Raw genomic sequence first — 57,671 nt, 5'->3', positions numbered from 1 at the left:
TGCCCTGGGTACGCCGTCTGCTGGCCCGTACGCACACCAGGCTCGACGCGATGAAACTCCTCAACTGGCAGATGGTGAGCGCCGTCCAGCACGGCACGCTCACCCCGCAGGACGCCTCCGCGGTGAAGGTCTACGGCTCCGAGGCGCGCCGGGACGCCTACGCCTCGCTGATGGAGATCGTGGGCGCGGCGGGCGAGTTGAAGGAGGGCTCGGTGGGCGCGGTGCTCCACGGCGAGCTGGAGCGCGGCTACCGCTCGGCCGTCATCTTCACCTTCGGCGGCGGCAACAACGAGATCCAGCGCGAGATCATCTCGTGGATCGGGTTGGGGATGCCACGAGTTCGGCGTTGACCGTCGACACCCCCACGTGCGCGGACTGCTAAGGCACCTGCGCCCACGCCGCCACGAGTTTCGGGACGTAGACCGTCGCCCGCTCCTCTTCGCAGGCGCGCGCCATGCGTTCCCGCAGGGTGTCGATGTCGACCTCCCGGGCCGTGGCGATGCCACCGCGCTCCATCACCGGCAGCAGGCTGCGTGCCGACTCGGCGATCAGCGTCACCGCCGCCGAGTCGGGGCCACCGGCGGGCGCGGCGACCGCCACACGGGGATCGGGGAGCCCCGAAAGCCGCAGTACTTCGGCCAGTTGCTCACCCATCTCGGGATCGCGGCCCCCTTCCCGGAGCGCGGCGCTGATCCAGTCCACGGTCTCCGTCACCAACGGCCGCAGACCGGCCTCGCGCCCGTACCGCGCGCCGGCCTCGTCCGCGTAGGCGTCCGCGACGACACCGCTCGCCGACTGGACCCATACCCACAGGGGCGCGACCAGCTCGATCGCGGTGTCCTCGGCCGCCGTTCCCCGCGCCGTGGCCCGCAGTTCGTCCCACAGCCGACGGGCGCCGACGTGAAAGGTCGCGAGCGCGTCCTGGACGAGCAGACCGTAGTACGCCCTCCTGAGCGACTCGGCCCGGATCTCCAGCAGTTGCTCCGCCGTCGGCTCCACATCGAGGGCGAGCCCCCGCAGGAGGGCCCGGAGTCGGCTGCGCACGGTGTCGCGCTGCTCGGCCAGCGGCATCGCCACGTAGGAGGGGATCTCGCGCCTGATGTCGTCGGTGACCCCGACGCTCAGTTCCTCGAGCCGCGACAGCAGGGATTCGCACAGCTCGCGAAGGGGATGTCCGGCGGGTCGGACCGCGGAGGATGTCACGCCCGACACTGTCGAATCGACAATGAGCGCGTGTCAAGCGTGCTCACCCGGAGTGACGGGCGTGGGCCGGTGCGAGTCGGCACCCCGACGCCCCGGCAATCCCGCACGTGCACGCCCGTCACTCATGACCGAACACAATCTCCGCGTTGTGTCACGGCTGCGCCCGCACTCCCGCACGGCGCCGTACAAACTCGGACGACACCTCGCCATACTGGACGAGCCAGGGGAGGGCCGGGCGAACCAGTTACGGGGGCGATCGCGGGAGATGGGGGACAGCAGGCTGATCCAGGGCCGGTACCGGCTGCTCGATCTGATCGGGCGCGGCGGCATGGGCGAGGTGTGGCGTGCCCGGGACGAGTCGCTGGGGCGGCAGGTCGCCGTGAAGTGCCTCAAGCCGCTCGGCCCGCACCACGACCAGGCGTTCACCAGAGTCCTGCGCGAGCGCTTCCGGCGCGAGGCCCGGGTGGCCGCCGCGCTCCAGCACCGCGGGATCACCGTCGTCCACGACTTCGGGGAGTCCGACGGGATCCTGTACCTGGTCATGGAGTTGCTGGAGGGCCGCAACCTCAGTCAGCTCCTGGAGGACAACAAGAACCATCCCCTCGCGGTCGGTGACGTCGTGGAGATCGCCGACCAGGTCTCCGCCGCCCTCGCCTACACCCACCAACAGGGCATCGTGCACCGCGACTTGAAGCCCGCGAACATCATGCGGCTGACCGACGGCACGGTGAAGATCTGCGACTTCGGCATCGCCCGCCTCGGCCACGACATCGGCTTCACCTCCCGGCTGACCGGCACCGGCATCGCGATGGGCACCCCGCACTACATGTCCCCGGAGCAGATCAGCGGCTCCGAGGTCGACCAGCGCAGCGACCTGTACTCACTGGGCTGCGTGCTGTACGAGATCACCACCGGGGCACCGCCGTTCGACCTCGACGACGCCTGGGCGATCCTCATCGGCCACCGCGACACCGCGCCCCAACCGCCGCGTGGCAGGCGGGCCGAGCTGCCCGAGTACTTCGAGAAGATCATCCTGGACCTGCTGGCCAAGCTGCCCGAGCAACGCCCGCACGACGCGCGGGAGTTGAGCCGCAGGATCAGTGCGGGCCGGACCACACCGACATACGTGCCGACGGTGGTGACCCCGCAGCCGGTGTTCCAACCGCCGGGTCAGGCGTCCTCCAACGCCGTCCGCCTGCCCGAACCTTCCCGGGAGGCCCGGCTGCCGGAGGTGTCCCGCGAGACCCGGCTGCCGTCCTGGACCCGGGGCATGACCACCGGCCACAAGGCCACCGGCGCGGGGCTGCGGGTCACCCCGCCGGACGCCGGTGCGGGTCTGACCGGCGAGTGGATCCCGCGTCCGGCGGGCGGCCGGCCCGAGGAGCCGGTGCCGGACCGGCCGCGGGCCCCGTCCCAGGAGGCGATCACGGCCCTTGCCGGTCGGCACAACGCGGGGCTCAGCCTGGGCCGGCTCGGCCGCTGGACGGAGGCGGGAGAGGTGCACCGCGCGGTCGCCGCCGAGCGCGCGCACCTCTTGGGCTCCGACCACCCCGACACCCTCGCCAGCCGCTACGAGGTCGCCTTCACCCTCAGCCGTACCGGCCGCGCCGCCGACGCGCTCCAGGAGTACAAGCAGGTGACGGCCGCCCGCACCCGCGCGCTGGGTCCCGACCACCCCGACACGCTCGCCGCGCGCCAGGAAATGGCGTACGTGCTGGGCCAGTTGGGCCGGCACTTCGACGCGCACCAGGTGTACACGTCGGTGCTCGTGGCCCGCGAGCGCGCGATGGGCCCCGATCACCCCGACACCCTGCGCTGCCGGCACAACCTCGCCTTCAACCTCAGCAGGCTGGGCCGTCTGGAGGACTCGTACCGGATGGCGGTCGAAGTGGCGGCGGCCCGCGCCCGGGTGCTGGGGCCGGAACACCCGGACACTCTGGTCACCCGCTACGAAGTCGCCTACGCGCTCGGTCAGTTGGGCCGCTGGCCGGAAGCGTTGCAGACCTACCACGAGGTCGCCGAGGCCCGCGCGCAAGCGCTCGGCCCCGACCACCCCGACACCCTCGCCGCGCGCTACGAGGTCGGCATCAGCCTGGGCCGGCTCGGCCGCAGCGCGGACGCCCTCGCCCTCTACCGCGACCTGATCGACGACCGCACCCGCGTCCAGGGCCCCACCCACCCCGAGACCCTGCGCGCCCGCCACGGCCTCGGCGTCAACCTCGGCCGTCTGGGCCGCTGGGAGGAGGCCCTCGCCGAGTCGCGCGACGTCTGCGCGATCCGCGACCGGGTCCTCGGCCCCGAACACCCCGACACCCTGGTCAGTCGCCGCGAAGTCGCCGTCAGTCTCGGCTGGTTGGGCCGCTGGACGGACGCCCTCACCGAATACCGCCGGGTCGCCACCGCCCGCGAACGCGTCCTGGGCCCCGACCACCCCGACACCCTCGCCAGCCGCAACGACGAGGCCCACTGCCTGGAACAGCTCGGCCGCGGCGCGGAGGCGGTCGAGCTGTACCGGAGGGTGGCGGTGCTGCGGCAGCAACGGGCGACGGGCGGTCGCTGAGAGGCGGCTTCTGCTCGTCGGCTCCTGGGCGGTCCGTCCCTGGGTCCGCCCGTTTCCGCTCTGGCCGCCTCGGATCATCGCGTGTTACGAAGAACCATGACCGCACTCGAGGGACACCGCACGTACGACGCCGTCATCGTCGGCGGAGGGCACAACGGGCTGGTCGCCGCCGCCTATCTCGCTCGGGCCGGGCGGTCGGTGCTGGTGCTGGAGCGGCTCGACCGCACGGGGGGCGCCGCCGTCTCCACCCGGCCGTTCGCCGGGGTCGACGCGCGGCTGTCACGGTACTCGTACCTCGTCAGCCTGCTGCCGAAGAAGATCGTGCGGGACCTGGGCCTCGACTTCCGGGTCCGCACCCGCACCGTCTCCTCGTACACCCCCGTGGAACGGGACGGCCGGCCCACCGGACTCCTCGTCGGCGGCGGCGAGCGCCGCACCCGGGAGGCCTTCGCCCGGCTCACCGGATCCGCGAGCGAGTACGAGGCCTGGCAGCGGTTCTACGGCATGACCGGCCGTGTCGCCGAGCGGGTCTTCCCGACCCTCACCGAGCCGCTGCCCTCGCGTGCGGAGCTGCGCCTACGCGTCGATGACGAGGAGGCCTGGCGGGTCCTGTTCGAGGAGCCGATCGGCGTCGCCATCGAGGACCGCTTCGCCGACGACCTCGTGCGGGGGGTGGTCCTCACCGACGCCCTGATCGGCACCTTCGCCGACGCCCACGAACCCTCGCTCGCCCAGAACCGCTGCTTCCTCTACCACGTCATCGGCGGCGGCACCGGAGCCTGGGACGTCCCCGTCGGCGGCATGGGCGCCCTGACCGACGCCCTCGCCGCGGCCGCGCGCCACGCGGGCGCCGTCGTCGCCACCGGCCACGAGGCGGTACGCATCGACACGGACGGCCGAACCGCCGAGGTCGCGTACCGCACCCCCGACGGCGAGGGCACCGTCACCGCGCGGCACGTCCTGGTCAACGCCTCCCCGCAGGCCCTCGCGGAGCTGACCGACGACACCCCGCCCGCCCCCGCCGAGGGCGCCCAGCTCAAGGTGAACATGCTGCTCAAGCGATTGCCGAGGCTGAAGGACCGGTCCGTCGACGCGCGCGAGGCGTTCGCCGGCACCTTCCACATCGGCGAGGGGTACGCCGATCTCGCCACCGCCCACGCCCAGGCCGCCGCCGGCGAGCTGCCCGGCGCGCCGCCCTCCGAGATCTACTGCCACTCGCTCACCGACCCGACGATCCTCGGCCCCGACCTCGTCCAGCAGGGCTACCAGACCCTCACCCTGTTCGGTCTGCACACGCCCGCCCGGCTCTTCGACCGGGACAACGACGCCGTACGCGACGAACTCCTGAAGTCGACCCTCGCCCAGCTCGACACCCACCTCGCCGAGCCGATCGCCGACTGCCTCGCCACCGACGCCGAGGGGCGCCCCTGCATCGAGGCGAAGACGCCCCTCGACCTGGAACGCGACCTGCGCCTGCCCGGCGGCAACATCTTCCACCGCGAACTGTCCTGGCCCTACGCCCAGGAGGAAACGGGTCGTTGGGGCGTGGAGACCCGGCACCCCAACGTCCTGCTGTGCGGGGCGGGCGCGGTGCGCGGGGGAGGGGTGAGCGGGGTGCCGGGGCACAACGCGGCGATGGCGGTGCTGGAGGGTGGGGGCGCGTGAGCTGCGGTGGCTCGCAGGCGGAGAGCTGGGGCACGGGGTGCGCGCTCTGGCGGCGGGGCCAGTGAGCTAGCCGGCTGTCGCCAGTCGGTTGAGGACCTCCGCCGGGGTGAAGCTCCAGCCGACGAGGCGCGGCCCGCTCCAGTTGATGCCGATCAGGAGCCCTTCCCTGGCCACATCGGGCAGTTCGCGGTTACGCCAGTCCTCCAGGCACATGGACGTGACCCGCAGCCCGTTCCCCCAGATCTCCGCCGCCCTCCGGGCGCGGGCCGAGGTCGACCAGAAGGGAAGGCTTCGCGTGCCGTCCGCGGAGAGCGACGTCGGGCAGCCGATGTCGTCCCGGACGAACCAGACCACTCGGGTCCGGTGGACGTCTCGGAAGAACGCCGCCGCTTGCGAACCACTTTGACTCATGGCCGTCGAGCCTAATCGCACCAGGTCGGCCCCGGTACGCCCCCGAGGAACGCCCTCCTCACGCCCGCAACCCCCCGTCCACCGCCAGAATCACCCCGGTCACATACGACGCCCGATCACTCAGCAGCCATGCCGCCGCCTGCGCGATCTCCTCCGGGGCGGCGGGGCGGCCCAGTGGGTTGAGGGTCGAGATGCGGTCGATGATTCCGGGGGAGTTCCGCTCCCACTCGTCGACCATCTCCGTGAGGGTCAGCCCGGGGGCGATCGCGTTGACGCGGATGCCCTCGTGGCCGTACGTGGCGGCGGCCGACGCGGTGAGGCTGTTGACGGCCCGCTTGGCCGCGCCGTACACCGGCAGTTCGGGATTGGCCGCGAGGCTGCCGACGCTGGAGTTGTTGACGATGGCGCCGCGTCCGGCGGTGGCGCGGATGGCGGTGATCTCCGCCTTCATGGACAGCCACGGCCCCTTGAGATTGACCGCGCTGACCCGGTCGAAGTCGGCTTCCGACAGCTCGTCCAGCGGGCCGGGCGGCTGGATCGTGGCGCCGTTGTTGAAGGCGATGTCGAGCCGGCCGTACAGCTCCACGGTCCGGTCGACGGCGGCCCGGACGCTGTCCCCGTCGGCCAGGTCGCACAGCACGTAGTCGGCCGTGCCGCCCGCCGCCCTGATCTCCTCGGTGACCGCCTTGAGCTGCGCCTCCGTACGCGCCGCGAGGACCACCCGGGCACCTTCGCGGGCGAACAGCCGGGCCGACGCGGCGCCGATGCCGCGGCCGGCCCCGGTGATGAACGCGACCTTGTCGTCGAGCAGGCCGGTGGTGGGGTCGGGTGTCGTGTGAGGTGTGTTGTTCATGCCGTCGAGCCTGCGACCGGCCGCGGACCCTATCCAGGCACCGGCGGTACCTGGCTCGCCGGCTCGGCTCACGCGCACACTGGAGAGGTGAACCGACGAGGACTGGCGGACTTCCTGCGCAGCAGGCGCGAACGCATCACCCCCGCCGAGGTGGGCCTGCCCAGCGGCCCGCGTCGCCGTACGCCGGGGCTGCGCCGCGAGGAGGTCGCGCAGCTGGCGTACATCTCGACCGAGTACTACACCCGCCTCGAACAGGCCCGCGGCCCGCATCCGTCCCGCGAGGTGCTGGCCCAGCTCGCCCGCGCCCTGCGCCTGAGCGACCCCGAGCGCGACCACCTCCACCACCTCGCCGGGACCCCGCCCGGACCGCCGCCCGGTCCCTCGCGCGAGGTCCGGCAGAGCATTCTCGACCTGCTGGACCGACTGCCGTTCGCAGCGGCGTTCGTGACCTCGGCGATGTTCGAGATCATCGCCTGGAACGACCTCGCGGCCGCTCTGATGGAGGACTTCTCCGCCGTGCCCCGCCGTGACCGCAACCTCCTCCGGCGCGCCTTTCTCGGCCCGCACCCGGACGGCCGCCGCCTGTACGGCGTGTCGGACTCCGACGCGTTCACCCGGCACTCCGTCCCGGAGCTGCGCGCCGCCGCGGCCCGTTACCCCGGCGACCCGGAGGTGACCGGGCTGATCGACGAACTCCTGGCCGGCAGCGAGGAGTTCGCCCGGCTGTGGGCCGACCACCAGGTGGACGGCGGGCCCACCCTCCGCAAGACCTTCGACCACCCAGTCGTCGGCCGGGTCACCGTCAACTGCGACGCCCTGGACATCACCGACCGCGACCAGCGGGTCGTCATCTACACCGCCACCCCCGGCTCGCCGTCGGACGAGGCGCTGCGGCTGCTTTCGGTCATCGGTACTCAGCACATGGGCGTATCCGGCTGACGCCACGGAAAGCCCCGTGGCAAGAAATCTGACGGAGCATCAGAAAAGGCCTTCCGTCGTCCGGAGGACTGCGGCATTCTGCGCCCATGCAGACCGAGTTGAGCAACAGACTGGGAATCGAGCACGCCGTCTTCGGCTTCACGCCGTTCCCCGCCGTCGCCGCGGCCATCAGCCGGGCCGGCGGATTCGGTGTGCTCGGAGCGGTCCGCTACACCGCCCCCGACGAGCTCAAGCGGGACCTCGACTGGATCGAGGCGCACGTCGACGGGATGCCGTACGGCCTGGACGTCGTCATGCCGGCGAAGAAGGTCGAAGGCGTCAGCGTGGCCGACGTGGAGGCGATGATCCCGGAAGGGCACCGGCAGTTCGTCGTCGACACCCTCGCCAAGTACGGCGTGCCCGAACTCGCCGAGGGCGAGGCGTCCGGCTGGCGGATCACCGGCTGGATGGAGCAGGTCGCCCGCAACCAGCTCGACGTCGCCTTCGACTATCCGATCCGCCTGCTCGCCAACGCCCTCGGCTCCCCGCCCGCCGACGTGGTCACCCGCGCCCACGAGCACGACGTGCTGGTCGCCGCGCTGGCGGGCAGCGCCCGGCACGCGGTCAAGCACAAGGACGCCGGCCTCGACATCGTCGTCGCGCAGGGCTACGAGGCCGGCGGCCACACCGGCGAGATCGCCTCGATGGTCCTCACACCGGACGTCGTGGACGCCGTCGATCCACTGCCCGTACTGGCCGCAGGTGGCATCGGCAGCGGACAGCAGGTCGCCGCAGCGCTCGCCCTCGGCGCGCAGGGAGTGTGGCTGGGGTCCGTCTGGCTGACCGTCACCGAGGCCGAACTGCCCTCGCCCAAGCTGATCGAGAAACTCCTCGCCGCCGACGCGGGCGCCACCGTCCGCTCCCGCGCGCTGACCGGAAAACCCGCACGTCAGCTCCGTACCGAATGGACCGACGCCTGGGACGACCCGGCCGGACCCGGCACCCTCCCCATGCCCCTGCAAGGGCTGTTGGTCGCCGACGCCGTCTCGCGGATCCAGAAGTACGAGGTCGATCCGCTGCTCGGCACGCCCGTCGGCCAGATCGTCGGCCGGATGAACAGCGAACGCAGTGTCCAGGCCGTCTTCGACGACCTCACCCGCGGCTTCGAGCAGGCCGTGGACCGCATCAACCGCATCGCCGGAAGGAGCGGCCAGTGAGCACACCCCCCGCCGGTTTCTGGGCCCAGGCCACCGAGGCCCCCGACCGCACGGTCCTCGTCGCACCGGACGGCGAGGAGTGGACCGCCGGACGGCTGCACGCCGCAGCCAACCGCCTCGTCCACGGCCTGCGCGCCGCTGGCCTGGGGCGCGGGGACGCCTTCGCGGTCGTGCTGCCCAACGGCGTCGAGTCCTTCACCGCCTATCTCGCCGCCAGCCAGGCCGGCTTCTATCTCGTCCCGATCAACCACCACTTCGTCGGCCCGGAGATCGCCTGGATCGTCGCCGACTCCGGCGCCAAGGTGCTCATCGCCCACGAGCGGTTCGCCGAACCGGCCCGCCGCGCGGCCGAGGAGGCCGGACTCCCGGCGAGCCACCGGTACAGCGTCGGCACGGTCGAGGGCTTCCGGCCGTACGCCGAACTCCTCGACGGACAGCCCGAGTCGGCGCCCGAGGACCGCGAACTGGGCTGGGTCATGAACTACACGTCGGGTACGACAGGACGCCCGCGCGGCATCCGCCGCCCGCTGCCCGGCAAGCGCCCCGAGGAGGCCTACCTCGGCGGCTTCCTCGGCATCTTCGGCATCAAGCCGTTCGGCGACAACGTCCATCTCGTCTGCTCGCCGCTCTACCACACCGCCGTGCTCCAGTTCGCGGGCGCTTCCCTGCACATCGGGCACCGGCTCGTGCTGATGGACAAGTGGACGCCCGAGGAGATGCTCCGCGTCATCGACGCCCACCGGTGCACGCACACGCACATGGTCCCGACGCAGTTCCACCGCCTGCTCGCGCTGCCGGAGGAGGTCCGGCGGACGTACGACGTCTCGTCGATGCGGCACGCCATCCACGGGGCCGCGCCCTGTCCCGACCATGTGAAACGCGCCATGATCGACTGGTGGGGCGACTGCGTGGAGGAGTACTACGCGGCCAGCGAGGGGGGCGGGGCGTTCGCCACCGCGGAGGACTGGCTGAAGAAGCCCGGGACCGTCGGCAAGGCCTGGCCCATCAGCGAACTCGCCGTCTTCGACGACGACGGCAACCGGCTGCCGCCCGGTGAACTCGGCACCGTCTACATGAAGATGAACACCGGCGGCTTCGCCTACCACAAGGACGAGGCCAAGACGAAGAAGAACCGCATCGGCGACTTCTTCACCGTCGGCGACCTCGGCTACCTCGACGAGGACGGCTATCTCTACCTCCGTGACCGCAAGATCGACATGATCATCTCGGGTGGCGTCAACATCTATCCGGCCGAGATCGAGTCCGCCCTGCTGGCCCACCCCGCCGTCGCCGACGCGGCCGTCTTCGGCATCCCGCACGACGACTGGGGCGAGGAGGTCAAGGCCGTCGTCGAGCCGGCCCCGGGCCACGAACCCGGTCCCGCACTGGCCGCAGCGATCCTCGACCACTGCGCCGAGCAACTCGCGGGCTACAAACGGCCGAAGACCGTCGACTTCATCGCGGAGATGCCCCGCGACCCCAACGGCAAGCTCTACAAGCGGCGGTTGCGGGATCCGTACTGGGAGGGGCGTACGCGACCGGTGTGACCCCGATCCGTACGGCGTCCGGTGTCATGTCCGCCCGGCCCTGCCCACCATGGCGTGGACGATCAGGTGGTGGAAGGGCTCGATGGCCTTGAAGTACAGGCGGCTGACGGGGCGTTCGAACCGGACGACCGTCGTGCAGACGCCCTCCAGCCCGGTGCCGTCGGACACCGGGCGGAGGGCGAAGGACACGCGGAAGGCGAGGTGCTTGTCGTCCTCGCCGCACAGCACCTCGTCCGCGGCCACCGTGAGCAGCCGGAACGGTCCCACCCTGCGGCCGGGTTCGATACGGACGTCGGCGGCGCGGACGTGTTCCCGGGTCTTGAGGCCGAAGGGCGCCACGACCCTGTCCCGGACGTCCATCAGCCGGTTCGCCCACTTCGGGGTGCCGGTGAGGACCAGCCGGGTGAACTCGACGGCGTCGATGCCGACGGGGAGATCCACGGACACGGCGTCGACATGGTCGTAGCGACCGAGATCGGCAATCGACGCGCCGAGCACCGGCGGTACGTGCCGCCGGACTCGTCGTACGCGCCGTGCTCGCGTGCGAGTCATGTCCGCTTCTCTCCCCGTTGACGTCAACGGCGTTCGGTCGCCTTCGACCCGGTCTGGTCGCTGTGGTGCGGCGACTTCGGGTTCGAGGACCGGGAGTACGTCAACAGTGTGCGCGCCACCGGGCAGCGCGGCACACGCGCGTGCCGTGTCCCCGGCCGCCGGCTCGTCGATGCTGACCTGGTTGGCGAACTGCTGCGAGCGGCCGCAGTGGTGGGATGCGTGCGGATTCCCGTGCGAACGTGTGGCCGGAATCAATTACGCGCGTTCGGCGTCTCGGCCGCTACTGTGCTGGACCGTGGAGGAAAGTGGACCGCACAGCCTCCGGTTCTCCCTGCTCGGCCCGCTGCGTGCCTGGCGGGGTCCCGTCGAACTGGCGCTCGGGTCCCCTCAGCAGTGTGCGGTGCTCGCGGCGCTGCTGCTCAGCCGGGGGCGGCCGATCGGGGTGGCCGATCTCGTGGACGGGGTCTGGGGCGCGCGGCCGTCTCCGGGCGCTGTCGCGATGGTGCGTACCTACGTCTCACGGCTCCGCAAGCTGTTCGAGCCCGAGCGGACGGCAGGGCGGCCGTCCGGGCTGCTGGTCTCCATCGGGGACGGATACGCCCTGCGGACCGACCGGATCTCCAGTGATCTGGCCGAGTTCGAGGAGGCGTTGACGCAGGCCGAGCGCCGTCGGGTCGCCGGTGACACGAATGGCGCGGTCCGGCTGCTGCGTACCGTGTCGGCCGCCGGGGGCGGTGCGGCACTGGCCGGCGTGCCCGGTCCTTACGCCGAGTCCGCGCGGACCGACCTGGCTGAACGCCGGCTGGGCGCCTTGGAGTTGAGGCTGTCCATGGAGCTGGAGCTGGGCCGCCACGAGGCGGCGGTGCCGGAACTGCTGGCGCTGCGCGACGCGCATCCGCTGCGCGAGGCGGTGGTCGAGCTGCTGCTGACCGCCCTGTACCGGTGCGGCCGGCAGGCCGAGGCGCTGGAGGCCTACGCGAGCACGCGCCGCGTGCTGGTCGAGGAACTGGGCATCGAGCCGGGGCCGTCCTTACGGGCCGTACACGCACGGCTTCTCGCCGGAGACCCCGCGCTCGCCCGGCCGACGCTCCACGGACCGGCCGCTGACACCCACGCCCCGCACAGCCCCGGTGCCCCGCCTCGTCCGGAGCCGGATGCCTCCTCACCCGGCCGCCGGGCCGGAGCCGTGAGCCCCGCCCAACTCCCCGCCGATCTGGCCTTGTTCACCGGTCGCCGTACCGAACTCGACTACTTCGCCACCCTGTTGCCCGAAGGGGACGGCCCGCCCGACACCGCGGTCATCGGCGTCGTCGACGGAATGGCGGGGACCGGCAAGACCACCCTCGCCGTGCACTGGGCCCACCGGGTGGCCCACCGCTTCCCCGACGGCTGCCTGTACGTCAACCTTCGCGGCTACGACCCGCACGGCGCCCGGATGCTTCCGGAATCCGCGATCGAGATGTTCCTCATGGCGCTCGGCGTGCCCCCGCAGACCGTCCCGGAGGGACTCGACGCACAGGCCGCCTTCTACCGCAGCGTCCTCGCCGACCGGCGCGTCCTGATCGTGCTGGACAACGCCCGGGACGCCGACCAGGTACGGCCGCTGCTGCCCGGCACACCCGGCAGCCTCGTCATCGTCACCAGCCGCAACCGGCTCGGCGGTCTCGTCGCCGGGCACGGTGCCCGTCCGCTCACGACGGGCCTGCTGAGCGCCGAGGAATCGTACGAGTTGCTGTCCCGGCGGCTGGGCGCCCGCGTCGACGCCGAACCGGAGGCCGTCGCCGCGATCACCGAGCTGTGCGCCCGACTGCCGCTGGCCCTGGCCATCGTGGCGGCCCGCGCGGCCCACCATCCCGGCTTCCGGCTCGTCGACGTCGCGCAGGAACTCCGGGACCACCACGGCAGCCTCGACGCGTTCGTCGGCGACGACGCCGGCACCGACGCCCGTGCCGTGTTCTCCTGGTCGTACCAGGCCCTGTCGCCCGAGGCGGCCGGACTCTTCCGCCGTCTCGCCCTGCACCCGGGCCCCGACATCACCACCGTCGCGGCCACCGCGCTGACCGGCGCACCACCCCGTGAGGTCCGCGCCCTGCTGACCGAACTCACCAGGGCGAACCTCCTCATCGAACACGCTCCGGGCCGGTTCGTCTTCCACGACCTGCTGCGCGCCTACTCCGGCGAACTCGCCGAGGCCGAGGACGGCGAGAGCGTCAGGGGCGCGGCTCTGCTGCGGATGCACGACCACTTCCTGCGGACCGCCCACAACGCCTCCTCGGTCCTCGATCCGTTCCGCGAGACCATCGCCCTGCCGCCGGGCACAACGGACAGCGAGCCCCTTCGGTTCAACGACCGGGGGCAGGCGACCGCCTGGCTGCGCACGGAGCGGTACGTCCTGAGCGCGATCGTCGAACACGCCGCCGCCCACGGGTACGACGAACACGCCTGGCGCATCGCCGCGGCCGTGGACGTCTACTTCAACCGGCTCGGGTTCTGGCACGACCTCCTGAAGATCAACAGCGTGGCGCTGGGAGCGGCACGGGAACTCGGCGATCCCGTCGGCCAGGCGTACTCCCTGTGCGGTCTGGGCGTGGCCCACTCGCAGCTCAACCACGCCGAGCCCGCGTCGAGGCATCTCGAACGCGCGCTGGAGCTGTTCCGTGCCGCCGGCGACCCGTTCGGTCAGGCCCGGGTCCATCGTGGTCTCGCCTACCTGGCCAACCGGACGGACCGGCGTCCGGCCGCCCTCGACCACTACGCCGAGGCTCGGGCGCTGTTCCGGGCCGAGGGCGACCGCAACGGCGAAGCCGGTGTGCTCAACCAGGTCGCCTGGACGTACATCCTGATCGGCGAGCACGAGAAAGCCCTCGACTGCTGCCGGGAGGGCCTGGCCCTCTACGACGAGATGGGCGACCCCTACGGATCGGCCTCGACGCAGGACACCCTCGGCTACGCCTACCACCACCTCGGCCTGTACGCGGACGCCATCGAGCATTTCAAGCGGTCGGCGAGCCTGTTCGCCGTGATCGGCGACCGCTATCTCGAAGCCGACGTCCTGCGCCACCTCAGCGACGCCCGCCAGGCCACCGGTGACTTCGACGCGGCCCGCGAGGCGCTGCGGTCGGCCCTCGCGCTGCTGGAGGAGATGGGCCATCCGGACGCCGAGGAGGTGGGCTCGGTCCTGCGTGAACTGGAGACCGCCGGGCCGGATGCGCCGACAGGTCCTTGACGCCTTCACGGGCTCCGGCCGCCGGCTCAGCACGCCACGTCCGTCTCCGCCTCTTCCTGCCACGCCTCCTCCACCACGACTCCCTGTTCCCGCAGGGCCAGGCGCAGGCTGCGCAGCGCGTAGTACACGCGGGACTTCACCGTGCCCCGCGGAATCCCCAGGTCATCCGCGGCCTGCTGGGTGGTGCGGTCCGCGAAGAACGTCGCCTGGAGCACCTCACGGTGCGCGGGCGTGAGCGTCTGCAGAGCCTTGTGCAGCACCATGGACGACAGCATCCGTTCTATGTCGTCCACCTCGCAGTACATGTCGCCCAGCCAGTTGGTGCCGCTGATCTCCAACGGGCGCGCCATCCGGGTCCGGTGGGCGTCGATGACCAGGTTGCGGGCGACCCGGAACATCCAGGGGCGGATGGCCATTCCCTCGGCGTCGGTCAGATTCCCGTTGTTCCAGCAGCGCAGCAGCGTCTCCTGGAGGATGTCCTCCGCGCGGTGCGTGTCCCAGTCCAGCATGCGCAGCACGTACGAGTAGAGGGCCGGCCCGTGTTCCAGATAGAGGTCGCGCAGCGCCCGTTCCTCGGGCGAGACCGCGCTCGCCGAGCCGATGGCCGTCACGTTCATGGAAGTGCTCCTGCTCCTCGGGTTGACCACCCCCGGCCGGTTGCGCGCCGGGGGTGGTGCTCGTGGGGAACGGAGTGTTCCGAGGGACGGTCCACGTCTGTTTGACGCCTGGTGTACGAGGCGATTGACGGGCCGGTCAGCGCCAGTGCGCCGGAGTGCGCGGGGTCGCGCGGGAGGGTTCAGACGTACGCCCCCTCCAACGCCTTCACGTGTCTGCGGACCTCTTCGGCGAGTTCGGTGTGGCCGGGCGGCAGCGCGCCCCGACGGCTCAACATGTCCCACATGTGCAGCAGTTCGTGCCCGTGGGCGACGGCGGCCCGGGAGTCGTCGAGCTGCTGCCAGGCCGCCGCCGCCCGCGCCACGTCCATCGGCGCCCGCTCGTCGCGGGCACCGCACCGGATCCTGGCCACGGCCAGCGCCAGTACGACGGCCACGCGGTGGTCGCCGCGCAGGTACGCGAGGTAGGCCTCCACGGCCCGCGCCTCCAGCGCGTGCGGATGCTCGGCGCCCACCGAACCGGTCAGGCGCTCGCGCAGCGCGGTCGCCCTGGCGAACGCCTCGTCGAGCCGGCCGGCGACCCCCAACGCGTTGATCCGGCCGACCTGTTCGGAGAGTCCGGCGGGGGGCAGGTCGACGCCGGGGACGGGTTCCCGCACTGCGGTACCGGTGGCGGCCGTGGCACGGGCGCGGGCGACCGCGCCGGCGATGGCGGAGGTGGGGGTGGACGCGGAGGCGGAGGTGGACATGGAGGTCGAGGTGGCGGACGAGGTGACCGTCGGCGGGGACGCGAGGTCGGTGGAAGGCTCGGGTTCCGGCTCGGATGCCGACCGCGGTTCGGGTTCCGGTGTTTCCCCGGATTCGTGCGCGAGGACGTGGCTGGAGCCGTCCGGCAGCACCCGCAGGACGAAGTGGGCCGTACCGGGGCCGTCGCCGACCGTGGCCTCCACGGCCGCGCCGGACTCCTCGGCGTACCGGTGCAACTCGTCGAGCACGGCCTCGTGCACGGACTGACCGGGGGCGGGGACGAGCGGATCGCCGTTGATCTCGGCGAGGCCTTCGTCGGAGACGTACACCTTGAAGCGGTCCTGGTCCATGGCTGTCTTCCTCGTACGGCGGGTCCGGCGGACTGGGGGAGTGGGGGGGTGTCAGTTCGTGCGGGTCGGCGTCGAGGTGGGTGTGACGCCGGGGGTGGCGCCCGAGGGCGGGGCGGCGATGCCCTGGTACTTGGCGAACTGGGCGCGGATGGCGAGGACATAGCTCAGGGCGTCGTTCGACTGCGGGACACCCTTGGCCGCCTTCACGGCGTCCATGCCGACGGCGTGGCCGGCCAGGGCGAGGTCCAGGACGCTGTTGGTGGTGTTGCCGTCCTTGTCGGTGGTCTTCACGACCGTGCCGTTGTCGAGCAACGTCTGTCCCTGGCTCGCCAGATCGCACATGTAGCGGCCCAGAGCCATGATCGAGTCCTTGTTGTCCGACGCCTGCGTCTTGCCGTTGTTGTCGTCGTCCTTGCCGAACTTGCCGAAGGTGTCCGGCGTCAGCTGTGAGATGCCCGTCTCGCCGTGCGGGCCGACCACGGCCGAGTTGAAGCCGGACGCCTTCTCCAACTGGGAGGCGATGACGATCGGGCCGATCGCGTCGCACTGCTCGCCGGCCTTCTGGATGGGGTCCACCAGGTCCGCGGGGACGGTGGAGGTGTCCAACTCGCCCTTTCCGTCGCCCTGGAGGATGGCCACCATCTGGTTCGCGGTGTCGTTGTCGCTGCTGTAGTCGTCGGCGCTGCCGCCCCCTCCGCCGAAGAGCAGGATCAGCGCGATGAGCGGGGCGAGCAGGACCCCGAGCCCGCCGAAGATGATGATCAGCGGCACGGCGCCCGCCACGGCGAGCGGGATCATCACACAGCCGCCCACGCCGGCACCGGCCACGCCGTACATGACGGCGTTCGAGCCCGCGCCGTCCTCACTCCCGGCGGCACCCATCCGCGTCCTCCGCCTTCTTCGACTCGTCTTGAACCGCTGTGGCCACATGGCCCGTTGTGCTGTCCGACGGACCCGGTAGACCGAAACGGGGCCCGTGGCGAAAAGGTTCAGAACAGCGGAAACCGGATGAGTCAGAGCAGCGGAAGCACGAGCCAGGAGGGGGGCGGGAAAAACATCGTGGGCACTCCTTCGGCACCACAACCGATCCCGCAGTCATGGGTACGGGGACCCAAGTCCACGCAGCCGGCACACCCGGAGACGGACGGCGGCACGGCCGCCCCGGTGGGGCAGACGGCGTACTCCCCGCACCAGGGTTTCGGCGGCGGGCTGCCGTCCGCACCCGTGCGGCAGGAGGCACCGGCACCGCGGGCGCGGAGCGCCGTACAGCCCGCCCCGGGCCAGATCGCCCCGGCCGTCTCCCGGCCCCCGGCACCCGCCGCACGGCAGACCACAGCCCCCGGGGCGCCCGCCGCGCGGCAGGCCGCACCCCGGTCCGACTCCCTTGCGCGCAAGGCCCCTTCGGACCGCCCGACGCAGCAGGGCTGGGGTCAGCCGAAGCGGCCCAGGACGGCGGCGCGCGGCAGGTCGCGCGAGGACGTCGGGTGGGTCAAGGCCCACGGCGGCTCCGGCGCGACCTCGCTGGTCGAGGCCCTGGGCGGCGTGGACGTGGGCGCCCGCTGGCCGGAGCCCGCGCGGGGCGAGCCGTACCGGATCGTCCTGGTCGGCCGGACCAGCGCGAGCGGACTGCGCTCCGTGTCCCGGGCGCTCGGCGCGCTCAACGACGGCAACGCCCCGCAGGGGCTCGAACTGCTGGCCGTGGTGCTCGTCGCCGACGCCCCCGGGCGGCTGCCGCTCGGTCTGCTGCGCCGCATCCGGGTCCTGCGCTCCGTCGCCCGCGTGCACCGCGTGCCTTGGATCCCGGCGTGGCGCACGGACAGCCGGATGAAGTACGTCCCCAGGCAACTCGTCACGCTCTCCCGGCTGGTGGGCAGCGACGTCTACGGCGAGGGAGCCAGGTCGTGATCCAACACCCCTACGCCGCGCAGTACTTGGCCGACGGGTACGACCCTGGCGACGACGGTCACCTGATCATCAACACCCTCTCCTGGTGCGCCTCGGCCTGTGGTGTCGCCGGACTGATCATCGTCGGTATGCAGATGGCGCTCCAGCTGCGCCGCGGCGACCCGGGCGAGGGCGGTGAGCACTTCCGCGGTGTCTTCTTCGTCGTCCTGGCCTGTGTGATCGCCACCTCGGCCGGTCCGCTCGTCACCTTCCTCGGCGACCTGACCCTTCAAGGGCCCTGAGACCAACAGGCCTTCCAGCACTGCCAGTTCACCGCCCCGCCCACCACTCGGTCCGGGGCGCCGACTCCTCGGAGAATCCTCATGTCCGCAATGCTCCAAGAAGCCTCCCACTACCTCGCCGCCGTCGTCCCCGCACCGTCGGGCGGCGCCAACGTCCCCCAGCCGACGAGCAACGCTCCCGGCCCGCTGACCACCAAGGTCAACCTCGTCCTCGGCATCCTCGCCTGGGCCGGCACCGCGGCCGGAGTCTGCGGCGTGCTGATCACCGGCGCGATGATGGCCATCTCCGTCAAGCGGGGTGAGAGCTCGGAGCACATGAGCCGCCTCGGCATGGTGCTCGGCGGCTGTGTCCTGGTGGCCACGGCCGGCCCGATCGTCCAGTTCGTCTTCAACTAGAGAGCGCGGGACAGTGGGCATCTTCAAGCGCGGAGAACAGCGGTCCGAGGAGTCCGGGCCGTACTGGAAGCAGCGCAGTTGGCAGGCATCGGCGGGGTTCCTCGCGCTGGTCGTCGTCCTCGGCGTGATCACCACGCTGACGTCGGGCTCGGGCTCCGGCGGCCGTGCCGGGGCGCCGGTGTCCAAAGGCCCGCTGTCCGGCACCGCCACCAAGAAGGACGGCCGTCCCGGCGGCTGCCGCACCGACGACAGCGCGGGCGACGCGATCCCCACCTCCGTGCCGAAGGACATCAGTTGGCACCCGCTCAGCATCGGGCGGGTGCCGGTCTCGGCCTCGGCGGGGCCGACCAGGATCGAGGGCGCCGTGTGGTGGTGCTTCGCGCACACACCCATGGGCGCCGCGCTGGCCGCCACCGACATCCCCACCCAGATGAGCGGAACGCAGTGGCGCACCGTCACCGACCAGCAGGTGGTCGCCGGGCAGGGACGCGAACTGTTCGTGTTCCAGCGCACCGCCGTGCCGGACACGGACAGTTCGAACAGGGCCCCGGTCACGTCGTCCTACGCAGGGTTCCAGGTGACCTCGTACACCAGGGAGGCGGCGACCGTCAGGCTGTTGATCAAGAACGAGCAGGGCTATGCCGCGACCAGCGTCTCCGTGCGCTGGAGCGGCGGCGACTGGAAGATCCAGCCCGACGGAAGCGGCGGCCTGTACTCGCAGTTGGCCACCGAGCAGAGCGCCGTCGGCTACACACTCTGGGGGGTCTGACGTGGCGGCCTGCAGCAACGGGAATCCGCTCGCGGACGCGATCACCGGGTTCTTCAGCTTTCTCGGCGACCCGGTCGGGACCGTCATCGGCCTGATCGCGAAGTCGATCCTCGCCGCCGCGATCGCGGTGTTCGCGGGGCTCGCCGACAGTGTCCCGACCCTGGACGACACGACCACCTCGCACGACCTCAGTGACAAGACATCGTGGATCGTGGTCTATCTGGCCGTCGGTTCGCTGCTGTTCGCGGCGGGCAAGATGGCGATCGAGCGCAAGGGCACCGCCGGTGTCACCGCGCTGAAGGGCATCCTGCGCGTCATCCTCGTCGCGGGCGCGGCCACCACCATCTGCCTGGCCGCGGCAAGGGTCGCGGACAGTTACTCCACCTACCTGTTCAACGACTCCGTACAGAACGCCCTGGACAACATCGGCGCCTGCGGGGACAACAGCGACATCCAGTCCTTCCTGCTGCTGATCCTCGCCTTCCTGCTGCTGCTCGCGGGCATCCTGCACACGATCCTGATGTACATCCGGCTCGGCGTCATGATGATCATGCTCGGCACCCTGCCGCTGGCCGCCGCGGCCTCGATGACGGACTGGGGCGCGGGCTGGTGGCGCAAGCACATCGGCTGGATGATCTCCTGGCTGCTCTACAAGCCCGCGGTCGCTCTCGTGCTGAACGCCGGCATGACGATGATCAGCCAGGGCAAGACCGGCACGAACCCCAACGTCAACACCCGTATCGCCGGCATCGGCGTGATGCTGCTCTCCGCCATCGCGCTCCCCGCGCTGCTGAAGCTCGTCGTACCCGCCACCGCTGCCATGGGCACCGGCGACCCGATGGCCGCCATGGGCCAGGCGGGCAACCAGCTGGCGACCGGTGCCGTACAGGTCGGTGCCATGAGCGGCGGGTCCGGCGGGTCCGGCGGAGACAGCGGACAGAAGGGCCCGAGCGGAGCGAGCGGCACCGGTGGGGCGGCCGGTACCTCCGGTGGTGACGGGGCGTCCGGCGGAAGCGGTTCGGACGGCGCGTCCGGCTCGGGCGGTCCGAGCGGGGCGAGCAAGGGCGGTGGCGGCGCGGGCAAGGCCGCGGGCGGTGCGGGCAAGGAGGCCGGAGCGGCGCTGGGCGGCCCCGCCGGTATCGCGATCCTCGCGGCCGTGGCCGCGGCCCAGACCGCGGGTTCGACCGTCTCCGGTGCCGTCGAGGGCGGCGACGGAGACCTCGGCAACAACAAGTGATACCGGGGGAGTCCACGACATCCAGGCGGTACGCCCCTACCTCCGCCAGGTGTCGCCTCCCCTGTCGAACCGCCGCCGGGCGCCCTTTCCCCAGGGCGCCCGGCGGTCTCCCCATCGGCCCCAACTCACGGCGTAACAGCGTCACTTCACGAAAGGAAACCGGTCACATGTCCACGGAAGCCGTCTCCCATCCGACCTACGGGAACTGGCGCAGGCCGAGGCGCGCGGGGCTCGGACCGCTCGGACTCCTCGGCACCTTCGTGATCTTCGGCGGCCTCGTCGCCACCCTGCTGGCGTCCCTGATCTCGCTGTACGCGGCGATCATCGTGTTCGTACCGGTCGTCCTGTTCCTCATCCCGCTCGCCATCCGCACCCAGGACGGCCGCAACGTCTACCAGCTCTTCGCCCTGCGCGTCGGCTGGTGGCGCCGGAAGGCCGCGGGAGCGCACCTCTACGTCTCGGGCCCGCTGTCCGCGCGGCCCGGCGGCCGGTTCCGTCCGCCGGGACTGCTCAACAAGGTCACCGCGAGCGAGGGCCGGGACGCCTACGACCGGCCCTTCGGGATCCTGCACCACCCGCAGCGCGACCTGTACACGATCGTCCTGGGCTGTGACCCCGACGGCGGTTCGCTGATCGATCCGGACCAGGTCGACGTCTGGGTCGCGCTGTGGGGCGAGTGGCTGGCCCGGCTCTCCCACGAACCCGGCCTCAAGGGCGCCACCGTGATCGTGGAGACGGCCCCCGACCCCGGCACCCGGCTCGCCCACGAGGTGCTGCCCCGCATCCACCCGAACGCGCCGGCCGCGGCCCGCGCCGTGATGGAGGAGGTCGTCGACCGCTACCCGAGCGCCTCCTCCGAGATGCATACCTACGTCACCCTCACCTACGGCAACCCGGCGGGCCAGAAGCGCAGGAAGGAGGACGTGATGACCGAACTGGCCATCCGTATCCCCGGCCTGCTCAGCGGTCTCGTCGCGGCCGGCGGCGGCGCCGCCTACCCGCTGTCGGCCGAGCGGATCGCCGAGGTCGTCCGGGTCGCCTACGACCCCGCCGTCGCCGCCGATGTCCTCAACGCCCGTGCCCTGGAGGGCGGAACGGGCCTGGAGTGGGACGACGCCGGTCCCGCCGCCGCCGTGGAGACGGTGAACGCCTACCAGCACGACTCGGGTGTCTCCCGCACCTGGATGCTGACCCTGGCACCCCGCGGCACCGTCCGCTCCTCGGTCCTGCGCGGCATGCTGGAGGCCGCCCCCGGCACCCGGCGCAAGCGGGTCGCCCTGGTCTACCGGGCCATCGACCCCGCCACCTCGGCCCGTATCGTCGAGGCCGACCGGCGCAGCGCCCAGTTCATGGCCACGTCCGGCAAGGGCATGGTCCAGGCGCGCGCGGCCTCCGAGGTGCGGGCGGCCGAACAGACCGCCGCCGAGGAGGCGTCCGGCGCCGGACTCGTGGAGTTCTCCCTGATGCTGACGGTCACCGTCGACAACCTGGAGGAACTCGCCGACGCCAGCGTCACCGTACGCAATCTGACCGCGGCGTCCCGGGTGCTGATGCGCCCCGCCGACCGGATGCAGGCGGCCGCGTTCAGCTGCACCCTGCCCGCCGGAATCCTTCCGTGGGAACAGACCCTCGTCCCGCACGAACTGCAGGAGGCGCTGTGAGCCGCCGAAGCGAGGAGAAGCTGGCCGAGCGAGCGGACCGGCTGGCCGAGGAAGCGGCGCTCCGGGACCTCGCCGACGGTGGGTCGGGGCTGGTCGGCCTGGACGGATTCGGCGCCCGGGCCGCCGCGAAGAAGTCCGCCAAGGCCAAGGCCGGGTCCGGCGCCGAGCGCGGCGGCAGGGAGAAGGGCCCCGCCAAGCCCCGGGAGCTGTACATCCCGGCCCGCGGCTGGCAGGGGGCCGGCGGTGGCCGCGTCGGTTACATGGACCCGCCCACCATGTGGCGCGCCACCACGGTGCAGGCCTGCGGCATGTGGCCGTTCGCCGCCGGTTCGGGCTCGCCCATGACCGGAGTGCCGCTGGGACAGCATCTGTCCACCGGCGCCACGGTCTGCGGCGACCCGCTGAACTGGTTCACCCGGGCCCGCTACATCTCCAACCCCTCCCTGTTCATGCTCGGCATGCCCGGCCTGGGCAAGTCGACCCTCATCAACAGGATGCTGATCGGGCTCGCCGCGACCGGTGTCGTCCCGCTGGTCCTCGGCGACCTCAAGCCCGACTACGCCGACACCGTCCGCGCGCTCGGCGGCCAGGTCATCTCCATCGGCCGCGGCCGGGGCGGCATCAACGTCCTGGACCCGGGTGCCATGGGGGAGGCCGCCGCGAAGATCGGCGGCGAGGCCGGCGAGGTGCTGAAGGCGGAGGCCCACGGCCGGGTGCTGAACATGGTCGCCGCCCTCATCACCATCGTGCGCGGCCGGCCCATGGACGACCACGAGCAGTCCGTGCTCTCCGCCGTCCTGCACCACCTTCGCCAACGCACCATGCCCGGCCGCCCGGTGCTGCTGCCCGACGTGCTGCGGGTCCTCACCGAGGGCCCCGACCGGGTCCGCGCGGTCACCCTCGACCGCGGCGACGACGCCCGCTACCGGGACGCCGTGGACCCGCTGCACCGCTCCCTGCTCGGCATCCTCGACGGCCCGCTCGGCGACACCTTCGCCTCCGAGACGTCCACCCGGATCGACGCGAACGCACCCGCCGTGTGCATCGACATCTCCGGCATCGGGGAGGCCGACACCCAGCTCACCGCCGCCGCGATGCTCGCCGCCTGGTCCGACGGCCTCGGCACGGTCGCTGCCTCGCACGCCCTCGCGGACGCCGGACTGGCGCCCCGGCGCTGGTTCTTCACCGTCCTCGACGAGCTGTGGCGCCCGCTGCGCGCGGCCTCCGGCATCGTCGACCGCATCGACGCGCTCACCCGTCTCAACCGCTCCCTCGGCCTCGGCGACGCGAAGATCACCCACACCCTCAAGGACGCCGAGGCCCTCGGCACCGACGCCGACCGCGCCAAGGCGCGCGGCTTCGTCGAGCGCGCCGGCATGGTCGTCTGCGCCGGACTGCCGAAGACCGAGATGGAGGACCTCGGCAAGGTCGTCGGACTCTCCCGCCGCGAGATCGACCTCGTGTCGTCCTGGTCCTCGCCGCCCGGCTGGGGCGTGCGGGGCGAGGACGAGGAACCCCCGGGCCGTGGTCGCTTCCTCATCAAGGTCGGTGGCCGCCCCGGCATCCCGATCAAGGTCGCCATCACCGACGCCGAGCGCGAGCTGCACAACACCAACACCCGCTGGACGACCAACGAGGCGGCCATCGAGCAGGCCGCCGCCCGCACCGCCCAGGAGGTCGCAAGGCTCTCCCAGGACGGGCCGCTGCCCCTGGCCTTCCCGGGCGATCCGACCCCCCTCTCGCTCCCCGCCGACCCGGGCTTTCCCGCCGGAGAAGAGTCGGTCAGGGGGTGGACGGCGTGAGCGGACCCCGCAGCACCGACCTCGGCGACCAGACGCAGTGGGCCGTCGCCGCGCTGGCCGCCTTCGGCACCCTCGCCTTCACCGTCGTCTGGGCCGGCGGCACCTTCGGCGCCGGCCTCTCGGGCGCCGGCTGGGACGCCCCGCCGTTCGCCATGTCCACCGTCTCCACCCTGGTCTCCGACGGACCGACCGCGCTGTGGCCGGGCACCCAGGCCGCCGTGCTCTACGCGGGCATGCTCGGCATGCTGGCGCTCATCGCCGTGCCCACCGCCCTCGCCGTCAACTTCTTCATGGACCGCGGCAAGGCACCCAAGGGCCTCGCGGGGAAGCGCGAACTTGCCGCCATGTGCCCCAAGGGCATCGAAGCCCGCGCCCGCGAACTGCGCCCCACCCTCAAGGGCCGCGAGGAACTCCACCCCGACGAGACCGGCAACCTCCTCGGCGACCTCGACCCCAAGGGCCCCGAACTGCGCAGCAGTTACGAGGACGTGGAGCTCGACCTGATGGCGCCGCGCGCCGGCAAGTCCACCGGCATCGCCGTGCCCCGGGTGCTGCGCGCCCAGGGCGCGGTCCTGCTGACCTCCAACAAGTCCGACGTGTACGCCGTCACCCGCGCCCAGCGCGAAAAGGCGGGCACGGTATGGACGTTCGACCCGCAGGGCATCGCCCACGCCCCGCGCTCCATGTGGTGGAACATCCTCGGCGAGTGCCACACCATCGAGGGCGCCCGCCGGATGGCCGGTCACTTCGTGGCGTCCGTCAACGACGACACCGCGAAGAAGGACTTCTGGATCTCGGCCGCCCAGAACACCCTGACCGCGCTCTTCCTGGCGGCCGCCCGCGGCCGGGCTCCGCTGTCCGAGCTGCTGGCCTGGCTCTCCGACCCCGCCGACCGCACCCCGATCGACCTGCTCCGCGAGGTCGGACTGGTCGCGATGGCCGAGCAGTTGCAGGGCACGGTGCGTGGCGCGGTGGAGACCCGGGACGGCATCTACGAGACCGCCCGCCAGACCGCGTCCTGCCTCCTCGACCCGGAGATCCTCGCCTGGGTCACACCCGATCCCGAACTCCCGGAATTCCGCCCGAACGAGCACGTCCTGGGCACCGACACCCTCTACCTGCTGTCCAAGGACGGTGGCGGTTCGGCGGCCGGCGTCATCGCGGGTCTCGCCGACGCGACGATGCGGGCGGGTGTCGTGGCCGCCGAGCGGATGGGCGGCCGGCTCGACCCGCCGCTGACCGCGGTCCTCGACGAGGCGGCCAACGTGTGCCGCATCTCCGATCTCCCCGACCTGTACTCCCACTTCGGCTCGCGCGGCATCAACGTCGTGACCCTGCTTCAGAGTTACCGCCAGGGCGCCCGCGTGTGGGGCGACGTCGGTATGGACGCGCTGTGGAGCGCGGCGACCGTCAAACTCCTCGGCGCCGGTCTGGACGACGCCGACTTCGTGCAGAAGATCTCCACTCTCGTCGGCCAGCACGACGTGAAGACCCCGAGCATCTCCCGCAGCAAGGACGGCACCTCGCGCTCCTACTCCTACCGTCAGGAGTCCGTCCTGCCGCCCGACCGGATCCGCGCCCTCCCCAAGGGCACCGCCCTGCTCCTCGCCACCGGCGTCAAGCCGGCCCTCATCCGGCTGCGCCCCTGGTACAAGGAGCCCGGCGCCGCGGAGATCTCGGCGGCCGCGAAGGCGGAGACGGCGGCCATCACGGAACGCGCAGCGGCTCGTCCCCTGCCGGGTCCGGGCCTGACCCTCGAGAAGGAGAACGTCGTGGACCTGGAGAGTTACCGGGACGCCGCCCGAGCGTGACGGTCCGCAGCACCAGCTCGGCCGGCGCGTACCGCACCCGCCCCATGAGCCATACGCCCAGGGCGAGTTGGGCGCCGTACAGCACCGGACACCAGGCGAGGACGACGGCGGTGCCGACCCGGTCGTAGAGACCGAAGCCGTAACCGGTGAAGACGAGCGCGAGGACCAGTGACTGGGAGAGGTACTGGGTGAGGGCCATGCGCCCGGAGGCGGCCAGCACCCGCGCCGCCGCCGGGCGCACAGCGGTCAGCAGCAGGAGCAGGCCGCAGGCGTACGACGCCGTGAGCGCGGGCGCGGTCAGCAGCGACACCGCGTGTCCGACCAGGAACCAGCGGCTGTCCAGCGGTCCGTTCGCGCAGCACGCGGTGACCACACCGCCGGCCAGGCCGACCGGCAGCCACCTGACGACGACATCCCTGAGCCACTTCCGGTCCCGGCCGCGCCGCTCCACCAGGCCCGCCTTGGCCGCCGCGAGGCCGGCCAGGAACGCGGCCAGCATGTCGGGGGTGTACAGCAGGTTCGCGCCCAGGGCCGTCGGCAGCTCGTGCAGACGTGCCCCGACCACCGACAGGAATCCGCCGCGATACGCGGCCACACTGTGCGCGACCTCAGGGGCGTACTGCCCCGGGGTGACCGGTCGCGTGAAGGCGACGGTCAGCAGCCCGTACCCGAGCAGCAGCAGCGCGAGGCCCACCACCAGACAGACCGCCACCCGCAGCGCGGCCCGCGGACTCAGCCCGCGCAGGCCGTACAGGACCAGCCCCAGGGCGGCGTACGTCATCAGGATGTCGCCGCTGAAGAGCAGCACCGCGTGCGCGAGCCCGAGGCCGAACAGCCCTGCCGTACGCCGGAGATGGCGTCCGGCGGACCCCCCGCCCGGCTGCCCCGCGGAGCGCTCCTGGAGGACGAAGCTGTAGCCGAAGAGGAACGAGAACAGCTGATAGAGGGTGGTGGTCGCGGTCACCGCCCAGGCGGCACCCCGGTCGACGCCGGAGGCATGAGGACCGCCGCCGAACGCGGTGTAAGGACTCGCCATCAGCTGGGCGTTGACGAGCAGGATGCCGAACAGGGCGAATCCACGGAGCACGTCGACGTCCTGGACCCGCCGGGGACCGACCGCCTCGCACCCGCTCACCGCGTCAGCCGGGTTCCGCAGACGAACACCACGGTCGACATCAGGAACCATCCGAACGCCGGCGACAGCAGATACCGGGGGGTCCAGAGCCGGGCCGCCGTGGGCCGGTTGCGCGGATAGCACACGGGCACCGTCCCGCCGACCTGCGGCAGCCCGCGCAGCGTGCCGTACGTGCCGGTGTCGACGACGACGGGCCGCCCCAGGTGGTCGGTGAACATCACCAGCCCGGTCCGCCGCCGGTCGCCCGCGACGCGCGGGATCACCGTGCCCGTCACGAGCACTCCCCGCACCCACAGCCGCGCCACGGTCAGCAACTGCCGTACGGCGAGAAGGAGAAACCCGAGACCCACCCCCGTGCACAGGGTGAGCAGCAGCAACTTGGCGTCCATACGGTCCCCTTCACCGGCCGTCCTACCTCTTCGCGCACAACGTCTCCCGCGCGCCGCGGGTTCAGGCCCGAGCCCCGCCACCGGTGCACGCCGTCACCTCTTCACTGAACCGCCGTACGGGTGGCGCCCGTTGTGCGTACGCATCCTCACCAATGCGTACGAAGGGAGCTTCGGCCCAGATGAGACGGCCCCTGCGCACACACGGCTACCGGGCGGCGACAGCCGTCGCCCTGGCCTGCGCCCTGACGGCGGCGAGCCAACAGGGCGCCCGAGCCGACCCTCAGACCCTCACCGAGGTACAGAACACACTGGAGAGCCTGTACCACCAGGCGGAGGTGGCGACCGACAAGTACAACGCGGCCGACGGCAAGGTGAAGGCACAGAAGCGGCGCGTCGGTTCACTCACCTCCCAGGTCCGCACGACCGAGGCGAAACTGACCCGCCTCAACTCCCTGGCCGGAGCGACGGCCAGGGCCCAGTACCGCGGCGGTGGCGTGCCCGCCGAGCTCCAGTTCGCGCTGGCCAGCGACCCCGGTCGGGCCCTGGACAACGCGGGACTGGCGCTCCAGGCCCAACAGAACACACAGAACCTGCTGACCGAACTGAAGACGACGAAGTCGGCCCTGCGCACCCGCACGGACGAGGCGGCGGCGGAACTGAAGCGGTTGCGGGCGAGCCTTCGCGCGATGGCGACGCAGCGCAGGACGATCGAGCGCCACATCGCCGAGGCGAAGGCGTTGGAGTCCTCGCTGGCCGCGAAGGAGCGGGCTCGCCTCGCCGACCTGGAGAAGAAGGAGGCCGAACAGGCCCAGGCGAGGTGGGAGAGCACGGGCGTTCTCAAGAAGGTCGGCACCGACGCGACGACCGCCGGCCGGAAGGCCATCGCATTCGCCGCCCAGCAGATCGGCAAGCCCTACGTCTGGGGCGCCGAGGGGCCCGACTCCTACGACTGCTCCGGCCTCACGAGCCAGGCGTGGCTGGCGGCGGGCGTCACGATCCCCCGCACGTCGGAAATGCAGTGGGCCCAGCTGAAGCACGTCCCCATCGAGGACATGCGACCCGGAGACCTGATCATCTACTTCTCCGACGCGAGCCATGTGGCGATCTACGCCGGGGGAGGGAACATCATCTCGGCGCCGCGGCCGGGGCGATACGTGTACGAGTCGCCGGCGGCTTCGATGGAGATTCTGGGGGTGGTGCGGCCGGACGCGTGAGCCGGCGGTGCGCGTGTCCTGGGTGTGCGTCGCCTGAGGGCAAGGCCGAGCGCCCTGTCCACCTGGGTGGTGGACAGGGCGCTCGGGCTGTGGTGTGGACTACTTCACCACTACTTTCGGATGGGCGGAGGCCAAGTGGGGCGACGCCGGGGGACTGGGCTTGTCGCCGGCCTCAGCCAAGGTGCCGAGGGACGACTGGAACTTTCCCGCCTGTGCCATGGCCGCGCGCTTCTGATTCACCGCCGTGTTGGGGTTGAACGGCCGGTCGAACTCGTTGAGCGCGTCCTTCCCTCTTCTCTCGACATGACGTCGCGCGGCCTCATGACTGATCAGCCGGAGGTTGGGCCGGTCGTCGCTGTACGTGTTGGTGAATTCGGCGAGGCTGTTGGTGGGCTTCCATTTGCCCCCACTGCCTTCGACCGAGAACACCTGGTCCTGGAAGCTCTCCGGGCTGGGCACGCGCCGTGACACAGCCCCGGGTTTCTGCGAGTCGCCGATCAGGCGTTGGGTGTACACGTACATGTCCCGCGGAGCGTTCCTGGCCATGTCTCTGGCCTGTTGCTCCGTCAGTCGGCTCGCCTCGCTCGGGTTCGGTGCGCTCGGCCCCCCGTCGGAACGGTGCGGATGCCACTGGTTGTCGATCAGAGACCGGAACTCCCAGCTCGTGGCATCGGAGTGCCGCCACAGGCTGGTGGCGGTGCCCAACTCCTGCATGTCCATCTCGTGGGCCCAATAGGTGTATGCCATCCGGCTCCTCCTTCCTTCACTTGCTCCGATGCGGCTCGGTCAGCGCCCTACAGGCGCCGGGCCCGGTGCCGCGGCGTGGTGGTTGGCGGGCACCGCCGGGGGTGTGTGCACGGGAATTTCGCCCGGCGCGCTGTTCGTGCGAGTGACCGCGGGCCTGTTCGCCGCATCGATCGCCTGCTCGTAGAGCGACTGGTTGCTGTTCCTCCGCTGCAGAGGCTGCTGGCTCTGGAGGGCTTCCATGGCGTACAGAATCCGCTGCACCTGGGCCAGCGCTTCCGGCTTCGGCTCCGGAATGGACGCGGGACCGTCCACCACCTTGCCGACCGGCAACGACCGCGTCAGCGTGTCCAGGCGATCCAGATGGTCCGGTACGACATCGGTGCGGCCCTGGTACATCGAGGCCATCACGTAGTCGGTCGCCCGCACGTAGTCCTTGGCCTCGGCACCGTACTTCTTCTCCAGCATGCCTGAGCGCTGGAGTTCGTAGGGCAGATGCAGTTTGTCCTTGACCTTGAGGTTGCCCGGGGTGTGCATCTGGAACTCGCAGGGGGCGCCCAGCCCGTTGGGCTGCATCTCAAGGGTCGTCACCGGGATGGGGGGCTCGACGTCGGTGGGGTCCTTCTCATGCGCCGCGATCTTGTTCGCGGTGTCCCGAACGAGGCTGTCGTTCTGGAAGGCGCGCACCTCCGGGTCCGTGGCGGCGACCGGGACGGACGGCTTGATCACGGCGTTGCTGCCCTTGTAGACGGGGTGGCGCCAGGTGTGGTTGAACTTGATGAACTCCGCGTTCTGGGCGGTCAGATGGCCGACGGCGCCCTCGGCCGCCTCCGTGTAGTTCGCGGGCTCGGTGGCCGACGAGTAGCGGTGCAGGTCCTTGACGTCGGCGAGGACGTCTTCGACCACGTTCTCGTAGTCGGGGAGTTGACTCGCGACCTTTCGCCGCAGAGAGTCCAGACCCTTGAGGGAGTGCTCGATCGGGCCCTCGCCCGTGTCTCCCACGAGCACCATGCCGAGATGCGCGTTGGCGGCGGCGACGTCGCGCATCATCGCGTCGTAGGCCGGCCGACGCTCCACCCCGGCCTGATGAAACAACTTCACTGCGGTGTTCTGTTCGGGGGTCAGGCTCAGAGATACCTCGGTGCCTTCTCCCTGCCAGCTTCCGTCGGGCTTTTCACCCATGGTGCGTACCTCCGGAATTCTCGGTGTGCGAACCGGAATTGTTCGTGCTTCCGCGAGAACTCAACGGGACGGAGGGGGAGAGGGTTCAACGGCCTCGGAGGAGATCTTGGTGAATTCCTCGACGCCGACGTCAGAAGCCGTAGTCATCCGCCGTCGGGGCCTCCTTGGCCCGATGGTTGCCCTTCTTGCAGCCGGCGAACGGACCGGAAGGGTCGCGAAGCGAGGCCATCACGTGGCCCAGGCAGTCGCGATGCCAGTTGAGCGGGCCGCTGAGCGCGGAACCGGGGCCCGTCAGGTCCTGCCAGGACATCCACAGGGCGTGCAACTGCGCGACCGCTTCCGGGTGTTCCCACCAGCGGGAACACCACGGGGCGGAGGACGTGGTCTCCCTGCCGTAGACCGGCAGCAGCAAGTACCGTACCCAGTCGACAAGGCCCTGCAGTGCGTCGTCGTATGCGGAGCCCTCCAGATAGAGGATGAACTCCGCCTTCTTCTCCGGTTCGGCCTTCTTCTCCGGTGCGGGACTCGTCGTCGGTTCGGTATTCACTGTTGTCGCGGTCACTTCTCGATCCTTTCGGGATATTCCCCGGGTCATCGAAGACGCGGGGACGGATTCGCTGGCCGAGGTGGAATAGACTGCGCCGGAGAGACCGAGCGGGGTGTGGAACTGGCGCTGCTGCCGAGCGCCGGAGAAGGCGAATCCACCCTCCCCCGTTGCTCCCTGAGATAGCTGGCGGCGTTCCGCATCACCGCTTGGGAAGAAGGCGACTCCCGGCCGTTGGCCGCCAGGTTTCCCTCCGCCGCGGCGCTGAGAGGCCAGTGGGCTTCCTCTTCCGAAGGCGGCCCGTGGTGGGCGGAGTCCTCGGTGTAATTCACCGTGGACCGCATGTCGTCCTGCGTCTCCGCCCTGAACACATCCAGCGGCTCAGGGTGTTGGGGACCACCTCGGAACGTCGCGAACGTCACGGGTTCCGCCAGCGGACTTTCCCGCATCTCAGGTGAGCCCGGCTGTGAGGACTCCTGCCTACGAGACGGTTCCACAGGTGGACGTTCCCACCTGCTCCGCGTGTCCGGAGGCGGCGGCCGGTGGGTCCGGGGCGCGGGCTGGTTCTCCGGTGCGGTCCGGTTGAGCAGCTCCTCAAGTACCGGGATCCGGTTGTTCTTGTACGCCCTCTGCAGCCCGGTGTCGTTCGATATCAGCTCCAGCATCTCGTGCGTGACCTTCTGAAGGTCGTCGACGGAGAGCTGGTTCATGTGGTGCTGCGCGGGCGTGAGAGCCGGCAACAGTGGAACGGTGTCGCTGGACGGGAGAGCGGCCTCGTCGGACATCTCTGATGCGCGGCCCCCGCCACCTCCTCCGCTTCCACCACCGTACGAGGGGGCCGCTCGCTCTTCGGAGCCGCGCCCCGTCAGCCGTCGCCACAGTTGCGCGAGGGCGTCCGACAGATCGCGCGTGCTCGACGTCGCCCGGAGATCGTCGCCGATCAGATCTCGTGCCAGAGACCTCCAGGGTGAGTCCCGCGGGGATGTGGGAGGCGACTTGGTCAACCGCCTGCGCTGCCGGGGGAGCGGGTTGGTGTTGGCCACGGCGCCCCTTTCGCTTCGCTGCTCTCATCGCTTCTCTCGTGGGCGGACCGCACGGAAGTGTGCGCGCAGACGGTGCAACGGGCCTCCAGGACGCATGGTTCAACCTCACGGGCGGACGGCGCGGGGCCGGCGCACGGCCCGGGGTGCCTCGCCCTCCGTGGTTCCGGCTGACGAAGGTGCAACGGAACTGAACCTTCCGGCACACGCGCCCCGTTGTGCCGCACAACCCGGCGTCGGTGCCCAGCCGACAGATCACCGCCGGGCGGACGGGGAGGTACGGACATGACCATCGCTCGCACGTGGCGGCTCGCGTCACAGGGGCTGCTGGAGCGCCGCCGGAACCTGGGCGGCGAGGGCGTCCGCCCCCGTCAGGACGCGCCCCGACCGGCGGGGCGACCGACCGGCGCCCCATGGAGCTCCGACACACCGCTGCCCGCGGGTCTGCCACCGTTGCCGGCGGGCTTCGAACCGGCGGCGCCGACGAGCCGGCCCCGGCAACGGGGACCGGAAACCGGGACCGGATCCGGTCGACGCGATGGCCTCGGGGTACCGCACCCCACGCCACCGAACTAGCCATCGCCCCAAGGGGAATTCCGCGTGCAAGCCGATGGAAAGGCACCCCCTATGCGGAGACGCACATCATTCCTCCTGGCCTTGCTCCTGGTCGTCGTCGGAGTCACCGGCACCGCCATAGGAATCCAGGTCCACCACTCCGACACCCAGAACATCAACGAAACAACGGCAGCCGACGTCGCCGACCACACCGTCACCTTCCAGAACAACACCAGCAGCCACATCTGGATCGGCAGCACGGTCAACGCGGACGGCTCCGCCGCCCTCACCGGCCTGCCGGTCCTGGGCCCCGGCCAGTCCGCCACCGTCACCATCCCGGAGCACGAGGGCGCCGGTCACTGGCGCGGCAAGTTCTTCGCCCGCGAAGGCTGCACCGGTGACGACGGCAGCACCTTCCACTGCGCCGTCGGCGACTGCGGACCCTACGTCGACCACTGCTCCCTCGGTGAACAGCCCACCGGACTCGCCGAGTTCAACTTCGACCCGGCCGACACCCTGGCCCCCTGGTACGACGTCAGCTACGTCAACGCCGTCTCGGTACCGGTCACCATCACCCCCGACGACGTGACCCCGCCCGCGAGCGGCGAGTGCGCGGTGGCCGGCTGTGTGCGGGACTTCCTGTCCTCCTGTCCGGCCGAGGACGTGACCAAGGACCCGGTCACCGGACGGCCGCTCGTCTGCACCAACCCGAACCGGGACGCGAAGACCCCGTACAGCGACATGGTCAACGAGAAGTGCCCGACGGCGTACGCCTGGTCGAAGCAGGACGCCGAGCCGGGCAACAAGGTCATGTACCAGTGCACCAGGTGCAGCGGTCTGACCGTCGCCTTCGGAACCGGCACCACCGCCCCGGCCGACGCCGCCACCGCCCAGCCCGCGCCTGTCACCACTGCCGCCCCGGGCCGCAAGGGCGTCAGCCTCAACCCCGTCGACGGTGCCTCCCAGGCGCTCGCCGCCTCGGGCGCCTCCTGGTACCTCAACTGGGCCTCCTCCACCGGCGCGGTCACCAAGCCGGACGGCGTCGACTACGTCCCGATGATCTGGGGCCCCGGCTCCGTCACCGACGCCGAACTGAGCGCCGCGACGCAGGGCGGCACCAAGGAACTGCTCGGCTTCAACGAACCCGACAACGGCAAGCAGTCGAACATGACGCCCGAGCAGGCCCTCGACCTGTGGCCCCGGCTGGAAGCCACCGGCCTGCGCCTGGGCGCACCCGCGGTCGCCGGCGGCGGCAACCTGGACGGCGGCTGGCTGGACCGCTTCATGAAGGGAGCCGCCGACCGCAACCTGCGCGTCGACTTCATCCCGCTGCACTGGTACGGCTCCGACTTCGGCCCGGACGCGGCCAACCAGCTGCGCGGCTATCTGCAAGCAGTCCGGGACCGCTACCACAAGCCGGTCTGGCTGACCGAGTACGGCCTGATCGACTTCTCCCAGCGCACTCCCCGCTATCCCAGCGAGCGGGAACAGATCGACTTCATCAAGTCGTCGACTCGGATGCTGGACAGCCTGAGCTTCGTGGAGCGCTATGCGTGGTTCACGCTGTCCACGCAGACCAGCCCGACCGGCCTCTACGACGGTACGACCGCCAATGCCAGCGGCCGTGCGTACCACGACGCGAGTTGAACGGGGAGTTGAACCGTCCTGGCCTCCCACCCGTTGTACGGGTGCAGCCTGGCCGTGTCCCCGCTCCCCCCTGGGGGCACGGCCAGGTCGTGACCGATCGGAGGCCCGGGTCAGGCGGCGCTCTTCGACGCCGCGGTCCGCGCTTCGGCGTCCGGTGGAGCGTCCGCCGGACTGCCCAGGCGCTCGCGGATCTTCGCGGCGTCCCGATGGTCGAACTCCTCGAAGATGGCCAGTGCCTGCCGCCAGCTGTCGTGGGCGGCCTCCGGCTCGTCGGCGGCCAGTTGGACGTCACCGAGGTTGCCCAGGGTGTGGCCCTCTCCCCACCGGTTGCCGACGTCCCGGTGTGTCTTGAGGGCCTGGTGGTAGTACTTGACGGCCTCGTCGTAGCGACGGAGGCCGCGATGAGCCGTACCGAGGATGTCGAGGGTGACGCCTTCGACCCAGGCGTTGCCGCTGGCGCGCAGGACGGTCAACGCCTCCTCCAAGCAGCCGACGGCCTCGTCGAATCTGCCCTGCCGCTGGTACACGTCGCCCAGGTTGCACAGGCAGATTCCCATCCCCCAGGGGCTGCCGATGATCCGTTCGACGGCCAGCCCACGGCGGACGTACTCCGCGGCCTTGTCGAGCTGGCCGCACTGGAGATAGGCGTCGCCCAGATTGGTCACGGCCGACACCCTGCCGTCCGCGTCACCGAGCTCTCGGTGGGCGACCATCGCCCGGCGGAAGTGGTCGATGGCCTCGTCGAACCGACCCGAACCGCGCAGCGCGGCGGCCAGATCCGCGTAGCCCTGAGCCCGGCCCCGGCGGTCGCCGTCGGCACTGGCGGCGGCCAGGCCCGCCCGCGCGGTGTCGACCCAGTCGTGCGTATGGCTGCGGAGGTAGAAGAACCCCCACAGCACGGCAGGCAGTCGCCACGCGATACCCGGCCGCCCGGACCCCGCCGCCTGGTGGACCGCGGCGACCAGGTTGGCCCGCTCGGTCTCGCACCAGTCCAGGGCCTGGTCGTGCGTCGTGAACTCCAGGGGCCTGCACAGGTCCGGCAGCGGTTCGAGCGGGATCCGGCGACGCTGCGGGGTGATGTGCGGGTAGGCGGCGTCCGCGGTGTGCAGATACCAGGCGAGCAGCCGCCCCACGGCACGCTCCCGCTCCAGGGGCGTCTCCTCGGCGTGGACGCGTTCGGCGGCGTAGACACGCAGCAGGTCGTGCAGGGTGTAGCGGCCCGGGAAGTGTTCGGTGAGCAGATGAGCGCGGGTGAGCTCGACGAGCAGTGCGCGGACGTCCCGCAGCGGGAGCCCGGCGAGGGCCGCGGCGGCCGGTGCGGAGATGTCAGGTCCGGAGTGCAGGCCCAGCAGGCGGAACAGGCACGCGGCGGGATCCGACACCGCTTTGTACGACCAGGAGAAGACCGCCCGTACGTCGGTGGTGATGTCGTCGCCGGAGGCGAAGGCGTCGAGGCTGCCGTGGCTGTCACGCAGTTCTCCGGCGATGGCACTGAGCGGGAAGCCGGGGTGGGCGACGGCATGGGCGGCGACGATGGCCAGCGCCAGCGGCAGCCGGGCGCACCGGGTGATGATCTCGTCCGTCGCCTGAGGTTCCGCCGCCGGCCGGTCCGTGCCGAGCCGGCGGGCCAGGAGGTCGTGTGCCTCGGCGGGCGTCAGCTGGTCCAGAAGAAGCGGATGAGCCCCTTCGCCGGCGACCAGGCCGGTGAGCCGGTTGCGGCTGGTGACGATGACCAGGCTGCCGGAGGAGCCGGGCAGCAGGGGGCGGACCTGGTCGGTGTCACGGGCGTTGTCGAGCAGGATCAGCATCCGCCGCTGGGCGAGCATGCTGCGATAGAGAGCAGTCTGGGCATCGAGGCCGGCGGGAATCCGCATCGGGGGGACGCCGAGTGCGCCGAGGAGAGTGCGGATGGCCTCGTCCGGCGTCACCAGGGAGCCGGTCGGATCGAAGCCGCGCAGATTGAGGTAGAGCTGTCCGTCGGGGAAGCGGTCCACCATCTCGTGCGCCCAGTGCACGGCCAGGGTGGTCTTGCCGATACCGGCCATACCGCCGATCGCGCTGATCACCACGGTGGCCGGAGGGCCGTCCTGCTCGGACAACAGGGCGCGGGCCCGGTCGAGTTCGGCGTGTCGACCGACGAACGTCGGCAGATCGGCGGGCAGTTGTGCCGGGCGGGCCGCCGGTAAGAGAGGGGGTGGGGCGGGGGGCACCGGAGGGGCCGGCGGCACCGGCCGCCCCGGCGGGAGGGCGTCCAGGGACGCGTCGGCCGCCAGAATGCGGTCGTGCAGGTTCTGCAGCGGCGTACCGGGTTCGATGCCCAGCTCGGCCACCAGGGTGCTCCGCGTACTGCGGTAGGCCGCCAGTGCCTCGGCCTGCCTCCCGGACCGGTAGAGCGCCAGCATGAGCAGCCGGCACAGCTGCTCCCGCAGCGGGTACTGACCCGTCAACGCGATCAGTTCGGCGACCACTTCGCTGTGGCGTCCGCGTTCTACCTCGATGTCCAGCCAGGTCTCCAGCGCGACCAGTCGCACCTCGTTCAACCGGGAGCCCTCGGACTCGGCCAGCGGGCCGGGGAGACCGGCCAGCGCCGCGCCCTGCCATCCGTCGAGCGCCGCGCGCAGCAGTTCGGCGGCTTCGGACAGTTCCCCGGCGGCGTGCAGCTTCCTCGCCTCCGTGACCCGTTGCTCGAACACGCTGAGATCCAGGCCGTCCTCCGGCAGACGGATCAGGTACCCGTCCCCGACCGACACCACCACACTCCCGGTCCCGGCCGCCTCCCGCCCTGACTCGATCGCCTTGCGCAGGCGCGACACATAGGTCCGAAGCACCGACACGGCAGCCGCGGGCTGTTCCTCGCCCCAGACCGCGTCGAGGAGTTCGGCGAGTGCGACGGCGCGTCCCCGCCGCAACAGCAGCGCTGCCAGGACGGCCCGCTGCTGTGGCGAACCAAGGTCCAGTTCCTCTTCACCGCGCCAGGCCCGGACCGGCCCCAGGACGGCGAAACACACGGAAGTCTCGTAGCCGTTCATCCCCGGACTGTACTCAACATCCCCTCCACAGATGCCGCCTGACGAAATGTCACCTCTTGGTCGGATCGTCACTATTCGCTCGTCCGAGGGATTGAACCATTCCCGTACGGGCGCCCGTTGCGCTACCCGGGGACCGCCACACCGTTCCCGATCGGGGCCGTTCGGCCGGGACGCGTCAGAAAGGAAGAGCCATGAGCCGGGGTGAAGAGGAAGAGACGGACGAACCGGTCACGGGGAACGACCACGCCGTGCCGGAGGAACCACCGGATCCCAGCAGGCCGGAATCCGCCAGGGGCTCGTCCGGGCCGGGGCCACGCCACGCGGTGGTCATCTCCGGAGACGGCTCGGCCGCCATCGACGGAGAACCCGTACCGGTCGCGGACGGAGAGTCGGTCGACGCCGCGATCCTCGACAGACTCCAGGGATACGCACGTGACTTGAACGCCAGTGTGACGGCGACCATCTCCGACCCCTCCGCGGGCTACGTGGCGTTCGTCGAGGTCGCCCCGGACGGTTCGAGCAGCCTTCTGGAGCAACAGGAGCAGCAGGATGCGCCGCCCGAGTCCGCCCGAGTCGATGTAGGTACGGCGCCGTTCGGACCCGCAGCGGTATCCGATCCTGCTGAAGCTGAAGCTGAAGCTGAAGCCGACGGCAACGAGGACGAAGCCGAAGCCGAAGCCGACGAAGCCGAAGATCCCGATGGCGCCGACTCCGCCGACAGCAACGAAGACGACGAAGGCTTCTACGCCGAGGCGTACACGCGTGAGCACCAGCGGCGACCCCCCGCGCCACCCCCGCCCGTCGTTCGCCTCGGTCCGATGGTCGCCCCGAGGAACGGAACGCGTCAGTCGGACGACGAGTACAAGTCGCCCGGTCTGCTCTACAAACCCCTGGTCGTGGGACCGGTGGCCTTGGGCGTGGCCGCCCTGGTCGTCGTTCCGCTGGTGATCCTGGGCAGCAGTGCACCGGACGACTCGGGGCGCCAGAAGCAAGCGGGCCGTTCGAGCAGCGAGACAGGGACTCCTCTGGCCGAGGACACGGAATCGGACACCTCCTCGGCCGTGAGCACACCGCCCAGTGCGACAACCGCCTCACCGTCGGCCAAGCCGAAAGCCTCGGGGAGTGCGAAGGCCCCGAAGAAGGGAGGAGGAGTGGGAGGAGCCGGAGGAGCCGGAGGCGTGAGTGGGGTCACCGTCACCGTGACCGCGAGGCCCCCGCGGGCCACCGTGACCGCGAAGCCCGCGCAGGACACCGCCGCCACGGCGGTGAACCGGCTCCACCGGAGCGACCCGTCCGGGCGGCACATCTGCTACCGCGCGTACCTCTCCGGGCAGGGCTGGCAGAAGCCCGTGTGTGACGGCACACTCGCCGGAACGACGAGCGGGACCCATCCGATCAAGGCCCTCAACATCGCGGTGTACGGAGGAGCCGGCTCGGCCGCCAACGCCTTCGTCCACGATGCCAGGTCGACCAGCGGCCAGGGCAAATGGAAACCACGGTGGACGGCCATCGTCGGCGACGGCAAGAACAACTACATCGGCAGTACGAAGTCGGGCGCCCCCTACATGACGGGCTTCGCCATCAACATCGGCAGCGGCCAGCTCTGCCGGTCGACCAAGGTCCACGGCTACGACTGGGGCAGTGCGGACTGTACCGAGCCACGCCCCGGCTACATCTTCGGGGGCGCCCTGGAGAACACGCGCTGGCTTGAGGCCGTCAAGCTCTGGGTGTGATGCGGTGAGCGGGCGTTCCGGTGGGTTGGTACTTGCCGTACTCGGTGTACCGGATGACGGCGGACAGACCGCCGTTCGAGGAAGGAGTGGTTGAGCGTAACGACGGGTGGAGGTCCGGACCCCTGGGCGCTTGACCTGCCTCGGCGACGGACCGAGGATCATGAGTCATGACGCAGGGACAGGGCAGCACGGTTGACGGGGTGCTGCGACGCAGCGCCCGGCGCACTCCGGCGAGGGTCGCGATCGAGTACGGCGACCGCACATGGACGTACGAGGAACTCGACGACGCCGTCTCCCGCGCGGCGAGCGTCCTGCTCGGCGAGGGCCTCGCGCCCGGCGACCGGGTCGGCGCCTACGGCCACAACTCGGACGCCTACGCGATCGCCTTCCTGGCCTGCGCCCGCGCGGGCCTCGTGCACGTGCCCGTCAACCAGAACCTGACGGGCGACGACCTCGCCTACCTCGTCGGCCAGTCCGGCAGCACCCTCGTCCTGGCCGACCCCGATCTGACGGGACGGCTCCCCGACGACGTTCGCACCCTGCCCCTGCGCGACGCCGAGGACTCGCTGCTGGCACGGCTGGCGGACGCCCCCGCGTACGACGGTCCCGAGCCGCGCACCGAGGACCTGGTGCAGCTGCTCTACACCTCGGGGACCACGGCCCTGCCCAAGGGCGCGATGATGACGCACCGCTCCCTGGTCCACGAGTACCTCAGCGCGATCACCGCCCTGGACCTCAGCGCCGGAGACCGCCCCGCGCACTCCCTGCCGCTCTACCACTCGGCGCAGATGCACGTCTTCCTGCTGCCCTACCTGGCCGTCGGCGCCACCAACGTCATCCTCGACGCCCCCGACGGCGACCGGCTCTTCGACCTGATCGAAGCCGACCGCGTGGACAGCCTGTTCGCCCCGCCGACGGTCTGGATCGGCCTCGCCAACCGCCCCGATTTCGAGACCCGCGACCTGTCCGGACTGCGCAAGGCGTATTACGGCGCCTCGATCATGCCGGTGCCGGTCCTGGAGCGGCTGCGCGAGCGGCTCCCGAAGCTCGGCTTCTACAACTGCTTCGGGCAGAGCGAGATCGGTCCGCTGTCCATGGTCCTGGCGCCCGCCGAGCACAAGGGCCGCATGGACTCCTGCGGCCGGCCCGTGCTGTTCGTCGACGCGCGCGTGGTCGACGAGGACGGCAAGGACGTCCCCGACGGCACCTCCGGCGAGATCGTCTACCGCTCCCCGCAGTTGTGCGACGGCTACTGGGACAAGCCCGAGGAGACGGCCGCCGCCTTCCGCGACGGCTGGTTCCACTCCGGCGACCTGGCGGTCCGGGACGCGCACGGCTACTACACGATCGTCGACCGCGTGAAGGACGTGATCAACTCCGGTGGCGTACTGGTCGCTTCACGCCAGGTCGAGGACGCTCTGTACACGCACGACTCCGTCGCCGAGGTCGCCGTCGTGGGCCTGCCCGACGAGCGGTGGATCGAGGCCGTCACCGCCGTCGTCGTCCCGCGCGGCGAGGTCTCCGAGGCCGAACTGATCGAGCACGCGCGCGAGAAGCTCCCGCACTTCAAGGCGCCGAAGCGGGTGCTGTTCGTGACCGAACTGCCACGCAACGCCAGCGGGAAGATCCTCAAGCGGGAGCTGCGGGACCGGTTCACCGACCAGTCCTGAGGCCACAACCAGCCCTGACGTCACAAAGTGCCGTATGTCATACCTGGCACCGTCGCCCTTACCACAGCGTTCGTTCATCGCATGCGGGCACACTGAGGTATGCGCTGCTGTCTCCCCGTCCCCCTCGCCGCCCTCCCCGGTCCCTGCGAAGTGTTCCGCTCCGGCGCCCTGATCGCCCCCGCCCTGCTCAAGGCGATCGCGGCAGCCGTGCACATCCCCCGCCCCCGCCGCTCGCACCACATCGCCGCCATCCACCTCGAACTCGTCACGCTGGCCGAGGATCATGCCGTCATCACCTGGCACACCGGTGTCCCCGACGGCCGCGGCCGGCTGCTCCCCGTCGTCACCGAGGGCGAGGTCGTGTACGGCACCCACCCGGGCCGCCTGACCCGCGTCGCCGGCTCGGACCGGCCCACGGCCCACCACCACGTCGAGCTGACCGGCCTGGAGCCGGGGCAGACGTACTACTACCAGGCCCGCTCCCGTGGCGTGACCGCCACACCCACCCCCCTGCACCTGGTCCGCGGCAACGCGGTCGGCACCTCGCTGCACGGACTCGGCTCGCACGGCGGCCCGTACTCCTTCACCACCCCGCAGCCCCCGTCCGGCCGGCACGTGATGTCGATCGCCCTCTGCAACGACCTGCACGTCGGCGAGACCACGGCCGGCCTGGTCGCGGGGATGCCCCTGATCCGCGGGATCAGCCAGCCGCTCGGCAGCACGCCCTACCCGGAGGTCATGAGCCACGCACTGGTCGACGAGGCCCGCAGACGCGGCGCCGACCTGCTGCTGGCCGCCGGTGACATCTCGGCCGGTGGCGCCGCGCACGACCTCGCGGCGGCCGGCCGGATCCTGGACCGCTTCGGCGAGCACGGCCGGGACTACTTCGTCGTCCGCGGCAACCACGACCGCCACGGGCGCCTGGAGGCCACCTTCCGGCGCGGAGTCGGCATGGAGGAGGGGCCCGGGTACTTCTCCCACGAGGTCGGCGGTCTGCGGATCGTCGGCCTCGACACCTACGAGAAGCAGGGCAACGGCGGTGACTCGGGAGGGCTCGGCGCCGAGCAACTCGCCTGGCTGCGGCGCCGGTTGCGGGAGAACGGGGACCAGCCCACCGTGGTCTTCGGCCACCACCCGCTGACCGTACGGGACTCCGTCTTCCCGGTGACCGGCGGCCAGCGCATGAACCGCCGCCAGGCCCGCGCGATCGTCGAGGCCTACACCACCGCCCCCGGTGTCTTCCTCCACCACGCCGGCCACACCCACCGCAACAAGCGGACCGTGCTGACGTCCGCCCCGCACGTGACCCAACAGGAGGTCAGCGCCGTCAAGGAGTACCCCGGCGGCTTCTGCCTGCTGCGGATCCACACCGGCGGCTACGCCCTGAACTTCTACAAGGCCCGTGCCGCCGAAGCCCTGGAATGGGGCGAGTTGAGCCGCCGGCTGGCCGGCGGACTGTGGCCGCACCACGCGCTGGGCCGCGCGGTCGCCGACCGCAACAGCGTGACCGCCCACGACCTTTCGGGCCTCCGCGCCCTCGTCCCCTGCTGACCTCCGCCCCTCGTCCCCCGCTAACTCGACGACCGGTGGCGCAGATCCACGATCCGGCGGATCTTGCCCACCGACCGCTCCAGCGACTCCGGTTCGACGATCTCCACCGCGACCGACACCCCGATCCCGTCCTTCACGGCCGTCGTGATCGCCCGCGCGGCCGCTTCCCGGATCTCGGGGCCCGCGCCGGGACGGGCCTCCGCACGCACGGTGAGGGCGTCGAGCCGACCCTCGCGGGTGAGTCGGAGCTGGAAGTGCGGTGCCACGCCGGGCGTCCGCAGCACGATCTCCTCGATCTGCGTGGGAAAGAGATTCACTCCGCGCAGGATCACCATGTCGTCGCTGCGCCCGGTGACCTTCTCCATCCGGCGGAACACCCGGGCCGTACCCGGCAGCAGCCGCGTCAGATCCCGGGTCCGGTAGCGGATCACCGGCATCGCCTCCTTGGTGAGCGAGGTGAAGACCAACTCGCCCTCCTCGCCGTCCGGTTGGACCTCGCCGGTGATCGGATCGACGATCTCCGGATAGAAGTGGTCCTCCCAGACGTGCAGCCCGTCCTTCGTCTCCACGCACTCCTGGGCCACCCCCGGGCCGATCACCTCGGACAACCCGTATATGTCGACCGCGTCGATCGCGAACCGCTCCTCGATCTCCAGCCGCATCTGCTCGGTCCACGGCTCCGCGCCGAAGATCCCGACCCGCAGCGAGGTGCCGCGCGGATCGACGTCCTGCCGCTCGAACTCGTCGAGCAGCGTGAGCATGTACGACGGTGTCACCATGATGATCTCCGGCCGGAGGTCCTGGATCAGCTGGACCTGACGGGCCGTCATGCCGCCGGACGCGGGGATGACCGTACAACCGAGCCGCTCGGCCCCGTAGTGCGCGCCCAGTCCGCCCGTGAACAACCCGTATCCGTACGCCACATGGACCTTGTCGCCCGGCCGCCCGCCCGCCGCGCGGATCGAGCGGGCCACCACGTCGGCCCACAGGGAGAGGTCGTTGTCCGTGTATCCGACGACCGTGGGGCGGCCGGTGGTGCCGCTGGACGCGTGGATGCGGCGGATGCGGTCCTCGGGCACGGCGAACATTCCGTACGGGTAGTTCGCGCGCAGGTCCGCCTTGACGGTGAACGGGAAGCGGGAGAGATCGGCGAGCGTACGGCAGTCGTCGGGGCTCACGCCCGCCCGGTCGAAGGACGTCCGGTAGAAGGGCACGTTCTCGTAGGCGTGCCGCAGGCTGGATCGCAGACGCTCCAGCTGCAGTGCGCGCAACGCCTCCGGGTCGAGCCGTTCCCCCGCGTCCAGCAGCTCCGTCGCATCCGCCATGGGGCTTCTCCCTCGTCCGTCATACCGATGAATCACATCATTACGGACAACCGATCATTCGGTCATGCTGTCGGGGATCAGTAATCCAGCACGGTCCGGCGCGGGCAAGGGGTCCGGCGGCAGAAATCCGTTGCCGTCCCCGACGGGAGAAATCCATTGCGGCACGACGGCACCGGCCAGCACGATCGGCGGCATGCCGACCTTCACCGCGCCCGACGGGACCGAGCTCGCCTATCACCTGCGTGGCGAGGGCGAGCCGCTGCTCGTCCTGCCGGGCGGCCCCATGCGGGCCTCCGCCTACCTCGGCGACCTGGGCGGACTCGACGCACACCGCCGGCTGGTGCTCCTCGACCTGCGCGGCACCGGCGAGTCGGCGACGCCGGCCGACCCGACGACGTACCGCTGCGACCGGCTCGTGGCCGATGTGGAGGCGCTGCGCGGCCGGCTGGGCCTGGAGCGGGTGGACCTGCTCGCGCACTCGGCGGGCGGCAGTCTCGCGATGCGGTACGCCGAGCGGTACCCGGAGCGGGTCGCGCGGCTGGTGCTGGTCACCGCGACGCCGTGGGCACTGGGCATGCCGGCGACCGCCGAGGACCGGCTGGCCGCCGCCCGGCTGCGGAGCGGCGAGCCGTGGTTCGCGGACGCGTTCCCGGCGTTCGAAGCCTGGCTGGAGGGGGTGGGTGACTTCGATCCCGCCTTCTCGGGCTTCTTCTACGGCCGTTGGGACGAGGCGGCCCAGCGCCATGAGGCGGGCGCCGACAAGGAGTTCAACGACGACGCCGGCGAGGTCTTCGGCTCCGTCGGCGCCTACGACCCGCCCGTGACCCGAGCCGCCCTCGCCCGGCTGGCCGCACCGGTCCTCGTCCTCGCCGGTGAACTGGACGGCGGCCCCACGCCCGAACTGGCGCGCAGGGCCGCGGACGTCTTCCCGAACGCGGAACTCGCCGTCCAGCCGGGCGCCGGGCATTACCCGTGGCTGGACGACCCCGAGTGGTTCACGCGCCGCGTCTCCGCGTTTCTGGCGGGGTGAGTGTCACTTCGTGGGGGTGCTGCCGAACGCGGTCATGAAGCGGTCGCGGAACTTGTCCATGCCCACCACCGGGCCGTTGTCGGCGGGCTTGAGCCCGTCCGCCCAGCCCCAACTGTCGATCTTGTCCAGCACCTTCGGGTCGTGGGCGACGATGGTGATCGGCACGTCCTTGTCGGCGGTGCCGCCGGTGACCGTCGGGACGGGCTGGTGGTCGCCGAGGAAGACGAGGACGGTGTTCTTGTTGCCGTAGCGCTGCATCCACTGGGTGAGGCTGTCCACGGAGTACTGGATGGCCTTGCGGTACTCGGTCCGCACGCGCTTCGCGCTCTTCCAGACGTCCGTCGGGTTGGTGCCCTCTTTCTTGATCTCGTTGAAGATCGAGCCGTCCCCGAGGTCCTCCCAGGGGATCGTGTGGGCGATGGGCGACCAGGGGTTGTGGCTGGAGGCCAGGATGATCTCGGCCATGATCGGGTCGCGGTTCTTCTTGCCGTACTCGAGCTTCTGGAAGGACTCCAGGCTGAACTGGTCGGGCACCGGCGTCCAGCTGAAGTACGGACCGTTGTAGCCGAGGTGCGTCGAGTCGTAGATGTGGTCGAGGCCGAAGTACTTGCCCTCGGGCCACGCCTTGCGCACGCCGGGGACGATGCCGACCGTGCGCCAGTCGCCGGTCTTCTGGAAGTAGCTGGTGAGGGTCGCGCGGTCCCCGGTGGTCAGGGTCCGGTACCGCTGCTGGTTCTTGATCCACAGCCCGGACAGGAACGTCGAGTGGGCGAGCCAGCTGCCGGCGCCCGTCACGGGCGACCTGAGCCAGGCGCTGCGCGAGGCGAAGCCCGCCGACTTGAGCCGGGCGTCGCCCGCCTTCAGCGTCGCGTCCATCTCCGGCGCCATCGTCGGATCGGTGAGCGCGACCCGGCCGTAGCTCTCGATGAAGGTGAACAGCACGTCCTTGCCGCGCAGTCCGGTCAGCAGTTGGTCGGGCGGGGTCTTGGCGAAGGCGTCGACCGGGATCTGCTTCTTGAAGACGTCGGCGTCACCGAGGCCGTCGCGGACGTACTGCACACGGTTGCCGAGGTACTGCGTGTAGCCCCTGGTGGCCATCACGACACCGCCCACCTGCACGCTCATGGTGAAGCAGATGATCCACGCGACGCCGAGGACCAGCGTGCTGCGGACGGCCACGGTGCGGTGCCGGGCCAGTACGTCCGCCACCCGCGCCAGGGCGAGCGCGCTCACCGCGAGCACGGCGATGAACAGGACGATCACCCCGATCACGGCAAGCACCTCGCCCGAGCGACCGAACGAGTCCTTGACGAAATCCGCCGCGTCGTTCAGCAGGATCCAGTCGAAGACCAGGTCGAACGGCCTGGCCAGGGTCTGGTAGAAGCCCATGTCGAGGCACTTCAGGACGGTGGAAAGACCGAGGAACGCCCCCAGGACGATGGCCGTGATCCGCCGTGCCGTCGACGGCAGGACGAGCAGGACGGCCGCGACGATGATCAGCTCGACGGGGAGACGGAAGAACGCCTCAAGAGGCATCCGGTCCAAGCGGTTGGGCATCACGAGCGCTTCGAGCACCAGCGCGGCGGCCAGCACGCTCGTTCCGATCCGCACGACGCGGGCGGCACGAGGGAAGCGGCGGCGCCAGCCGAACCAGCCGGGGCGGACGGGGGAGACGGCGTCGGTCGGGGCGGGGTCGTCGGCAGTGGCGGCGGCGGTGGCGGTGGAGGGCGCGTCACCGGGAGAGGTCGGGTGGGGCAGGGAGGCCTCGGCAGTCGACTTCTCGTTCTTCGCGGATTTCTCGTCCTCCGTGGGCTTACCTTCGTCCGTCACCCCGGTCGCCTCCTCGCCCGTGGGCCCCGCGTCCGCCGAGGCCCCCGGCTCAGGGTCGGTGGCCGCAGGTGTGGGCGATTCCTCCCCCGCGGGGTCGGTCGCCGACGCGTCCGCGTCCGGCAGTTGGCTGGGGGGCGTGAGGTGCGACACCCGAAGGTCCTTCCGTGCAAGGTGCGGTGAGGGCACGGCGACCGGACCCGCAGGCCAGGGCCGCCAACCTCGCGTACGGCCCTGGGTAACCCCGCGTTCACACTCCCGGGTCAACCGCGCGCAAAAGAGTACGCCCGTCCGACCCGACCCCGATGCCCCGCCCGACCGCGGCCCTACGGAACCGCAGCCACCGCCACCTCCTTGGCCCACCGGTAATCGGCCTTGCCGCTCGGCGACCGCCGTATCGACTCCGTGAGCACCAGCTGGCGCGGGATCTTGTAACCGGCGAGATGAGTGCGGCAGTACGACTGGATGTCCTCCAGGGACGGCTGCGGCGCGCCCTCGCGCAGCTGCACCACGGCCGCCACATGGCTGCCCCACCTCGCGTCCGGCACCCCGGCGACCAGGGCGTCGTACACGTCCGGATGGGACTTGAGGGCCTGCTCGACCTCCTCCGGGTACACCTTCTCGCCCCCGGTGTTGATGCACTGCGAGCCTCGGCCGAGGACGGTGACCACGCCCTCCTCGTCGACGGTGGCCATGTCGCCGAGCAGCACCCAGCGCTCGCCGTCCTTCTCGAAGAAGGTCTGGGCGGTCTTCGCCGGGTCGTTGTAGTAGCCGAGCGGCACATGGCCGCACTGCGCCACGCGGCCCACCTCGCCCGGTGCGGCCGGCTCGTAGGTGGCCGGATCGACGACCTGGGTACGGGAGTTGACCTTGATGCGGAAGCTCTGCCCGGCGCCCGAGTCGGCCGTCGCCGTGCCGTTGAAGCCGGACTCGGAGGAGCCGTAGTTGTTCAACAGCATGGTGTTCGGGAGGAGTTCCTGGAACTGTCGGCGCACGGTCTCCGACATGATCGCGCCCGACGAGGAGACGCTGAACAGCGCCGAGCAGTCCGTGCCCTTGAGGGGTCCGGCGAGCGCGTCGATCAGTGGCCGCAGCATCGCGTCGCCCACCAGGGACATGCTGGTGACCTTCTCCTTCTCGATGGTCCGCAGCACCTCCTCGGGCACGAACTTGCGGTGGATCACGACCCGTTGGCCGAAGTTGAAGCCGATGAACGTGGTGAGGGTGGAGGTGCCGTGCATCAGCGGGGGAGCGGGGAAGAAGGTGATCCCCGAACCGCCGGCCGCGACCCGCTCGGCCAGCTCCTCCGGCGTCTTGACCGGCTCGCCGGTCGGCGCGCCCCCGCCGAGTCCGGAGAAGAACAGGTCCTCCTGGCGCCACATCACGCCCTTGGGCATCCCGGTGGTGCCGCCGGTGTAGATGATGAACTGGTCGTCGCCCGACCGCGCCGGGAAGCCCCGCTCGGGCGACCCTTCCGCCTCGGCCTCGGCGAAGGACGTCACCCCGGGCACCTCGTCCCCCTCGCTGCCCACCCGCACGAGGTGCCGCAGCTTCGGACACTGCGGCAGAGCGGTGGCCACCCGTCCCGTGAACTCCGCGTCGAAGACCAGGGCCACCAGGTCGGCGTCCCGGTAGAGGTACACCAACTCCTCTTCGACATAGCGGTAGTTGACGTTGACCGGGACGATCCGCGCCTTGAGGCAGCCCAGCACGGTCTGCAGGTACTCGACGCCGTTGTAGAGATGCAGCCCGAGGTGCTCGCCGGGACGCAGCCCGCTGTCGATCAGATGGTGACCGATCCGGTTGGCCGCCGCGTCCAACTCGGCGTACGTCAAACGGCGTTCGGCTCCTGTGCCCGGGTGGTCGATGTAGACGAGGGCCTCGCGGTCCGGCACCGCGTCGACGACCGACTCGAACAGGTCCGCAAGGTTGTACTCCACCGCTCCTCCTGACCACGGGCGTGCCCTGACAGCTGTCGGTTCGCCGGTCATCAGAGCAAAGGGCAGGGCAACTGTGAAGGGTTCGCGCGAAGAAATCTGACTGACTGTCAGAAAACCCTTGAACTGCCTCCCTGCCTACTGCAACCTGTTCTCGTTCCTGGAGAGGGGAGACGGCAATGGGTGGGACGGAACACCTCACCGTGCAGCGCGAAGGCGCCACACTGGTGCTCACGCTCAACAGGCCCGAAGCCAAGAACGCGCTCTCGCTGTCCATGCTCGTCGGGCTGTACGACGGCTGGCTGGAAGCCGATGCGGACGACACGATCCGCTCGATCGTGCTGACCGGTGCGGGGGGTGCGTTCTGCGCCGGCATGGATCTCAAGGCGCTGGCCGGCAAGGGGATGGCGGGCGAGCAGTACCGGGACCGGCTCAAGGCAGACCCGGACCTGCACTGGAAGGCGATGCTGCGGCATCACCGGCCGCGCAAACCGGTGATCGCGGCGGTCGAGGGGTACTGCGTGGCCGGGGGCACCGAGATTCTTCAGGGCACCGACATCCGGGTCGCGGGGGAGTCGGCGACGTTCGGGCTGTTCGAGGTGAAGCGCGGGTTGTTTCCGATCGGTGGCTCGACTGTTCGGCTGCAGCGGCAGATTCCTCGTACGCATGCGCTGGAGATGCTGCTCACTGGCCGTGCGTATTCCGCGCGGGAGGCTGCCGCCGTGGGGCTGGTCGGGCATGTCGTGGCCGACGGGGCTGCTCTTGAACGGGCGTTGGAGATCGCCGAGCAGATCAACTCGTGCGGGCCGCTTGCCGTGGAGGCCGTGAAGGCGTCGGTGTATGCGACGGCTGAGATGACCGAGACGGATGGGCTTGCCGACGAACTCAAGCGTGGGTGGCCTGTGTTCGACACCGCTGACGCGAAGGAGGGGGCGCGGGCTTTTGCGGAGAAGCGTGCGCCCGTTTACAAGCGTGAGTAGGAAATGGGCTGGTTTGGGACGGTTGGAAGCTGCGGGCCGTCCGTGGCTGGTCGCGCAGTTCCCCGCGCCCCTGAGGGGGTTTCCGCCGACGTTGGCTTCCCAAGGAGGCAGTCTCAATGCCCGAAGTTCTCAAAGCTCCCCTCGCCGTCGAGTTTCCCTTCACTCGTTCCGTCGGGCCTGTCCAGAGCGCCTTCCTGACCGGTCTGCGTGAGCGTGTCGTGCTCGGGGTGAAGACCATCGACGGGCGTGTCCTCGTACCCCCCGTCGAGTACGACCCCGTCACCGCCGACGAGATACGGGACCTCGTCGAGGTCGCGCCCACCGGCACGGTCACCACCTGGGCCTGGAATCACGAACCCCGGCGCGGGCAGCCCCTCGACACGCCGTTCGCGTGGGTTCTGGTCCGGCTGGACGGTGCCGACACCGCCCTGCTGCATGCCCTCGACGCACCCGATGCCGACGCCGTGCACACCGGAATGCGGGTCCGCGTCCGTTGGGCCGAGGAACGCTCCGGTGCCATCACCGACATCGCCTGCTTCGAGCCGTACGACGGGGAGCCGGAGCAACCGGCGGGCCACAGTGGTGAATTCGAGGACGCGATCACCGGGATCATCGCGGCCGCGCGGCTCGACTACACCTACTCGCCGGGCCGCGCCCAGACCGCCTACATCCACGCGCTGTCCGACCGGCGCATGGTCGGGGAACGGTGCCCGTCCTGCCGGAAGGTGTACATCCCGCCGAGGGGCGCGTGCCCCACCTGCGGTGTCGCCACCTCGGAGCAGGTGGAGGTGGGTCCCCGCGGCACGGTCACGACCTTCTGCATCGTCAACATCAAGGCGAAGAACCTGGACATCGAAGTCCCGTACGTCTACGCCCACATCGCCCTCGACGGCGCCGACCTCGCCCTGCACGCCCGCATCGGTGGCATCGCCTACAACCAGGTGCGGATGGGTCTGCGCGTCGAACCGGTGTGGACCGACGGCTCCCGTTTCCCCGACCACTACCGGCCCACCGGCGAGCCCGACGCGGAGTACGACACCTACAAGGAGCTGCTGTGACGCGTGACATCGCGGTCGTCGCCTTCGCCCAGACCGACCACCGGCGCACCAGCGACGAGCTCTCCGAGGTGGAGCTGCTCATGCCGGTGCTGCACGCCGTACTCGACCAGACCGGCCTCAAGACCGCCGACATCGGCTTCACCTGCTCCGGCTCCAGCGACTACCTGGCCGGCCGTGCCTTCTCCTTCACCCTCGCCCTCGACGGCGTCGGCGCCTGGCCGCCGATCTCCGAGTCGCACGTCGAGATGGACGGCGCGTGGGCCCTGTACGAGGCGTGGACCAAGCTGCTCACCGGGGACGCCGACACCGCCCTCGTCTACTCCTACGGCAAGTCCTCGCCGGGGTCGGTGCGCGATGTCCTGACCCGGCAGCTGGACCCGTACTACGTGGCCCCCTTGTGGCCCGACTCCGTGGCCCTCGCCGCCCTCCAGGCGCAGGCACTCATCGACGCCGGCGACACCGACGAGCCCGCCCTCGCGACCGTCGCCGCCCGCAGCCGCGCTGACGCCGGCGCCAACTCCCATGCCCAGCTGCGGGGTTCGGTCCCGCAGGGCGACTATCTCGTACGTCCGCTCCGTACCGGAGACTGTCCGCCCATCGGTGACGGGGCCGCCGCCGTGATCCTCGCGGCGGGGGAGCGGGCCCGGGAACTGTGCGAGCGGCCCGCCTGGATCCGCGGTATCGATCACCGCATCGAGGCCCATGGGCTGGGCGTGCGCGACCTGACCGACTCGCCCTCCACGCGGCTTGCCGCCGAGCGGGCCGGGGTCTTCGAACGGCCCGTCGACACCGCCGAGTTGCACGCGCCGTTCACCTCGCAGGAGGTCGTCCTGCGCAAGGCGCTGCGCCTCGACGACAGCGTCCGCGTCAACCCGTCCGGCGGGGCGCTCGCCGCCAACCCGATCATGGCCGCAGGACTGCTGCGGATCGGCGAGGCCGCGGCCCGTGTCCACCGGGGCGAGTCCGACCGGGCGCTCGCCCACGCCACCTCCGGGCCCTGTCTGCAACAGAACCTGGTCGCCGTACTCGAAGGGGATCCCCGATGAGCAAGGAGCCCGTGGCCGTCGTAGGCGTCGGCCAGACCAAGCACGTGGCGGCCCGGCGGGACGTGTCGATCGCCGGGCTCGTCCGGGAGGCGGCCCGACGTGCCCTGGACGACGCCGAGTTGACCTGGGCCGACATCGACGCCGTCGTCATCGGCAAGGCGCCCGACTTCTTCGAGGGCGTCATGATGCCGGAGCTGTATCTGGCCGACGCGCTGGGAGCCGTGGGCAAGCCCATGCTGCGGGTGCACACCGCCGGATCGGTCGGCGGGTCGACGGCCCTGGTCGCCGCCAACCTCGTCGCTGCCCGTGTGCACGGCACGGTGCTCACGCTCGCCTTCGAGAAGCAGTCCGAGTCCAACGCCATGTGGGGCCTGTCCCTGCCCATCCCCTTCCAGCAACCGCTGCTCGCCGGTGCCGGCGGCTTCTTCGCGCCGCACGTGCGCGCGTACATGCGGCGCACCGGCGCGCCCGACACCGTCGGCTCGCTGGTGGCGTACAAGGACCGGCGCAACGCGCTGAAGAACCCGTACGCGCATCTGCACGAGCACGACATCACGCTGGAGAAGGTCCAGGCCTCCCCGATGCTGTGGGACCCGATCCGGTATTCCGAGACCTGCCCGTCCTCCGACGGCGCCTGTGCCATGGTCCTCACCGACCGGGCGGGGGCGGCTCGGGCGCCGAGGCCGGCCGCCTGGATGCTCGGCGGGGCCATGCGCAGCGAGCCCACCCTCTTCGCGGGCAAGGACGCCGTGTCGCCGCAGGCCGGCAAGGACTGTGCCGCCGACGTCTACCGGCAGGCCGGGATCTCCGACCCGCGCCGGGACATCGACGCCGTGGAGATGTACGTGCCGTTCTCCTGGTACGAGCCGATGTGGCTGGAGAACCTCGGTTTCGCCGACGAGGGCGAGGGCTGGAAGCTCACCGAGGCCGGGGTGACCGAGCTCGACGGTGATCTGCCCGTCAACATGTCGGGCGGTGTCCTGTCGACCAATCCCATCGGCGCCTCCGGCATGATCCGCTTCGCGGAGGCGGCGCTCCAGGTGCGCGGCCTCGCCGGGGAACACCAGGTGGAGGGGGCCAGGCGGGCGCTGGGGCACGCCTACGGCGGCGGATCGCAGTTCTTCGCGATGTGGCTCGTGGGCTCGGAGCCGCCCACCTCCTGAAGCCCTCCCGAAAGGTCCCCCTCACGTGGCCTGTCGGCAGTCGTGACCGATCGCTAGGCTGGCCGCGGACGACGCAATCGGGAGGAGCACGGACGTGGCCGAGAGCACCATCCAGCAGCACCCACTCGTGGGCTGGGACAAGCCGGAGCTGGACCTCACAGAGGCCGATTGGCACTCGAGCAGCCGTGGCCTGGGGGATGTCCAGATCGCTTTTGTCGAGGGATTCATCGCGATGCGCAACAGCGGCCGCCCGGAGAGCCCTTCCTTGATCTTCACCCCCGCGGAATGGGGCGCCTTCGTGTCGGGCGCGAGGGAAGGTGAATTCGACCTCACCTGAGCCGGCGGGCCGATCCGGGGGTGTTCCGCCCGTTTTTCCGGACACGCGATCTTCAGGGCTCTCCCGGGCCGGCCTCTGCGCGAGGCTGGCCCCCGAGAGCGGAAGGTCGTACTCCGGAGGTGAGGACCCATGAACGCACTGCCGGTCATCGCGGCGGTCGACGGTTCGGACGACAGCCTGCGCGCCCTGGACTGGGCCGCCGACGACGCCCGCAGACGCGGGGCGACGCTGCGCGTGGCGCATGTGCGGCAGTACGCCGCCTGGACCCCGCCCGGCGTCCTGGTCGCCGGGCTGCCCGAAGCCGACGACGACCCGGTGCTCGACGGGGTGCGCGGACACCTCGACGACCGGGCCGACCTGCCGAAGACGGAGTACGTGGCGCTGGAGGGCGTCTCGGCCGCCGTGCTGCCCGAACTGGGCACCTCCGCGCAGCTGTTGGTGCTCGGCTCCCGAGGTCGCGGCGGCTTCGCCAGCCTGCTGCTCGGCTCCAACGGCATGGCCGCCGCCCGCGAGGCCGAGTGCCCCGTGGTCGTGGTGCCGCGGCCCGGGCGCGAGGTCCACGACGAGCTGCCGGCCGAACCCGGTCCCCGAGTGGTGGTCGGCCTCCAGGTGGACAGCCCCGACGAGGCGACCCTCGCCTTCGCGTTCGCCGAGGCCGCGCTGCGCGGCGCCCGCCTCCAGGTGATCGCCGCCTACGCCTGGCCGGTGCAGACCTGGGCCACGGCGGGCGAACTCGTGCCGCCCGCGATGGACCAGGACGTCATCGAGAACGAGACCCGGACCCTCGCCGACGGCTTCCTCGCCCCGCACCGCACTCAGCACCCGGACGTCCGCGCCGACGTCCTCGCGGCCCCGGGCGACGCGGCCGGCCTCCTCGTCGCCGCCTCCAAGGACGCCGAGCTGGTCGTCGTCGGCCGTCACCGCCGCCGCCTCCTGGCCCCCACCCGCATGCTGGGCTCGGTCACCCAGGCGGTCCTGCTGCACGCGGCGAGCCCGGTGGCGGTGGTGCCTCCGGGGGCGGGGGAGGAGTGAGGGGGCACGGTGGCGTGAGGGAGGGGCGAGGGTACCCGGCTGCGCGCGGGACGTCGGCCACCTGCGTCAACTCGCCGGTACGGTCCCGCACTCGACCCTCTCCCGACGTTTTCCGGGCACACGCCCCGTCACCACGAACGGCACCCGAGAACCAGCCGCACCGTCTTCCGTGAAGATCAGTCGCACGCACCCCGCCAGGCGTACGCTGAGCTGCCTGTAGGTCACGGTGCGCGCTCGCTCCCCGCGTGGGCGTACCGCCGTGGCAGGGGGTGCGACCATGGCGCAGCGGAGCGCACGGAGCGGCAGGACTCTGTTCGAGCGCGAGAGCGAACTCGCCGCCGTCGACGAGGCGTTGGGCGCGCTCACCGGCCTGCGCACCGACGGGGCCGAGCCCGCCGACCGCCCGCGCGGCGCCCTGCTCGCCGTCGCCGGACGGGCCGGTATCGGCAAGACCACCCTGCTGGCCGAGGTCCGCCGCCGCGCCGCCGCCCGCGGCTGCACCGTCCTGTCCGCCCGCGGCGGCGACCAGGAGCAGCGCGTCGCCTTCCACGTCGCCCGCCAGCTGCTGCAACCCCAGTTCGCCGGCTCGGCGGAGGCCGATCTCCGCGCGTCGATGGGCAGTTGGTACGACATCGTCGGCCCCGCCCTCGGCCTGTGCGCGCCCGCCCACGGTGCCCCGCCCGACCCGCAGGGCCTGAGCGACGGCCTCGACTGGGTGCTCACCCACCTCGCCGTGCAGCGCGCCCCGATGGTCCTCGCCCTCGACGACGCCCACTGGGCCGACCCCGAATCCCTGCGCTGGCTCGCCTCGTTCGCGCCCCGCGCGGAGCAACTCCCGCTGCTGATCGTCGTCGCCTACCGGCCCGACGAACTCCCCGAACACGCCGAGTCGTTCAGGGGACTGCCCGGCCGCGCGGGCGGACGCCCCCTCGACCTGGAACCGCTCAGCGCCGCCGCCGTCGCCCGCCTGGTCCGCGAGGCACTCGGCACGGACGCCGACGACACCTTCTGCCGCGAGTGCTGGGCCGTCACCGCGGGCAACCCCTTCGAGACCGTCGAACTCCTCGCCAAGGTCCGCGACCGCGACCTGACCCCGACCGGCACCGGCGCCCCTCTGCTGCGTGACCTCGCCGACGCCCTCAAGGGCAGCGGCCTCATCGCCCGCATAGAGCGCCTCGGCACCTCCACCGTCCGCTTCTCCTGGGCCTGCGCCGTCCTCGGCACCGAGATCCACCCCGCGCTCGCCGCGGCCGTCGCCGGACTCGGCCACGAGGAGGCCGCCGACGCCGCCGACGCCCTGCGCGGTGCCCGCATCCTCGCCGGCACCGACACCCTGGAGTTCGTCCACCCACTGATCGCCACCGCCGTCTACCGGGCCATCCCGCAGGGCGTCCGCGTCGCCCTGCACGGCCAGGCCGCCTGGTGCGTGGTCAACGACGGCCTCGGCCCGTCGGCCGCCGCGCGCCACCTCCTGGAGACCCACCCCGACGGCGACACTTGGGTCGTGCACCAGCTGCGCGCCGCCGCCGAGGAGACCCTCCGGGCCGGCGCCCCCGACGCGGCCCGCCGCTATCTGGCCCGGGCCCTGCGCGAACCCCCGCCCTTCGAGGACCGGGCCGCCGTCCTGTACGAACTGGGCTCGGCCTCCCTGCTGACCGAACCGGCCACCACGGTCAACCACCTGCGGGCCGCCCTGGAGGAGCCGATCGGCGACCCCGAGCTGCGCCACAACATCGTCTACCGGCTCTCCCAGGTCCTCGCCCACAGCGACCGCCTCGCCGAGTCATCCGACACCCTCGCCCGCGAGATCCGCCTCACCGGCGACGCCCGGGTTCGGCTGCGCATGCTCGCCGAGCAGTTCATGTGGGACGCCTTCCGCGCCGACGAACCCGACCACCCCTCCCGCTCCCGCCGCCTGACCAAGCTCGCCGACCGGCTCAAGGGCCAGGACCTCACCGAGCGGTACATCATCGGGCTGCGCACCTGGGACGCGATCCTGCGCGGCGAACCCGCCCACATCGCCCTCCACCACGCCGAACGCGCCCTGGCCGGCGGACTGCGCTGGGCCGAACCGGACCGCGGCTTCGAGGTGCCCGTCCTGGTCGCCCTCGCCTTCATGTACGCCGACCGCCCCGGCCGTACCGAAGAACTCTTCGCCGAGGGCATCGCCGAGTACGAACAGCAGGGCTGGCGCGGCGCCCACCTCTCCTTCGCCTACACGCTCCTCGCCTACCTCCGCTACCGCCGGGGGCGGCTCGCCGAGGCCGAGGACTTCGTCCGCGCCGGGCTCCGGATCGCCGAGCGCGTCGGCCCCGGCACCCCCGCCCACTGGTACGCCGTCGGCATCCTCATCGAGGTTCTCCTCGCCCGCGGCCAGGTCGCCGAGGCCACCAGCACCGCCGAGCACTACTCCTTCGGACCGCCCTTCCCGGCCGCCGTCGTCTTCCCCGACTCCCAGACCGTGTACGGCGAACTCCTGCTCGCCCGCGGCCTGCACAAGGACGCGGCAGCCGAACTCGCGGCCGCGGGGCGGCGGTTGGACCCCCGAGGCATCCGCAACCCCGCCTGGTGCCCCTGGCAGCTCCACCTCGCCCGCGCCGAGAGCCACGACGCCCCCGAACGCGCCGTCGCCACCGCCCTCGAAGCGGTCGCCCGCGCCCGGCAGTTCGGCGCCCCGTCCGCCGTCGGCCAGGCCCTGCGCGCCGCCGCCGAGGTCTCCTCCGGCTCGGCCCGCGTGAAACACCTGGAAGAGGCCGTCACCCAGCTGGAGCGCTCCCCGGCCGCCTATGAACTCGCCTGCGCACTGGTCGACCTCGGCACCGAACTGCGCCGCAGCGGCCGCCCCACCGAGGCCGCGGAACACCTCTACCGAGGCCTGGACGCGGCCGTCCAGTGCGGCGCCGACGGACTGGTCGACGCGACCCGCGCCGAACTCGTCGCCGCAGGACTGCGCCCCCGCCGTCTGCACAGCACCGAGACCGACACCCTCACCGCCCGCGAACGCGCGGCGGCCAACCTGGCCGCCCAGGGCCGCACCGACGCCGACATCGCGAGGGAACTGCGCGTGGACGAACCGACGGCGGTACGCCTGCTGTCCGCGGTCTACCGAAAGATGGGTACGGAAGGTACCGGTCTCGCGGCGGCCCTGAAGCCGACCTGAGCCGCACGACCCCCTCCGGGCCCCTTACCATGGGCGCATGTCGTTCCTCCGCCGCCGCAGCGCCACTCCCGCCGGGCCCGAATTCGACGTACTCGCCATGGACCCGGGCGACTGGCCCGGCAATCTGGGCGCCGGTCTGCTGCCCGCGCCCGACGGCAGCTGCCAGGGCGTCTTCCTGCGCTACGACCTCTTCGGCGGCCGCGGCCCCGCGATGATCATCGGCAACCTGCCCGAGGGATCTCCGGCCCGTGACGTCGCCGAGGGCGAGGTCCCCTTCGAGGTGGCCCAGCTGCTGGTCGCGCTGGAGAACGAGGAGGAGGTCACCGTCACAGGAGCCGAGGACATGCCCGTGATGCAGGGCGACAACCTGCTGATCGTGCGCCGGCTCAAGCTCTCCGAGAGCCGGATCTCCTGTGTGCAGTTCGACCGCAGCGACAACGTCCTGGTGACCATCGCCGCCTGGGACCGCCCCATCACGGACGACCTGTACGCCCTGCTGAAACCGCTCCCGGCGGAGCTGTTCCAGCAGGGCTGACCGGCTACTTCCGCGACGGCACCACATTCACGTCGGCCGCCCGCACGAACTCGACCCGGTGGCCGTACTGGATCTCGTAGTAG

Annotated in this window: 47 protein-coding genes (2 of these 47 cut by a window edge); 29 read left to right on the top strand and 18 right to left on the bottom strand. The window is 71.2% G+C overall.

Features of this window, described 5'->3' with window-relative positions; translation table 11 throughout:
- A protein-coding gene (locus tag ACWD5F_RS03305; RefSeq protein WP_451250551.1) for an acyl-CoA dehydrogenase family protein crosses the window boundary here: on the top strand, window positions 1-350 show its 3' portion. It extends 829 nt beyond the left edge of the window; only the last 350 of its 1,179 coding nucleotides appear in the window; the start codon falls outside the window, past its left edge; it ends in the stop codon at window positions 348-350.
- 28 nt (window positions 351-378) lie between these two features.
- Here the strand turns inward: ACWD5F_RS03305 and ACWD5F_RS03300 are convergent, their stop codons facing one another.
- Window positions 379-1,203 carry a hypothetical protein gene (locus ACWD5F_RS03300; protein WP_451250550.1) on the bottom strand — a complete coding sequence of 275 codons (825 nt, stop codon included), beginning with the start codon at window positions 1,201-1,203 and terminating at the stop codon, window positions 379-381.
- Between the two features lie 265 nt (window positions 1,204-1,468).
- Here ACWD5F_RS03300 and ACWD5F_RS03295 point away from each other — a divergent pair, with 265 nt between their 5' ends.
- Together ACWD5F_RS03295 and ACWD5F_RS03290 are read left to right on the top strand one after the other, a co-directional pair.
- Complete coding sequence (locus ACWD5F_RS03295; RefSeq protein WP_451250548.1) at window positions 1,469-3,763, top strand: tetratricopeptide repeat protein; 2,295 nt, start codon at window positions 1,469-1,471, stop codon at window positions 3,761-3,763.
- Between the two features lie 96 nt (window positions 3,764-3,859).
- Window positions 3,860-5,428, top strand: a complete 1,569-nt coding sequence (locus ACWD5F_RS03290; protein WP_451250546.1) for a phytoene desaturase family protein — start codon at window positions 3,860-3,862, stop codon at window positions 5,426-5,428.
- A 66-nt stretch (window positions 5,429-5,494) separates the two neighbouring features.
- Here ACWD5F_RS03290 and ACWD5F_RS03285 read toward each other — a convergent pair whose 3' ends face one another.
- Together ACWD5F_RS03285 and ACWD5F_RS03280 are read right to left on the bottom strand one after the other, a co-directional pair.
- Entirely contained in the window at window positions 5,495-5,839 is a 345-nt protein-coding gene (locus ACWD5F_RS03285; RefSeq protein ID WP_451250544.1) for a DUF2750 domain-containing protein, read from the bottom strand.
- A gap of 58 nt (window positions 5,840-5,897) precedes the next feature.
- A complete protein-coding gene (locus ACWD5F_RS03280) occupies window positions 5,898-6,692 on the bottom strand; it encodes an SDR family NAD(P)-dependent oxidoreductase (protein ID WP_451250542.1) in 795 nt (264 codons plus the stop codon).
- 87 nt (window positions 6,693-6,779) lie between these two features.
- On the opposite strand from ACWD5F_RS03280, the gene ACWD5F_RS03275 reads away from it, so the two are divergent.
- From ACWD5F_RS03275 to ACWD5F_RS03265, 3 genes are all read left to right on the top strand, one after another.
- A complete protein-coding gene (locus tag ACWD5F_RS03275) occupies window positions 6,780-7,631 on the top strand; it encodes a helix-turn-helix transcriptional regulator (protein WP_451250540.1) in 852 nt (283 codons plus the stop codon).
- 86 nt (window positions 7,632-7,717) lie between these two features.
- Window positions 7,718-8,827: a nitronate monooxygenase gene (locus ACWD5F_RS03270; protein WP_124001265.1), complete on the top strand. Its 1,110-nt coding sequence runs from the start codon at window positions 7,718-7,720 to the stop codon at window positions 8,825-8,827.
- A complete protein-coding gene (locus tag ACWD5F_RS03265) occupies window positions 8,824-10,374 on the top strand; it encodes an acyl-CoA synthetase (protein WP_451250538.1) in 1,551 nt (516 codons plus the stop codon). Before ACWD5F_RS03270 ends, ACWD5F_RS03265 begins: the two co-directional genes overlap by 4 nt.
- Before the next feature lie 24 nt (window positions 10,375-10,398).
- Here the strand turns inward: ACWD5F_RS03265 and ACWD5F_RS03260 are convergent, their stop codons facing one another.
- Complete coding sequence (locus tag ACWD5F_RS03260) at window positions 10,399-10,872, bottom strand: DUF2867 domain-containing protein (RefSeq protein WP_451251027.1); 474 nt, start codon at window positions 10,870-10,872, stop codon at window positions 10,399-10,401.
- A gap of 349 nt (window positions 10,873-11,221) precedes the next feature.
- Between ACWD5F_RS03260 and ACWD5F_RS03255 the strand changes: the two genes are divergently transcribed.
- Window positions 11,222-14,152, top strand: a complete 2,931-nt coding sequence (locus ACWD5F_RS03255) for an AfsR/SARP family transcriptional regulator (protein ID WP_451250536.1) — start codon at window positions 11,222-11,224, stop codon at window positions 14,150-14,152.
- Between the two features lie 26 nt (window positions 14,153-14,178).
- Here the strand turns inward: ACWD5F_RS03255 and ACWD5F_RS03250 are convergent, their stop codons facing one another.
- The 3 genes from ACWD5F_RS03250 to ACWD5F_RS03240 form a co-directional block, all read right to left on the bottom strand.
- Window positions 14,179-14,769, bottom strand: a complete 591-nt coding sequence (locus ACWD5F_RS03250; protein ID WP_451250534.1) for a sigma-70 family RNA polymerase sigma factor — start codon at window positions 14,767-14,769, stop codon at window positions 14,179-14,181.
- 179 nt (window positions 14,770-14,948) lie between these two features.
- Window positions 14,949-15,863 carry a hypothetical protein gene (locus ACWD5F_RS03245; protein WP_451250532.1) on the bottom strand — a complete coding sequence of 305 codons (915 nt, stop codon included), beginning with the start codon at window positions 15,861-15,863 and terminating at the stop codon, window positions 14,949-14,951.
- A gap of 51 nt (window positions 15,864-15,914) precedes the next feature.
- On the bottom strand, window positions 15,915-16,745 hold the full coding sequence (locus ACWD5F_RS03240; RefSeq protein ID WP_451250530.1) for a lytic transglycosylase domain-containing protein: 831 nt from the start codon (window positions 16,743-16,745) through the stop codon (window positions 15,915-15,917).
- A gap of 177 nt (window positions 16,746-16,922) precedes the next feature.
- On the opposite strand from ACWD5F_RS03240, the gene ACWD5F_RS03235 reads away from it, so the two are divergent.
- The 8 genes from ACWD5F_RS03235 to ACWD5F_RS03200 all read left to right on the top strand — a co-directional run bounded on the left by ACWD5F_RS03235 (window position 16,923) and on the right by ACWD5F_RS03200 (window position 25,725).
- On the top strand, window positions 16,923-17,768 hold the full coding sequence (locus tag ACWD5F_RS03235; protein WP_451250528.1) for a hypothetical protein: 846 nt from the start codon (window positions 16,923-16,925) through the stop codon (window positions 17,766-17,768).
- Window positions 17,765-18,049, top strand: coding sequence for a hypothetical protein (locus ACWD5F_RS03230; protein ID WP_401723466.1), 285 nt, complete (start codon window positions 17,765-17,767; stop codon window positions 18,047-18,049). The genes ACWD5F_RS03235 and ACWD5F_RS03230 overlap by 4 nt, the downstream gene beginning before the upstream one ends.
- 81 nt (window positions 18,050-18,130) lie before the next feature.
- Entirely contained in the window at window positions 18,131-18,445 is a 315-nt protein-coding gene (locus ACWD5F_RS03225; RefSeq protein ID WP_401723467.1) for a hypothetical protein, read from the top strand.
- A 13-nt stretch (window positions 18,446-18,458) separates the two neighbouring features.
- Complete coding sequence (locus tag ACWD5F_RS03220) at window positions 18,459-19,214, top strand: hypothetical protein (protein WP_451250525.1); 756 nt, start codon at window positions 18,459-18,461, stop codon at window positions 19,212-19,214.
- Between the two features lies 1 nt (window position 19,215).
- The gene (locus tag ACWD5F_RS03215) at window positions 19,216-20,451 is read left to right on the top strand and encodes a hypothetical protein (RefSeq protein ID WP_451250523.1); all 1,236 of its coding nucleotides are present in this window, start codon (window positions 19,216-19,218) and stop codon (window positions 20,449-20,451) included.
- A gap of 167 nt (window positions 20,452-20,618) precedes the next feature.
- Complete coding sequence (locus ACWD5F_RS03210; RefSeq protein ID WP_401723475.1) at window positions 20,619-22,112, top strand: SCO6880 family protein; 1,494 nt, start codon at window positions 20,619-20,621, stop codon at window positions 22,110-22,112.
- A gap of 275 nt (window positions 22,113-22,387) precedes the next feature.
- Window positions 22,388-23,914 (top strand): ATP/GTP-binding protein, encoded by a 1,527-nt coding sequence (locus ACWD5F_RS03205; protein ID WP_451251025.1) that lies wholly within the window; start codon window positions 22,388-22,390, stop codon window positions 23,912-23,914.
- Window positions 23,902-25,725, top strand: coding sequence for a type IV secretory system conjugative DNA transfer family protein (locus tag ACWD5F_RS03200; protein WP_451250521.1), 1,824 nt, complete (start codon window positions 23,902-23,904; stop codon window positions 25,723-25,725). Before ACWD5F_RS03205 ends, ACWD5F_RS03200 begins: the two co-directional genes overlap by 13 nt.
- Here ACWD5F_RS03200 and ACWD5F_RS03195 read toward each other — a convergent pair.
- Window positions 25,622-26,812 carry a DUF418 domain-containing protein gene (locus ACWD5F_RS03195; RefSeq protein WP_451250519.1) on the bottom strand — a complete coding sequence of 397 codons (1,191 nt, stop codon included), beginning with the start codon at window positions 26,810-26,812 and terminating at the stop codon, window positions 25,622-25,624. The two genes, ACWD5F_RS03200 and ACWD5F_RS03195, sit on opposite strands and share 104 nt — an antisense overlap.
- A 44-nt stretch (window positions 26,813-26,856) precedes the next feature.
- Window positions 26,857-27,249 carry a hypothetical protein gene (locus ACWD5F_RS03190; RefSeq protein WP_451250517.1) on the bottom strand — a complete coding sequence of 131 codons (393 nt, stop codon included), beginning with the start codon at window positions 27,247-27,249 and terminating at the stop codon, window positions 26,857-26,859.
- Window positions 27,250-27,428: 179 nt separating this feature from the next.
- Between ACWD5F_RS03190 and ACWD5F_RS03185 the strand changes: the two genes are divergently transcribed.
- Complete coding sequence (locus ACWD5F_RS03185; protein ID WP_451250515.1) at window positions 27,429-28,463, top strand: NlpC/P60 family protein; 1,035 nt, start codon at window positions 27,429-27,431, stop codon at window positions 28,461-28,463.
- 99 nt (window positions 28,464-28,562) lie between these two features.
- Here the strand turns inward: ACWD5F_RS03185 and ACWD5F_RS03180 are convergent, their stop codons facing one another.
- The 3 genes from ACWD5F_RS03180 to ACWD5F_RS03170 form a co-directional block, all read right to left on the bottom strand.
- Complete coding sequence (locus ACWD5F_RS03180; protein ID WP_451250513.1) at window positions 28,563-29,210, bottom strand: hypothetical protein; 648 nt, start codon at window positions 29,208-29,210, stop codon at window positions 28,563-28,565.
- Between the two features lie 39 nt (window positions 29,211-29,249).
- Window positions 29,250-30,389: a hypothetical protein gene (locus tag ACWD5F_RS03175; protein ID WP_451250512.1), complete on the bottom strand. Its 1,140-nt coding sequence runs from the start codon at window positions 30,387-30,389 to the stop codon at window positions 29,250-29,252.
- A 130-nt stretch (window positions 30,390-30,519) separates the two neighbouring features.
- Complete coding sequence (locus ACWD5F_RS03170; protein ID WP_451250510.1) at window positions 30,520-30,951, bottom strand: DUF4913 domain-containing protein; 432 nt, start codon at window positions 30,949-30,951, stop codon at window positions 30,520-30,522.
- Window positions 30,952-32,600: 1,649 nt separating this feature from the next.
- Here ACWD5F_RS03170 and ACWD5F_RS03165 point away from each other — a divergent pair.
- Window positions 32,601-34,175 carry a glycosyl hydrolase gene (locus tag ACWD5F_RS03165; protein WP_451250508.1) on the top strand — a complete coding sequence of 525 codons (1,575 nt, stop codon included), beginning with the start codon at window positions 32,601-32,603 and terminating at the stop codon, window positions 34,173-34,175.
- 110 nt (window positions 34,176-34,285) lie between these two features.
- Here the strand turns inward: ACWD5F_RS03165 and ACWD5F_RS03160 are convergent, their stop codons facing one another.
- On the bottom strand, window positions 34,286-37,204 hold the full coding sequence (locus ACWD5F_RS03160; RefSeq protein ID WP_451250506.1) for a BTAD domain-containing putative transcriptional regulator: 2,919 nt from the start codon (window positions 37,202-37,204) through the stop codon (window positions 34,286-34,288).
- A gap of 191 nt (window positions 37,205-37,395) precedes the next feature.
- On the opposite strand from ACWD5F_RS03160, the gene ACWD5F_RS03155 reads away from it, so the two are divergent.
- From ACWD5F_RS03155 to ACWD5F_RS03145, 3 genes are all read left to right on the top strand, one after another.
- Window positions 37,396-38,937 (top strand): hypothetical protein, encoded by a 1,542-nt coding sequence (locus ACWD5F_RS03155; protein ID WP_451250504.1) that lies wholly within the window; start codon window positions 37,396-37,398, stop codon window positions 38,935-38,937.
- A gap of 167 nt (window positions 38,938-39,104) precedes the next feature.
- On the top strand, window positions 39,105-40,607 hold the full coding sequence (locus ACWD5F_RS03150; RefSeq protein ID WP_451250503.1) for an acyl-CoA synthetase: 1,503 nt from the start codon (window positions 39,105-39,107) through the stop codon (window positions 40,605-40,607).
- Window positions 40,608-40,706: 99 nt separating this feature from the next.
- Window positions 40,707-42,158, top strand: a complete 1,452-nt coding sequence (locus tag ACWD5F_RS03145; protein ID WP_451250501.1) for a metallophosphoesterase — start codon at window positions 40,707-40,709, stop codon at window positions 42,156-42,158.
- A 20-nt stretch (window positions 42,159-42,178) separates the two neighbouring features.
- Here the strand turns inward: ACWD5F_RS03145 and paaK are convergent, their stop codons facing one another.
- Both paaK and ACWD5F_RS03135 read right to left on the bottom strand, forming a co-directional pair.
- A complete protein-coding gene (gene paaK / locus ACWD5F_RS03140; protein WP_451250499.1) occupies window positions 42,179-43,483 on the bottom strand; it encodes a phenylacetate--CoA ligase PaaK in 1,305 nt (434 codons plus the stop codon).
- A 54-nt stretch (window positions 43,484-43,537) separates the two neighbouring features.
- Entirely contained in the window at window positions 43,538-43,678 is a 141-nt protein-coding gene (locus ACWD5F_RS03135; RefSeq protein WP_451250497.1) for a hypothetical protein, read from the bottom strand.
- On the opposite strand from ACWD5F_RS03135, the gene ACWD5F_RS03130 reads away from it, so the two are divergent.
- Window positions 43,677-44,513 carry an alpha/beta fold hydrolase gene (locus ACWD5F_RS03130; RefSeq protein WP_451250495.1) on the top strand — a complete coding sequence of 279 codons (837 nt, stop codon included), beginning with the start codon at window positions 43,677-43,679 and terminating at the stop codon, window positions 44,511-44,513. The two genes, ACWD5F_RS03135 and ACWD5F_RS03130, sit on opposite strands and share 2 nt — an antisense overlap.
- A gap of 3 nt (window positions 44,514-44,516) precedes the next feature.
- Here ACWD5F_RS03130 and ACWD5F_RS03125 read toward each other — a convergent pair whose 3' ends face one another.
- Window positions 44,517-46,493 carry a sulfatase gene (locus tag ACWD5F_RS03125; protein WP_451250493.1) on the bottom strand — a complete coding sequence of 659 codons (1,977 nt, stop codon included), beginning with the start codon at window positions 46,491-46,493 and terminating at the stop codon, window positions 44,517-44,519.
- 173 nt (window positions 46,494-46,666) lie between these two features.
- On the bottom strand, window positions 46,667-48,280 hold the full coding sequence (locus tag ACWD5F_RS03120) for an acyl-CoA synthetase (RefSeq protein ID WP_451250491.1): 1,614 nt from the start codon (window positions 48,278-48,280) through the stop codon (window positions 46,667-46,669).
- Between the two features lie 176 nt (window positions 48,281-48,456).
- Here ACWD5F_RS03120 and ACWD5F_RS03115 point away from each other — a divergent pair, with 176 nt between their 5' ends.
- The 8 genes from ACWD5F_RS03115 (at window position 48,457) to ACWD5F_RS03080 (ending at window position 57,588) form a co-directional block, all read left to right on the top strand.
- Window positions 48,457-49,257, top strand: a complete 801-nt coding sequence (locus ACWD5F_RS03115) for a crotonase/enoyl-CoA hydratase family protein (RefSeq protein ID WP_451250489.1) — start codon at window positions 48,457-48,459, stop codon at window positions 49,255-49,257.
- 116 nt (window positions 49,258-49,373) lie between these two features.
- Window positions 49,374-50,315, top strand: a complete 942-nt coding sequence (locus tag ACWD5F_RS03110; protein WP_451250488.1) for a Zn-ribbon domain-containing OB-fold protein — start codon at window positions 49,374-49,376, stop codon at window positions 50,313-50,315.
- Window positions 50,312-51,361, top strand: coding sequence for a thiolase domain-containing protein (locus ACWD5F_RS03105; protein WP_451250486.1), 1,050 nt, complete (start codon window positions 50,312-50,314; stop codon window positions 51,359-51,361). The genes ACWD5F_RS03110 and ACWD5F_RS03105 overlap by 4 nt, the downstream gene beginning before the upstream one ends.
- Window positions 51,358-52,524: a thiolase domain-containing protein gene (locus ACWD5F_RS03100; protein WP_401723526.1), complete on the top strand. Its 1,167-nt coding sequence runs from the start codon at window positions 51,358-51,360 to the stop codon at window positions 52,522-52,524. The genes ACWD5F_RS03105 and ACWD5F_RS03100 overlap by 4 nt, the downstream gene beginning before the upstream one ends.
- A gap of 94 nt (window positions 52,525-52,618) precedes the next feature.
- Window positions 52,619-52,861: a DUF397 domain-containing protein gene (locus ACWD5F_RS03095; RefSeq protein ID WP_401723529.1), complete on the top strand. Its 243-nt coding sequence runs from the start codon at window positions 52,619-52,621 to the stop codon at window positions 52,859-52,861.
- 129 nt (window positions 52,862-52,990) lie between these two features.
- Window positions 52,991-53,893 (top strand): universal stress protein, encoded by a 903-nt coding sequence (locus ACWD5F_RS03090; RefSeq protein ID WP_451250484.1) that lies wholly within the window; start codon window positions 52,991-52,993, stop codon window positions 53,891-53,893.
- 277 nt (window positions 53,894-54,170) lie between these two features.
- Window positions 54,171-57,053 carry an ATP-binding protein gene (locus ACWD5F_RS03085; RefSeq protein ID WP_451250482.1) on the top strand — a complete coding sequence of 961 codons (2,883 nt, stop codon included), beginning with the start codon at window positions 54,171-54,173 and terminating at the stop codon, window positions 57,051-57,053.
- Between the two features lie 37 nt (window positions 57,054-57,090).
- Window positions 57,091-57,588 carry a hypothetical protein gene (locus ACWD5F_RS03080; RefSeq protein ID WP_124001281.1) on the top strand — a complete coding sequence of 166 codons (498 nt, stop codon included), beginning with the start codon at window positions 57,091-57,093 and terminating at the stop codon, window positions 57,586-57,588.
- Window positions 57,589-57,592: 4 nt separating this feature from the next.
- On the opposite strand, the gene ACWD5F_RS03075 is transcribed toward ACWD5F_RS03080, so the two are convergent.
- Window positions 57,593-57,671 carry the final stretch of an N-acetylmuramoyl-L-alanine amidase gene (locus ACWD5F_RS03075; protein ID WP_451250480.1) on the bottom strand. 1,886 nt of this gene lie beyond the right edge of the window, so 79 of the gene's 1,965 nt are visible here — the last part of the coding sequence; its start codon lies beyond the right edge, outside the window — the gene reads right to left on this strand; the stop codon is at window positions 57,593-57,595.

This window comes from Streptomyces sp. NPDC002499 (assembly GCF_053595415.1).
This window is presented reverse-complemented; position numbering and strand designations above follow the sequence as displayed.

What these genes read in the sequence shown, in the direction of transcription:
- ACWD5F_RS03295 (WP_451250548.1), top strand. Translation starts at nt 1,469, where the DNA reads ATGGGGGACAGCAGGCTGATCCAGGGCCGGTACCGGCTGCTCGATCTG.
- ACWD5F_RS03160 (WP_451250506.1), bottom strand. Translation starts at nt 37,204, where the DNA reads ATGAACGGCTACGAGACTTCCGTGTGTTTCGCCGTCCTGGGGCCGGTC.
- ACWD5F_RS03210 (WP_401723475.1), top strand. Translation starts at nt 20,619, where the DNA reads ATGTCCACGGAAGCCGTCTCCCATCCGACCTACGGGAACTGGCGCAGG.
- paaK (WP_451250499.1), bottom strand. Translation starts at nt 43,483, where the DNA reads ATGGCGGATGCGACGGAGCTGCTGGACGCGGGGGAACGGCTCGACCCG.
- ACWD5F_RS03185 (WP_451250515.1), top strand. Translation starts at nt 27,429, where the DNA reads ATGAGACGGCCCCTGCGCACACACGGCTACCGGGCGGCGACAGCCGTC.
- ACWD5F_RS03090 (WP_451250484.1), top strand. Translation starts at nt 52,991, where the DNA reads ATGAACGCACTGCCGGTCATCGCGGCGGTCGACGGTTCGGACGACAGC.
- ACWD5F_RS03240 (WP_451250530.1), bottom strand. Translation starts at nt 16,745, where the DNA reads ATGGGTGCCGCCGGGAGTGAGGACGGCGCGGGCTCGAACGCCGTCATG.
- ACWD5F_RS03115 (WP_451250489.1), top strand. Translation starts at nt 48,457, where the DNA reads ATGGGTGGGACGGAACACCTCACCGTGCAGCGCGAAGGCGCCACACTG.
- ACWD5F_RS03250 (WP_451250534.1), bottom strand. Translation starts at nt 14,769, where the DNA reads ATGAACGTGACGGCCATCGGCTCGGCGAGCGCGGTCTCGCCCGAGGAA.
- ACWD5F_RS03190 (WP_451250517.1), bottom strand. Translation starts at nt 27,249, where the DNA reads ATGGACGCCAAGTTGCTGCTGCTCACCCTGTGCACGGGGGTGGGTCTC.
- ACWD5F_RS03175 (WP_451250512.1), bottom strand. Translation starts at nt 30,389, where the DNA reads ATGGGTGAAAAGCCCGACGGAAGCTGGCAGGGAGAAGGCACCGAGGTA.
- ACWD5F_RS03225 (WP_401723467.1), top strand. Translation starts at nt 18,131, where the DNA reads ATGTCCGCAATGCTCCAAGAAGCCTCCCACTACCTCGCCGCCGTCGTC.
- ACWD5F_RS03180 (WP_451250513.1), bottom strand. Translation starts at nt 29,210, where the DNA reads ATGGCATACACCTATTGGGCCCACGAGATGGACATGCAGGAGTTGGGC.
- ACWD5F_RS03150 (WP_451250503.1), top strand. Translation starts at nt 39,105, where the DNA reads ATGACGCAGGGACAGGGCAGCACGGTTGACGGGGTGCTGCGACGCAGC.
- ACWD5F_RS03280 (WP_451250542.1), bottom strand. Translation starts at nt 6,692, where the DNA reads ATGAACAACACACCTCACACGACACCCGACCCCACCACCGGCCTGCTC.
- ACWD5F_RS03080 (WP_124001281.1), top strand. Translation starts at nt 57,091, where the DNA reads ATGTCGTTCCTCCGCCGCCGCAGCGCCACTCCCGCCGGGCCCGAATTC.
- ACWD5F_RS03100 (WP_401723526.1), top strand. Translation starts at nt 51,358, where the DNA reads ATGAGCAAGGAGCCCGTGGCCGTCGTAGGCGTCGGCCAGACCAAGCAC.
- ACWD5F_RS03290 (WP_451250546.1), top strand. Translation starts at nt 3,860, where the DNA reads ATGACCGCACTCGAGGGACACCGCACGTACGACGCCGTCATCGTCGGC.
- ACWD5F_RS03285 (WP_451250544.1), bottom strand. Translation starts at nt 5,839, where the DNA reads ATGAGTCAAAGTGGTTCGCAAGCGGCGGCGTTCTTCCGAGACGTCCAC.
- ACWD5F_RS03130 (WP_451250495.1), top strand. Translation starts at nt 43,677, where the DNA reads ATGCCGACCTTCACCGCGCCCGACGGGACCGAGCTCGCCTATCACCTG.
- ACWD5F_RS03205 (WP_451251025.1), top strand. Translation starts at nt 22,388, where the DNA reads ATGTGGCGCGCCACCACGGTGCAGGCCTGCGGCATGTGGCCGTTCGCC.
- ACWD5F_RS03165 (WP_451250508.1), top strand. Translation starts at nt 32,601, where the DNA reads ATGCGGAGACGCACATCATTCCTCCTGGCCTTGCTCCTGGTCGTCGTC.
- ACWD5F_RS03270 (WP_124001265.1), top strand. Translation starts at nt 7,718, where the DNA reads ATGCAGACCGAGTTGAGCAACAGACTGGGAATCGAGCACGCCGTCTTC.
- ACWD5F_RS03145 (WP_451250501.1), top strand. Translation starts at nt 40,707, where the DNA reads ATGCGCTGCTGTCTCCCCGTCCCCCTCGCCGCCCTCCCCGGTCCCTGC.
- ACWD5F_RS03085 (WP_451250482.1), top strand. Translation starts at nt 54,171, where the DNA reads ATGGCGCAGCGGAGCGCACGGAGCGGCAGGACTCTGTTCGAGCGCGAG.
- ACWD5F_RS03135 (WP_451250497.1), bottom strand. Translation starts at nt 43,678, where the DNA reads ATGCCGCCGATCGTGCTGGCCGGTGCCGTCGTGCCGCAATGGATTTCT.
- ACWD5F_RS03155 (WP_451250504.1), top strand. Translation starts at nt 37,396, where the DNA reads ATGAGCCGGGGTGAAGAGGAAGAGACGGACGAACCGGTCACGGGGAAC.
- ACWD5F_RS03110 (WP_451250488.1), top strand. Translation starts at nt 49,374, where the DNA reads ATGCCCGAAGTTCTCAAAGCTCCCCTCGCCGTCGAGTTTCCCTTCACT.
- ACWD5F_RS03245 (WP_451250532.1), bottom strand. Translation starts at nt 15,863, where the DNA reads ATGGACCAGGACCGCTTCAAGGTGTACGTCTCCGACGAAGGCCTCGCC.